This window comes from Streptomyces sp. NPDC002573, assembly GCF_042889625.1.
Lineage (GTDB): Bacteria > Actinomycetota > Actinomycetes > Streptomycetales > Streptomycetaceae > Streptomyces > Streptomyces gibsoniae.
This window is the reverse complement of sequence record NZ_JBIARC010000020.1, coordinates 57,333-114,081: the sequence shown is the minus strand read 5'-3', so window position 1 is coordinate 114,081 and position 56,749 is coordinate 57,333. Positions and strand designations below refer to the sequence as shown.

53 protein-coding genes, 4 tRNA genes, 1 other RNA gene and 1 pseudogene (2 of these 59 only partly in view) are annotated in these 56,749 nt (G+C 70.8%); 42 read left to right on the top strand and 17 right to left on the bottom strand.

Annotation, left to right across the window (positions count from 1 at the left end; translation table 11 throughout):
* The 8 genes and pseudogenes from ACFYX0_RS20565 to ACFYX0_RS20530 form a co-directional block, all read left to right on the top strand.
* Positions 1–1,521 (top strand): annotated as a pseudogene (locus ACFYX0_RS20565) (penicillin acylase family protein); it begins 82 nt to the left of the window's first position.
* Complete coding sequence (locus ACFYX0_RS20560; RefSeq protein WP_388972038.1) at positions 1,511–2,125, top strand: GNAT family N-acetyltransferase; 615 nt, start codon at positions 1,511–1,513, stop codon at positions 2,123–2,125. The pseudogene ACFYX0_RS20565 and the gene ACFYX0_RS20560 overlap by 11 nt, the downstream one beginning before the upstream one ends.
* Before the next feature lie 10 nt (positions 2,126–2,135).
* Positions 2,136–2,615 (top strand): cupin domain-containing protein, encoded by a 480-nt coding sequence (locus ACFYX0_RS20555; protein WP_388972034.1) that lies wholly within the window; start codon positions 2,136–2,138, stop codon positions 2,613–2,615.
* Entirely contained in the window at positions 2,603–3,376 is a 774-nt protein-coding gene (locus tag ACFYX0_RS20550) for an SDR family NAD(P)-dependent oxidoreductase (protein WP_388972029.1), read from the top strand. The genes ACFYX0_RS20555 and ACFYX0_RS20550 overlap by 13 nt, the downstream gene beginning before the upstream one ends.
* Before the next feature lie 125 nt (positions 3,377–3,501).
* A complete protein-coding gene (locus tag ACFYX0_RS20545) occupies positions 3,502–5,496 on the top strand; it encodes a copper resistance CopC/CopD family protein (RefSeq protein WP_388972025.1) in 1,995 nt (664 codons plus the stop codon).
* Between the two features lie 335 nt (positions 5,497–5,831).
* Positions 5,832–7,145: an ABC transporter substrate-binding protein gene (locus ACFYX0_RS20540; RefSeq protein ID WP_388972020.1), complete on the top strand. Its 1,314-nt coding sequence runs from the start codon at positions 5,832–5,834 to the stop codon at positions 7,143–7,145.
* A complete protein-coding gene (locus ACFYX0_RS20535) occupies positions 7,142–8,122 on the top strand; it encodes a sugar ABC transporter permease (RefSeq protein ID WP_311695809.1) in 981 nt (326 codons plus the stop codon). Before ACFYX0_RS20540 ends, ACFYX0_RS20535 begins: the two co-directional genes overlap by 4 nt.
* Positions 8,119–9,015: a carbohydrate ABC transporter permease gene (locus ACFYX0_RS20530; protein WP_388972016.1), complete on the top strand. Its 897-nt coding sequence runs from the start codon at positions 8,119–8,121 to the stop codon at positions 9,013–9,015. Before ACFYX0_RS20535 ends, ACFYX0_RS20530 begins: the two co-directional genes overlap by 4 nt.
* Before the next feature lie 76 nt (positions 9,016–9,091).
* Here the strand turns inward: ACFYX0_RS20530 and ACFYX0_RS20525 are convergent, their stop codons facing one another.
* The 5 genes from ACFYX0_RS20525 to ACFYX0_RS20505 form a co-directional block, all read right to left on the bottom strand.
* Complete coding sequence (locus ACFYX0_RS20525) at positions 9,092–11,857, bottom strand: SpoIIE family protein phosphatase (protein WP_388972012.1); 2,766 nt, start codon at positions 11,855–11,857, stop codon at positions 9,092–9,094.
* Between the two features lie 89 nt (positions 11,858–11,946).
* Positions 11,947–13,050, bottom strand: coding sequence for a xanthine dehydrogenase family protein molybdopterin-binding subunit (locus ACFYX0_RS20520; protein ID WP_388972008.1), 1,104 nt, complete (start codon positions 13,048–13,050; stop codon positions 11,947–11,949).
* A gap of 118 nt (positions 13,051–13,168) precedes the next feature.
* Positions 13,169–14,158 (bottom strand): FAD binding domain-containing protein, encoded by a 990-nt coding sequence (locus tag ACFYX0_RS20515; RefSeq protein WP_388972005.1) that lies wholly within the window; start codon positions 14,156–14,158, stop codon positions 13,169–13,171.
* The gene (locus ACFYX0_RS20510) at positions 14,155–14,289 is read right to left on the bottom strand and encodes a 2Fe-2S iron-sulfur cluster-binding protein (RefSeq protein ID WP_388972002.1); all 135 of its coding nucleotides are present in this window, start codon (positions 14,287–14,289) and stop codon (positions 14,155–14,157) included. Before ACFYX0_RS20510 ends, ACFYX0_RS20515 begins: the two co-directional genes overlap by 4 nt.
* Positions 14,286–14,414, bottom strand: a complete 129-nt coding sequence (locus ACFYX0_RS20505) for a 2Fe-2S iron-sulfur cluster-binding protein (protein WP_388971998.1) — start codon at positions 14,412–14,414, stop codon at positions 14,286–14,288. Before ACFYX0_RS20505 ends, ACFYX0_RS20510 begins: the two co-directional genes overlap by 4 nt.
* Before the next feature lie 33 nt (positions 14,415–14,447).
* Between ACFYX0_RS20505 and ACFYX0_RS20500 the strand changes: the two genes are divergently transcribed.
* From ACFYX0_RS20500 to ACFYX0_RS20465, 8 genes are all read left to right on the top strand, one after another.
* Positions 14,448–14,675 (top strand): hypothetical protein, encoded by a 228-nt coding sequence (locus ACFYX0_RS20500; protein ID WP_355915976.1) that lies wholly within the window; start codon positions 14,448–14,450, stop codon positions 14,673–14,675.
* 21 nt (positions 14,676–14,696) lie between these two features.
* Positions 14,697–15,119, top strand: a complete 423-nt coding sequence (locus ACFYX0_RS20495) for a DUF6924 domain-containing protein (RefSeq protein WP_355915973.1) — start codon at positions 14,697–14,699, stop codon at positions 15,117–15,119.
* Positions 15,120–15,349: 230 nt separating this feature from the next.
* Complete coding sequence (locus ACFYX0_RS20490; protein ID WP_388971995.1) at positions 15,350–15,586, top strand: VOC family protein; 237 nt, start codon at positions 15,350–15,352, stop codon at positions 15,584–15,586.
* 292 nt (positions 15,587–15,878) lie between these two features.
* Positions 15,879–17,840 carry a hypothetical protein gene (locus ACFYX0_RS20485; protein WP_388971992.1) on the top strand — a complete coding sequence of 654 codons (1,962 nt, stop codon included), beginning with the start codon at positions 15,879–15,881 and terminating at the stop codon, positions 17,838–17,840.
* Positions 17,841–18,426: 586 nt separating this feature from the next.
* Entirely contained in the window at positions 18,427–18,897 is a 471-nt protein-coding gene (locus tag ACFYX0_RS20480; RefSeq protein ID WP_388971989.1) for a hypothetical protein, read from the top strand.
* 40 nt (positions 18,898–18,937) lie between these two features.
* Positions 18,938–19,630 carry a hypothetical protein gene (locus ACFYX0_RS20475; protein WP_388971985.1) on the top strand — a complete coding sequence of 231 codons (693 nt, stop codon included), beginning with the start codon at positions 18,938–18,940 and terminating at the stop codon, positions 19,628–19,630.
* A 234-nt stretch (positions 19,631–19,864) separates the two neighbouring features.
* Entirely contained in the window at positions 19,865–20,863 is a 999-nt protein-coding gene (locus tag ACFYX0_RS20470; protein WP_388971981.1) for a DUF4365 domain-containing protein, read from the top strand.
* Between the two features lie 100 nt (positions 20,864–20,963).
* Positions 20,964–21,524 carry a hypothetical protein gene (locus ACFYX0_RS20465; RefSeq protein ID WP_388971978.1) on the top strand — a complete coding sequence of 187 codons (561 nt, stop codon included), beginning with the start codon at positions 20,964–20,966 and terminating at the stop codon, positions 21,522–21,524.
* A 154-nt stretch (positions 21,525–21,678) separates the two neighbouring features.
* Here the strand turns inward: ACFYX0_RS20465 and ACFYX0_RS20460 are convergent, their stop codons facing one another.
* Entirely contained in the window at positions 21,679–22,353 is a 675-nt protein-coding gene (locus ACFYX0_RS20460; RefSeq protein WP_388971973.1) for a YdcF family protein, read from the bottom strand.
* Positions 22,350–23,144, bottom strand: a complete 795-nt coding sequence (locus ACFYX0_RS20455; protein WP_388971969.1) for a GntR family transcriptional regulator — start codon at positions 23,142–23,144, stop codon at positions 22,350–22,352. Before ACFYX0_RS20455 ends, ACFYX0_RS20460 begins: the two co-directional genes overlap by 4 nt.
* A 398-nt stretch (positions 23,145–23,542) precedes the next feature.
* Here ACFYX0_RS20455 and ACFYX0_RS20450 point away from each other — a divergent pair, with 398 nt between their 5' ends.
* The 12 genes from ACFYX0_RS20450 (at position 23,543) to ACFYX0_RS20395 (ending at position 32,823) form a co-directional block, all read left to right on the top strand.
* The gene (locus ACFYX0_RS20450; protein ID WP_388971965.1) at positions 23,543–23,722 is read left to right on the top strand and encodes a hypothetical protein; all 180 of its coding nucleotides are present in this window, start codon (positions 23,543–23,545) and stop codon (positions 23,720–23,722) included.
* 87 nt (positions 23,723–23,809) lie between these two features.
* Complete coding sequence (locus ACFYX0_RS20445) at positions 23,810–24,079, top strand: DUF6284 family protein (RefSeq protein WP_388971960.1); 270 nt, start codon at positions 23,810–23,812, stop codon at positions 24,077–24,079.
* Positions 24,076–24,930 (top strand): protein spdB, encoded by an 855-nt coding sequence (locus ACFYX0_RS20440; protein ID WP_388971956.1) that lies wholly within the window; start codon positions 24,076–24,078, stop codon positions 24,928–24,930. The genes ACFYX0_RS20445 and ACFYX0_RS20440 overlap by 4 nt, the downstream gene beginning before the upstream one ends.
* Complete coding sequence (locus ACFYX0_RS20435) at positions 24,930–25,274, top strand: RRQRL motif-containing zinc-binding protein (RefSeq protein ID WP_388971951.1); 345 nt, start codon at positions 24,930–24,932, stop codon at positions 25,272–25,274. Before ACFYX0_RS20440 ends, ACFYX0_RS20435 begins: the two co-directional genes overlap by 1 nt.
* A 6-nt stretch (positions 25,275–25,280) precedes the next feature.
* Entirely contained in the window at positions 25,281–25,598 is a 318-nt protein-coding gene (locus tag ACFYX0_RS20430) for a hypothetical protein (RefSeq protein ID WP_388971948.1), read from the top strand.
* A 183-nt stretch (positions 25,599–25,781) separates the two neighbouring features.
* Positions 25,782–27,530, top strand: a complete 1,749-nt coding sequence (locus ACFYX0_RS20425) for an ATP-binding protein (RefSeq protein WP_388971946.1) — start codon at positions 25,782–25,784, stop codon at positions 27,528–27,530.
* A gap of 204 nt (positions 27,531–27,734) precedes the next feature.
* Positions 27,735–28,199 carry a hypothetical protein gene (locus tag ACFYX0_RS20420; RefSeq protein WP_388971944.1) on the top strand — a complete coding sequence of 155 codons (465 nt, stop codon included), beginning with the start codon at positions 27,735–27,737 and terminating at the stop codon, positions 28,197–28,199.
* Positions 28,200–28,216: 17 nt separating this feature from the next.
* Complete coding sequence (locus ACFYX0_RS20415; protein WP_388971942.1) at positions 28,217–28,372, top strand: hypothetical protein; 156 nt, start codon at positions 28,217–28,219, stop codon at positions 28,370–28,372.
* Between the two features lie 90 nt (positions 28,373–28,462).
* Positions 28,463–29,317 carry a bifunctional DNA primase/polymerase gene (locus ACFYX0_RS20410; protein WP_388971940.1) on the top strand — a complete coding sequence of 285 codons (855 nt, stop codon included), beginning with the start codon at positions 28,463–28,465 and terminating at the stop codon, positions 29,315–29,317.
* A gap of 2 nt (positions 29,318–29,319) precedes the next feature.
* Positions 29,320–30,804: an ATP-binding protein gene (locus tag ACFYX0_RS20405; protein ID WP_388971938.1), complete on the top strand. Its 1,485-nt coding sequence runs from the start codon at positions 29,320–29,322 to the stop codon at positions 30,802–30,804.
* A 476-nt stretch (positions 30,805–31,280) separates the two neighbouring features.
* The gene (locus ACFYX0_RS20400; RefSeq protein ID WP_388971936.1) at positions 31,281–31,514 is read left to right on the top strand and encodes a helix-turn-helix domain-containing protein; all 234 of its coding nucleotides are present in this window, start codon (positions 31,281–31,283) and stop codon (positions 31,512–31,514) included.
* Positions 31,515–31,593: 79 nt separating this feature from the next.
* Positions 31,594–32,823 carry a tyrosine-type recombinase/integrase gene (locus ACFYX0_RS20395; protein WP_388971934.1) on the top strand — a complete coding sequence of 410 codons (1,230 nt, stop codon included), beginning with the start codon at positions 31,594–31,596 and terminating at the stop codon, positions 32,821–32,823.
* Positions 32,824–32,936: 113 nt separating this feature from the next.
* Here ACFYX0_RS20395 and ACFYX0_RS20390 read toward each other — a convergent pair.
* A tRNA-Ser gene (locus ACFYX0_RS20390) sits at positions 32,937–33,024 on the bottom strand.
* Between the two features lie 73 nt (positions 33,025–33,097).
* Between ACFYX0_RS20390 and ffs the strand changes: the two genes are divergently transcribed.
* The 6 genes from ffs to ACFYX0_RS20360 all read left to right on the top strand — a co-directional run bounded on the left by ffs (position 33,098) and on the right by ACFYX0_RS20360 (position 41,947).
* Positions 33,098–33,194: signal recognition particle sRNA small type (gene ffs / locus ACFYX0_RS20385), an RNA gene on the top strand.
* Positions 33,195–33,323: 129 nt separating this feature from the next.
* On the top strand, positions 33,324–35,624 hold the full coding sequence (locus ACFYX0_RS20380) for a DNA polymerase III subunit gamma and tau (protein WP_388971932.1): 2,301 nt from the start codon (positions 33,324–33,326) through the stop codon (positions 35,622–35,624).
* 110 nt (positions 35,625–35,734) lie between these two features.
* A complete protein-coding gene (gene purD / locus ACFYX0_RS20375) occupies positions 35,735–36,997 on the top strand; it encodes a phosphoribosylamine--glycine ligase (RefSeq protein ID WP_388971930.1) in 1,263 nt (420 codons plus the stop codon).
* A 398-nt stretch (positions 36,998–37,395) separates the two neighbouring features.
* Positions 37,396–39,168 (top strand): hypothetical protein, encoded by a 1,773-nt coding sequence (locus ACFYX0_RS20370; RefSeq protein ID WP_388971928.1) that lies wholly within the window; start codon positions 37,396–37,398, stop codon positions 39,166–39,168.
* A 294-nt stretch (positions 39,169–39,462) separates the two neighbouring features.
* On the top strand, positions 39,463–40,962 hold the full coding sequence (locus ACFYX0_RS20365; protein WP_388971926.1) for a N,N-dimethylformamidase beta subunit family domain-containing protein: 1,500 nt from the start codon (positions 39,463–39,465) through the stop codon (positions 40,960–40,962).
* A gap of 85 nt (positions 40,963–41,047) precedes the next feature.
* A complete protein-coding gene (locus ACFYX0_RS20360; RefSeq protein WP_355918004.1) occupies positions 41,048–41,947 on the top strand; it encodes a phosphoribosylaminoimidazolesuccinocarboxamide synthase in 900 nt (299 codons plus the stop codon).
* A gap of 57 nt (positions 41,948–42,004) precedes the next feature.
* Here the strand turns inward: ACFYX0_RS20360 and ACFYX0_RS20355 are convergent.
* From ACFYX0_RS20355 to ACFYX0_RS20325, 7 genes are all read right to left on the bottom strand, one after another.
* Positions 42,005–42,080: transfer RNA gene (locus tag ACFYX0_RS20355), tRNA-Gly, on the bottom strand.
* Between the two features lie 23 nt (positions 42,081–42,103).
* Positions 42,104–42,724, bottom strand: coding sequence for a response regulator (locus tag ACFYX0_RS20350; RefSeq protein WP_388971924.1), 621 nt, complete (start codon positions 42,722–42,724; stop codon positions 42,104–42,106).
* Positions 42,721–43,986, bottom strand: a complete 1,266-nt coding sequence (locus ACFYX0_RS20345) for a sensor histidine kinase (RefSeq protein ID WP_388971922.1) — start codon at positions 43,984–43,986, stop codon at positions 42,721–42,723. The genes ACFYX0_RS20350 and ACFYX0_RS20345 overlap by 4 nt, the downstream gene beginning before the upstream one ends.
* A 253-nt stretch (positions 43,987–44,239) precedes the next feature.
* Entirely contained in the window at positions 44,240–45,271 is a 1,032-nt protein-coding gene (locus ACFYX0_RS20340; RefSeq protein WP_388971920.1) for an ABC transporter ATP-binding protein/permease, read from the bottom strand.
* Positions 45,272–45,418: 147 nt separating this feature from the next.
* Positions 45,419–45,494: transfer RNA gene (locus ACFYX0_RS20335), tRNA-Gly, on the bottom strand.
* 77 nt (positions 45,495–45,571) lie between these two features.
* Positions 45,572–45,646, bottom strand: a tRNA-Gly gene (locus ACFYX0_RS20330).
* Between the two features lie 305 nt (positions 45,647–45,951).
* Positions 45,952–46,269 (bottom strand): Lsr2 family protein, encoded by a 318-nt coding sequence (locus ACFYX0_RS20325; protein WP_311695854.1) that lies wholly within the window; start codon positions 46,267–46,269, stop codon positions 45,952–45,954.
* Between the two features lie 361 nt (positions 46,270–46,630).
* Between ACFYX0_RS20325 and purS the strand changes: the two genes are divergently transcribed.
* The 7 genes from purS (at position 46,631) to purM (ending at position 54,345) form a co-directional block, all read left to right on the top strand.
* Entirely contained in the window at positions 46,631–46,894 is a 264-nt protein-coding gene (gene purS, locus ACFYX0_RS20320) for a phosphoribosylformylglycinamidine synthase subunit PurS (RefSeq protein ID WP_388971918.1), read from the top strand.
* Positions 46,891–47,571, top strand: a complete 681-nt coding sequence (purQ, locus tag ACFYX0_RS20315; protein ID WP_355917988.1) for a phosphoribosylformylglycinamidine synthase subunit PurQ — start codon at positions 46,891–46,893, stop codon at positions 47,569–47,571. The genes purS and purQ overlap by 4 nt, the downstream gene beginning before the upstream one ends.
* Positions 47,568–49,826: a phosphoribosylformylglycinamidine synthase subunit PurL gene (gene purL / locus ACFYX0_RS20310; RefSeq protein ID WP_388971916.1), complete on the top strand. Its 2,259-nt coding sequence runs from the start codon at positions 47,568–47,570 to the stop codon at positions 49,824–49,826. Before purQ ends, purL begins: the two co-directional genes overlap by 4 nt.
* Before the next feature lie 74 nt (positions 49,827–49,900).
* Positions 49,901–50,698, top strand: a complete 798-nt coding sequence (locus tag ACFYX0_RS20305) for a sterol carrier family protein (RefSeq protein WP_388971914.1) — start codon at positions 49,901–49,903, stop codon at positions 50,696–50,698.
* Positions 50,699–50,765: 67 nt separating this feature from the next.
* Positions 50,766–51,620: an META domain-containing protein gene (locus ACFYX0_RS20300; protein ID WP_388971912.1), complete on the top strand. Its 855-nt coding sequence runs from the start codon at positions 50,766–50,768 to the stop codon at positions 51,618–51,620.
* 85 nt (positions 51,621–51,705) lie between these two features.
* On the top strand, positions 51,706–53,232 hold the full coding sequence (gene purF / locus ACFYX0_RS20295; protein WP_388971910.1) for an amidophosphoribosyltransferase: 1,527 nt from the start codon (positions 51,706–51,708) through the stop codon (positions 53,230–53,232).
* A gap of 33 nt (positions 53,233–53,265) precedes the next feature.
* On the top strand, positions 53,266–54,345 hold the full coding sequence (gene purM / locus ACFYX0_RS20290) for a phosphoribosylformylglycinamidine cyclo-ligase (protein ID WP_355917970.1): 1,080 nt from the start codon (positions 53,266–53,268) through the stop codon (positions 54,343–54,345).
* A 69-nt stretch (positions 54,346–54,414) separates the two neighbouring features.
* Here purM and ACFYX0_RS20285 read toward each other — a convergent pair whose 3' ends face one another.
* Both ACFYX0_RS20285 and ACFYX0_RS20280 read right to left on the bottom strand, forming a co-directional pair.
* Positions 54,415–54,666, bottom strand: a complete 252-nt coding sequence (locus ACFYX0_RS20285) for a DUF3073 domain-containing protein (protein ID WP_311695864.1) — start codon at positions 54,664–54,666, stop codon at positions 54,415–54,417.
* 274 nt (positions 54,667–54,940) lie between these two features.
* Entirely contained in the window at positions 54,941–56,074 is a 1,134-nt protein-coding gene (locus ACFYX0_RS20280; RefSeq protein ID WP_388971908.1) for a Leu/Phe/Val dehydrogenase, read from the bottom strand.
* A 233-nt stretch (positions 56,075–56,307) separates the two neighbouring features.
* Between ACFYX0_RS20280 and ACFYX0_RS20275 the strand changes: the two genes are divergently transcribed.
* Positions 56,308–56,749, top strand: the 5' portion of a protein-coding gene (locus tag ACFYX0_RS20275) for a hypothetical protein (RefSeq protein ID WP_388971906.1). Its footprint extends 401 nt past the window's final position; the window shows 442 of its 843 coding nt (coding positions 1–442); the start codon lies at positions 56,308–56,310; its stop codon lies beyond the right edge, outside the window.

The window sequence follows — 56,749 nt, the reverse complement described above, 5'->3', positions numbered from 1 at the left end:
CCCGGGCCCAGGGCCGGGTCACCGCGCTGGACCGCGCCTGGCAGCTGGAGGTCGAACGGCACCGCGCCCAGGGCACCTCGGCGTCCTTCCTCGGCCCCTCCGCCCTGGCCTGGGACGTCCTCGCGCGACGGGCCCGGATCGAGGACACGGCGCGACGCTGCTTCGCCGCCCTGGAGCGGCAGGACCCGGAGACCGCCGACTGGGTGCGCGGCTACACCGAACGGACGGTGGCGTGCCGTGGCCCGGCACCTCGAGAAGGTCGAGGTGGCCGGGGGCGAGCCGGTGGAGGTCGAGGTGATCGAGACGCCCAGGGGCCCGGTGGTCAGCGGCGGCCCCCAGGACGCCCGCCCCGGCCGGGAGACCGCCGCCGACCAGGACCCCCCGATCGCCCTCGTCCTGCGCCACCCGGCCCGGGTCACCGGCGAACTCGGCTTCGGCGCCCTGCTCCCGCTGCTGCGGGCGCGCAGCGTCGCCGAGGTGGACCGGGCGCTGGACCGGTGGGCCGAACCCGTCAACGTCGTGCTGGCGGCGGACGTCCACGGCGGAGTGCTGCACCGCGTCGCCGGTTCCGTGCCGCGGCGGGCCGAGGACAGCCGCATCCGGCCCGTCCCCGCCTTGAGCCCGGCCACGAGTGGCGGGGATGGCAGCCGATGCCCCGCGGGACCGTCGACGACGGGCTCGCCGTGATGGCGAACCAGCGCGGTCTCGCCGCCCCGCTCGGCGTCGAGTTCGCCCCCGCGCACCGGGCCGACCGCATCCGCGCCCTGCTGACCGGGAAGGCCGCCTGGTCCGCCGAGGACATGCCGGCCGTCCACATGGACGCCCGTCTCGCCTCCGCCGCGCCCCTGCTGGACCGTCTCGCCGCCCTCGACGGCCTCACCCCCGAGGCGGGCGCGCTGCGCGAGCGCCTGCTGCGCTGGGACCGGCACATGGACGCGGCCGACGCGGACGCGGCGGTGTACGCGGCGGTGCGCGACGCTCTCGTACGGCGGCTGGCGGCCCATCCCGCCCTCGCCGCGCTCGCCGCCTCGACCGGCCACCCGGAGGTCTTCGCGCCCTGGCTCGCGCTCGTGCCCCGCATCGGCTACGCCCTCGAACACCTGTTGAGGGCGGAGCGGCTGTACGGCGCCGACCGGACGGCGATGCTGCGGGAGGCCGTCGAGGAGGTCGCCGCGAACCCGCCGCGGGGCACCTGGGGGGGACACCCACCGGCTGGCCCCCTGGCGGGCCCTGGCGGAGACGTCCTACGAGGAACCGGGTCTGTCCGGCGACCACGACTGCGTCCAGTGCACCTCCGCCGTCCCCGGACTGACCGACCTGAGCGCCCGCGGCCCGGCGGCCCGGTACGTCTGGGACCTGGCCCGCCGTGAGAACAGCCTCTGGGTGGTCTCCTTCGGCGCCTCCGGCGTCCCGGGCTCGCCCCACCACCGCGATCAACTCCCCCTGTGGCTGAAGGGGGACCTCGTCCCGGTCGTCACCGACTGGGACCTTCTGACGAAGGAGAGCACCGATGGCCGGTGAGCCCCACGCCCCCGACCGCGAGGCCGTCCACGAGCAGCCGGTCGACGGCTTCGGCACCGTGCGGATCCTGCCCCTGGACCCCCGCGCCGACCTGGACGTCGTGCACGGCTGGGTGAGCGGCGAACGCGCCTCCTTCTGGGGCATGAACGGCATGACGAGGCAGCAAGTCGGCGAGATCTACGCCCATATGGACACACTCGACACCCATCACGCCTTTCTCCTCGTCAAGGACGGCGAACCGGCCGCGCTCCTGCAGACCTACGAGCCGGAGGCCGACCGGGTCTCCGAGTGCTACCCCGTCGAGCCCGGCGACCTCGGCGTCCATCTCCTCCTCGCGCCCGCCGGACCCGGCGGGGCCCGGCCCGGCTGGACGTCGGGCCTGCTGACCGCCGTCGTCGCGTACGTTTTCACCGTTCTCGGCCGGCGGCGGATCGTCGTCGACCCCGACGAGCGCAACACGAAGGCGACCGCCCGCTTCCTGCGCCAGGGCTTCGTCCCCGGCCCGGCCGTCGTCCTGCCCGAGATCGACCTGCCGGACGTGTACCTGCCCGAGAAGCGCGCCCACTTGGCGTTCCTCGACCGCGAGAGGACCGTCGGCAACTAGCCTGCCCGTCGTGACCCCTGATGACCTCATCGCGCACTACGGCCTGGAACCGATCCCGCGTGAGGGCGGACGTTACCGGCGGACCTGGACGGGACCCGCGCGGTCCGACGGGCGCCCGGAGGGCACCGCGATCGTCGCGCTGCTGACCGCCGCACCGGAGGACTACTCGGCGCTGCACCGCCTCCCGGCCGACGAGGTCTGGCACTTCTACCTCGGCGACCCGCTTCAGCTGCTGTTCCTCGACCCGGACGGCGGTGTCCGCACCGCCGTCCTCGGGCCGGACGTCCTGCGCGGCCAGCAGATCCAGCTCACCGTGCCCGCCGGCACCTGGATGGGCGGGCGGGTCGCCGAGGACGGGGCGTGGACGCTCTTCGGCTGCACGATGGCACCGGGCTTCACGGACGAGAGCTACGAGCACGGCGACGCGGCCGTGCTGAGCGCCCGCTACCCGGGCGCGGCGGACCGGATCGCGAAGCTGTGCCGGCCGTGAGCGGGCTGCTGGCGGGGCAGACCGCCCTGGTGACCGGGGCGGGCGGCGGCATCGGACGCGGGATCGCGCTGCGGTTCGCCGAGGAGGGCGCGGCGGTCGCGGTGCACTGCCGCACCTCGGTGACGGCGGCCGGGGAGGTGGCCGCGCGGATCCGGGACACCGGAGGCCGGGCGGTCGTCCTGCGGGCCGATCTGACCGACGAGGACGCCTGCCGGCGCATGGTGCGGGAGGCGGCCGAGTTCGGCGCGGGCCGGCTCACCGCGCTGGTCAACAACGCGGGTGTGCAGCCCACGCGGGAACTGGCCGGGATGACGGCCGCCGAGTGGCGGGCCGTGGTCGACACCGACCTCTCCAGCGTGTTCGCCTGCACCCAGGCGGCGGTGGAGGTCATGCGGGAGACGGGCGGCGGCACGGTCACCCACATCGCCTCGATCGAGGCCACGCACCCGGCGCCCCTGCACGCCCACTACTGCGCCGCCAAGGCGGCCGTCGTCATGCACGCCCGGTCGGCGGCCCTGGAGTACGGCCCGCTCGGCCTCCGCGTCAACACCGTCTCGCCCGGCCTGATCGACCGCGAGGGCTTGGCCGAGGCCTGGCCGGAGGGCGTGGCGCGGTGGCAACGGGCTGTCCCCACCGGCCGGTTGGGGCGCCCGGAGGACATCGGTGACGCCTGTGTGTTCCTGGCCTCCCCGCTCGCGTCCTGGATCACCGGGCACGACCTGGTGGTGGACGGCGGGGTGTCGGCCCGGCCCACGTGGTGACACGGCCGCCGGTCATGATGACGTAACCCTCGTACGGAGGTGCGGCATCGCCCCGGTGCTGAGCACAGGGGACACCGCGTCCGTACGTAACAGGACCCGGGAACGGCGGATACGGGAGACATGACGTGGGCGCAGCACGCGTGCAGGGGAGGAGTCCGGGGGCGGGCGGTCGGCGCGGGGGGTTTCGGCGCCTGGCCCTCCTGCTGGTCGTCGTCCCCCTGGTCCTGCTCGCGGGCGGCGGTTCCGCGTCCGCGCACGCCGCGCTGAAGGGCACCGACCCGGCGGACGGCACCGTGCTGAAGACGGCGCCGAAGGCGGTCACTCTCACCTTCTCCGAGTCGGTCGGCCTGCTGGACAATTCCATCCGCGTCCTGGACCCGGGCAACCGCCGGGTGCACACGGGCAGTCCGGAGCACGCGGACGGCCGCTCCGACACCGCGCGGGTCACGCTTCCGCATCTGCCCGACGGCACCTACATCGTGGCGTGGCGGGTGGTGTCGGCCGACAGCCACCCGGTGAACGGCGCCCTCACGTTCTCCGTGGGCAAGCCCTCCGTGACGACCGCCGTCGTCACGGGCGACGAGGCCCAGGACGCCGCCTCCGCCGCGCTCTACGACATCGCCCGGTACGTCGCCTACGGCGGACTGGCCCTGGTGCTCGGCATCACCGTGTTCGCGATGGCGACCGGGGTGAACGGGGCCCGCGGCCTGCTCGTGGGCGGCTGGTGGACGCTGCTGGGCGCCACCTGCGCGCTGCTGCTGCTCCGGGGCCCCTACGAGCGGGGCAGCGGCCCGGCGGCGGTCTTCGACCTCTCGGCCCTGGGGGAGACGGTGACCAGCCGCCCGGGCCTCGCGCTGCTCGCACGGCTGGTGGTGCTCGGGCTGGCGGCGGTGGTCGTCGGCCGGTCGGGGCCGGCGCCGCGCGGTCGGCTGCGGTTCGCGATCGTGAGCGTGCTGGCGGTCGTGCTGACCCTCACCTGGGCGGTGTCCGAGCACGCCTCGGCCGGGATCCAGGTGCCGGTGGCGATGACCTCGGCGGTGCTGCACCTGCTGGCGATGGCGGTGTGGCTGGGCGGTCTCGCGGCCCTGCTCACGCTGCTGTACCGGGAGCCGGAGGAACTCCCGGCCCGCGCGGTCGCCCGGTTCTCCCGGCTGGCCTTCGCCGCGGTCGCCGTCCTGGTCGCCACCGGCGTCTACCAGTCGTGGCGCGGCCTCGGCTCCCTCGACGCACTCACCTCCACGGTCTACGGCAGGCTGCTGACGGCCAAGCTGGTCGCGGTGGTGCTCCTGCTGACGGCGGCGGCGTACTCGCGCCGCTGGACGGCACGGCTCGCGATACCCGCGGCCAGGGTGCCGGTGCCGGAGCGGGCACGGGAACCGGTGGCGGCCGGGGGCGGGCCGGCACGGCCGAAGGCGCCGCACGAGGACGTACACGGGACGCCGGACACGGGCCGGGACGGGAAGTCGGGCGCCGTGCCCGCGGGCGGTGACACCGAGGCCGTAGCCGCGGATCGGGACGATGGCGGGGACGCGGACGGGGGCGTGGAGACGGACCGGGGCGCGGACGGCGGGCGCACGGACCAGGACCCGGACCCTGACGGCGTGCGCGGCGGTGACGGCCCGCCCGATCCGGGACCCCAGCGGCGCGCCCTGCGCCGCTCGGTGCTCGCGGAGGTCACCGTCGGGATCGTGGTGCTGGTGCTCTCGACGCTGCTCAGCGGCACCCAGCCGGGCCGGGCGGCGACGGAGGCGGCGGCCTCGACGGCCGCGGCGGACGAGTCCCTCGGCTCCACCATGGAGCTCCCCTTCGACGTGGGAACGGCGGGCGGGCGCGGCAAGGTGCAGATCGAGCTGACGCCGGCCCGGGCGGGCGAGAACGCCGTCCAGGCGGTCGTCTACGGCCCGGACGGCGGTATCGCCACCGTTCCGGAACTGCGGCTGACCTTCACGTTCAAGGCGCGCAACCTCGGCCCCCTGGACGCGGGGCTCACCGACCGGGGCGGCTACTGGGCCGCGGACGTGCTCAACCTGCCGCTGCGGGGCGCCTGGACCATGAAGGCGACCATCCGCACCAGCGACATCGACCAGGTGACCGTGTCGAGGACGGTGACGATCGGTTAGCGGGAGCAGCGAGCGGAACATGATGTTCCGTCACCCTCCGGCGGTGAGCGGACCTGTTTGGTTCCCGGGCCCCGACCCCGCGTCTGACCATGGGTGACGACCCGTCGAACACCCAACGGCGGGCACCCCGATACCGGTTCTCCGCTGCCTGGTTGTTAGCAGGAGTGATCAAGGTCGTGTCGATTACGTTTCCAAAACGGCTGCGGGGGCCTCTTGACGCATACCCGGACATGCGAGTGGGATGACGCCCACGATGTTCGGTCAAGTTGGTTTCTGATTGATTCTGACCCGCTCGCAGGGGCCAGCCGTGACCGACCCTGCCCCCAGGAGCCGTCATGCAGCACACTCCGTCCGGTCCCTCCCTCCCGAGCCCGAGCCGCCGCTCCCTGCTGCGCGGCATCGGTGGTGCCGCCGTCCTCGCCGGAGCCGGTATACCCCTGCTCAGCGCCTGCGGCGGCAGCGGTACGTCCTCCGACCCGAAGACCGTCACCCTCGGCTCCAACGCGTCCGACGCCGTGCCGAAGAAGGCCTTCACGGAGGTCTACGCGGCCTTCAAGAAGCAGTCGGGCCTCACGGTCGACGTGAACACGAAGGACCACAACACCTTCCAGGAGCAGATCAACTCGTATCTGCAGGGCACGCCGGACGACGTGTTCAACTGGTTCGCCGGGTACCGCATGCAGTTCTTCGCCGCCAAGAAGCTCGCCACGCCGATCGACGACGTGTGGCAGAAGATCGGGGACAACTTCCCCGACGCGATGAAGAAGCTCAGCAAGGGCGAGGACGGCAAGTACTACTTCGTTCCGCTGACCACGTACCCGTGGGCGATCTTCTACCGCAAGAGCGTCTTCCAGCAGCACGGCTACCAGGTCCCCACCACCTGGGACCAGTTCGTGGCCCTGTGCAAGCAGATGAAGAAGGACGGCCTGGTCCCGATCGCCTTCGGCGACAAGGACGCGTGGCCGGCGATGGGCACCTTCGACCAGATCAACTTCCGCCTGAACGGCTACGACTTCCACGTCCAGCTGATGGCGGGCAAGGCCTCCTGGACCGACGCCAAGGTCAAGGCCGTCTTCGACCACTGGACCGAGATCCTGCCCTACCACCAGGACGGCGCCATGGGCCGCACCTGGCAGGACGCCGCGCAGACGCTGGTGTCGAAGAAGGCCGGCATGTACCTCCTGGGCAGCTTCGTGGCCCAGCAGTTCACCAGCAAGGCGGACCTGGACGACCTCGACTTCTTCGCCTTCCCGGAGATGAACCCCGCCTACGGTCAGGACACCGTCGAGGCGCCCACCGACGGCTTCATGGTCAGCAAGGCCCCGAAGAACCACGCGGGTGTCGTGAAGCTGCTGGAGTACCTGGGCTCCCCGGACGCCGAGGAGACCTACCTCAAGACCGACCCGAGCGTGGTGGCCGCCTCCTCCAAGGCCGACACCTCCTCGTACAGCGTGCTGCAGAAGAAGGCGTTCGAGATGATCAGCGGCGCCAAGAGCCTCACCCAGTTCATGGACCGCGACAGCCGCCCGGACTTCACCTCCACGGTGATGCAGCCCGCGCTGCAGAAGTTCATCCAGGACCCCAAGGGCGTCGACGGCCAGCTGTCCTCGATCGAGCGCCAGAAGAAGACGATCTTCGCGTCCGCATGAGCACCGACACGACCACGAAGTCCCCGGAGGCGGCCCCCGAGCCGCCTCCGGGCGCCGCATCCAAGAAGAAGGCGGTCACGCGGGGGCACCGTCGCCTGCTGACCCGCCGAGACCGGATCACGCTCGCCCTGATGGCGGGCGTGCCCACGGTCCTGCACGTGGCCCTCGTCTGGGTCACCGCCCTCGCCTCCATCGCGCTCGCCTTCACCACCTGGGACGGCATCGGGTTCGACTCGATCCAGTGGGTGGGCCTGGACAACTTCAAGCAACTCTTCACCGACAACCCGCAGTTCTGGCCGGCCGTCCAGCACAACGTCGTCTGGTTCGTGGTGCTGATCCTGATCCCGACGCCGTTCGGCCTGTTCCTGGCCGTGCAGCTGGACAAGAAGATCCGGTTCAGCAGGGTCTACCAGACCGCGTACTTCCTGCCGGTCGTCATCTCGATGGCGTGCATCGGCTTCGTCTGGCAGCTCGTCTACAACCCGGACACCGGCCTGATCAACAGCATCATCGGCGCCAACAAGCCGGGCCACTACATCGACTGGATCGGCAACCCCAGCCTCAATCTGTGGGCCGTCCTGATCGCCGCGTCCTGGCGGCACACCGGCTACATGATGATCCTGTACCTGGCCGGCCTGAAGAGCGTGGACCCCTCGCTGCGCGAGGCCGCGGCCCTGGACGGCGCCAACGAGTGGCAGACGTTCAAGAGCGTCATCTTCCCCACGCTGCGCCCGACCAACACCGTCGTGCTGGTCGTCACCATCATCGAGTCCCTGCGCGCCTTCGACCTGGTCTTCGTCTTCAACAAGGGCGCCCAGGGCACCGAGCTGCTGTCGATCCTCGTGACCAACAACATCATCGGTGAGTCCAGCCGCATCGGTTACGGGTCGGCGATCGCCGTCGTCCTGCTGGTGATCTCGCTCGCCGTGATCATCCCGTATCTGGTGGCCACCTTCCGGAAGGAGCGGCGAGCGTGAGCGCCTCCACCCTCGCGGCCGGCGCGCCGACGAAGCGCGCGCCCGTCCGCCCCGCCCGCGTCCTGCTGCACGTCTTCCTCGCCGGCACGGCCCTGGCCTGGCTCGCCCCGCTGCTGTGGGCGATCTTCTCGGCCCTGCGCCCGTACAGCGAGACCAGCGCCAAGGGCTATGTGTCCTGGCCGGACAAGCTGAGCCTGGACAACTTCATCAACGCCTACCAGCAGTCGGGCATGCTGCACTACTTCGGCAACACACTGCTGATCGCGGTGCCGGCCGTGCTGCTGACGCTGTTCCTGTCGTCGATGGTCGCCTTCTACGTCGCCCGCTTCGACTTCCGGCTCAACCTCGCGCTGCTGCTGGTCTTCACGGCGGGCAACCTGCTCCCGCAGCAGGTCATCATCACCCCGCTGTACCGGATGTACCTGCTCACCAACCTGCCGGGCATCACGGAGAGCGGCAAGCTGTACGACTCCGCGCTCGGTCTGGTCCTCATCCACGTGGCGTTCCAGTCCGGCTTCTGCGCCTTCGTGCTGAGCAACTACATGCGCTCGCTGCCGCACGAGCTGACCGAGGCCGCGCTCGTCGACGGCGCCTCGGTGTGGCGGCTGTACTGGCAGATCACGCTGCCGCTGTGCAAACCGGCGATGGCGGCCCTGGCGACCCTGCTGTCCATCTGGATCTACAACGACTTCTTCTGGGCCCTGGTCCTGATCTCGACCGGCGAGAAGATGCCGATCACCTCGGCCCTGAACAACCTGACCGGCCAGTACTTCACGGACCCCAACCTGGTCGCCGCGGGCGCCCTGCTCACCGCGATCCCGACGCTGATCGTGTACTTCGCGCTGCAGCGTCAGTTCGTGAGCGGTCTGACCCTGGGCTCCAACAAGGGCTGACCCGGCCGGAGGGAGAGACGGTGGTGGTGCGGGGGCCGGGCCGGCCGGGGCCCCGGCACCCCGTGCCGTCCTGACGTCACAGCGTGACGTCGCCGAATTGTTCGAGGAGCACGTCGACCGGTCGCTGGCCGGCGCCGGAGGCCGCGACGCCGTGCAGGGCCTGTTCCGCCCAGATGACCTTGCCGCAGGCGGTGTACCGCGTCCCCCACCGCTGGGCGAACTGCGCCACGAGGAACAGCCCGCGCCCGCCCTCGTCCGTGGTCGCCGCCCGCCGCAGACGCGGCGAGGTGCTGGTGCAGTCCGCGACCTCGCAGATCAGCGTGCGCCCGTACAGCAGCCGTGCCTGGACCGGCGGGGCGCCGTACCGGATGGCGTTGGTGACCAGCTCGCTGAGGATGAGCTCGGTGGTGTACGCGGTCTCCTCCAGCCCCCAGTCCCGCAGCCTGTCCCGGCACTTTGCCCGCACCGAGGGCACCACCGCCGGGTCCGGGGGCACGTCCCACTCGGCCACGTGCGAGGGCGGGAACAGCCGGGTGCGCGCCACCATCAGGGCGATGTCGTCGGAGGGGTGTTCCGGCTTCAGCCCGTTGATCACCGCCTGGCAGGCCTCCTCCGGATTGCGCCCCACGGCCCCGTCCAGGGCCCGGCGCAGCTCGGCCAGCCCGGTGTCGATGTCACGGCCGCGGTTCTCCACCAGACCGTCGGTGTAGAGCACCAGCTGCGATCCCTCGGCCAGCTTCACCTGCACGGTCTCGAAGGGGTAGCCGCCCAGTCCCAGCGGGGCCGAGGCCGGCACCTCGGGACTGCTGACGTCGCCCTCCGGGGAGACCACCAGCGGGCCGGGATGCCCGGCACGGGCCATCGTGCACGCCCCCGTCACCGGGTCGTAGATCGCGTAGAGGCAGGTCGCCCCGGTCACCCCCTCCCCCTCGTGGCCCGCGGCGGCACCGTTCGGGCGCTCCTCGTTGTCCATGCGCACGACCAGGTCGTCCAGGTTCCCGAGCACCTCGTCCACGGGGAGGTCCAGCGTGGAGAAGTTGTGCACCGCGGTGCGCAGCCGCCCCATCGTCGCGGCCGCGTGCAGCCCGTAGCCGACGACGTCCCCGATCACCAGCGCCACCCGCGCGCACGACAGCGGGATGACGTCGAACCAGTCCCCGCCCACGCCCCGGCCCTCCGCCGGCAGATACCGCCAGGCCACATCGAGCGCCTCCTGCTCCGGCTGGCCGCGCGGCAGCAGGCTGCGCTGCAGCGTCAACGCCATCTTGTGCTCCCGGGTGAACCTGCGGGCGTTGTCGATGGCGACCGCCGCCCGCGCGGCCAGCTCCTCCGCGAAGGACAGGTCCTCCGGCTCGTACGCCGGGGATCCCGCCATCCGGTAGAAGTTCGCCACGCCCAGCGGCACCCCCCGGGCCTGGAGCGGCACGGTCACCAGCGAACGCAGGCCGCACTCCAGGGCCTTCCGGGCGCGCTCCGGATCCTGCTCCTGCCAGCCGGCCGCCTGCCGCAGGTCCGGCTCCAGCACCCCGTGCCCCTGCTGCAACGTCTTCATCTGCGGGCCCCGGGAGGAGAACGTGATCAGTTCGCCGACCGGATACACCGGCAGCATCCGGACGTCACCGCTGATCGCCGCGCGCCGCAGATGCCGCCATCCCTCGGCCGTCGGCTCCCATCCGCGCAGCACCGAGTCCAGCAGGTCCACCGTGGCCGCCTCGGCGAACTGCGGCACCGCCACCTCGGCCAGCTCCTCGGCGGTACGCCCCACATCCAGGGTGGTGCCGACCCGCACACCGGCCTCGTACAGCAGGGTCAGCCGCTCCCGCGCCACCTCGGCTCGGCCCGTCACCGCCGCCAGCTCGGTGGTGTCCCGCAAGGTCACCACGCTGCCGTCGGGTCCTGTGTCCGGGACGGTGGGCCGCTTGTTCACCGCCAGCAGCCGGTCGCCCACCCGGTACACCTGGTCGGTGACCGGCCCCGGCGAGGTGAGCAGCCGCGCGAGCGGCTCCGGCAGGTCCAGCTCCTGGACGGTGCGACCCTTAGCGCTCGGCGGCAGGCCCAGCAGCCGCAGTGCCTCGTCGTTGGCGAGGATCAGCCGCTCGTCGGCATCGGTGATCAGCACGCCCTCCCGAACGGAGTGCAGGACCGCGTCATGGTGCTCGTACAACCGGGCGAGCTCCTCCGGGCCCAGGCCGCGGGTCTGCCGCCGCAGCCGCCGGGCCACCATCACGGTCCCGGCCGTGGCCACCACCAACGCGCCCGCGCCCGCGCCCAGGACGAGCGGCAGTTGCGGCATCCACAGCATGGACACGTTCTTGACCGTGATCCCGGCCGAGACGAGGCCCACGACCGTCCCGTGCGGGTCGGTCACCGGGACCACCGCCTGCACGGCGGTCCCCTTGCCCGCGGGCAGCGGCGGCCCGCCGACCTGCTCGATGACGGTGTGGCCGTGGAGTGCGGGCTCGATGGTGCCGACGAACTTCTTGCCGATCTCCTGCGGGTACGGGTAGGTGTACCGGATCCCCGCGGTGCTCAGGGCCACCACGAAGTCCACGCCGGACTTCTTCCGTGCCGCCTCGGCCTTCGGCTGCAGCGCCTTGGACGGGTCAGGGCTGCGGAACGCGTTGACCACACCGGGAGCGTTCGCGAACGTCTGCGCCGCCACGACCGACTCCCGCTTCCCCTCCTTGAGAGCGTCCCGGGCCGACTGCAGCACCAGGGCCGCCACCGCGACCGCCACCAGCAGGACCACGATCACGAACTGGACGAGGAAGACCTGCCCGGCCACGCTGCGCAGGCTCAGCAGGCAGCGGCGACCGGTGCGCGGCCGGTGTTCACCAGACACCACGGGCTCCGATACCGCCGGACGACACGTCCATGTTCCCTTCATAACACCGCAGGGCGAACAAGGACCCACTATGTCTAAACGTCCCATCAACCCGTGCTCCCGGCGCCGCGGACATCCGGGCCGGCGGACCGACGGTCCGGGCGTGAAGTCGCCCTGCTCCGACCCGGGTTGGGTCGCGCCCGTACGCCGCGGAGGCGGCCCGTGCCCGCGCGCCGCCTCCGCGGGCGGCCGGAGCCCGGCGGGCCCCTAGTGCTGCGACCGGAAAGGTTCACCGGCTCGCGACGCCCGGCACGGCACCTCGCCGCGTTGTCGCATCGCCCGAGTACATCCAGTACACGGGCGATGCTCCGCCTTGCGATGTTCCCCCATTGCCTGAGAGGCGTGGGGGCACCCCCAGCACCGGACGCCGCGAGCTGTCCGGCAAACCTTGCCGGCCACAGCACCAGGTCCCGTCCAGCAGCTTGTCCAGGGTGATCGGCAGGTCCCGGACGCGGATGCCGGTCGCGTGGTGCGCGGCGTTGGCGATGGCCGCGGCGGTGCCGACGATGCCGACCATAGGCGTGCGGGTAGACCTTCGACCCGAAGGCGCCCCCGACGTGCGGGGAGATCACCCGCACCCGACGCGGGTCGAGCCCCAGCACGGCCGCCATCAGGTCCCGGCTCATGGTCACGCTCTGGGTGGAGCAGTAGAGCGTGAGTCCGTCGTCGGTCCAGTCGACCACGGCGGTGTGCGGCTCCATCGGGTTGTGGTGGACCATCGGCGTGCTGTACGTCGCGTCGAGCCTGATGTCCGCCGAGGCCAGCGCGGCCGTGGCATCGCCCAGAGCGCTGTCGGCCGGCGAGCCGTCCATCAGCTCCCCGCCGCCCCGCCCGAAGAAGGCCGCGTTCAGCGGCTTGTAGAGATCGTCGCGGTCGGACCGCAGCTCGACGTCGTGCGCCCGCTCCGCACAGTCCAGCCGGACCAGTCGCGCGGCATGGCGGGCGATCTCGGGCGTCTCGGCGACCACACCGCCGACGAGCTGGCCGCGGAAGGCGATCTCGTCGGTCTGCAGGACCGCCAGTTCGGGATCGTCGGCCAGGGCCAGCCGGGGCGCGTTGCGGTGGGTGAGCACGGCCAGCACACCCGGCTCGGCGTCGGCCGCGGACGTGTCGACGCCGGTGATACGGCCGGTGGCGATCGTGGCCTGCACCGGGTACAGATAGGCGGGCCGGTCGACCGGCTGCTCGAAGGCGTGGGGGCGGCGCCCCTGACCTGGTCCGGTCCGTCCGGACGGTCGAGCGGGGTGCCCACGGCACGGGCGGCGACGGTCATCCTCGCTCCCCGGCCAGGGCGAGCAGGGTCTCGACGACGGTGTTGCGCGCGAGCGGCACCTTGAACGCGTTGCCCGCCAGCGGCCGGGCGGCGCTGAGTTCGGCCTCGGCGGCGGCGCGGAAGCGCTCGGCGGTCGCGGGCGCGCCCCGCAGCGACTGCTCGGCCGCAGTGGCCCGCCACGGTTTGTGCGCCACACCGCCCAGCGCGATCCGCGCCTCGCGCACGACACCGTCGGCGACCACCAGCACGGCGGCGACCGAGACCAGTGCGAACGCGTACGAGGCGCGGTCGCGCACCTTGCGATAGGCCGACCAGGCCGTCTCCGCGAGGGGCGGCACGTCCACGGCCGTGATCAGCTCGCCGTGGCGCAGCACGGTGTCGCGCTCGGGCTCCTCGCCGGACAGCCGGTGCAGCTCGGTCAGCGGGACGACCCGCTCGCCGTCCGGTCCGAGGGTGCGGACGACCGCGTCGAGCGCGGCCAGGGCGACGGCCATGTCGGAGGGGTGGGTCGCGACGCACGCCGGTGACCAGCCGAGGATCGCGTGGTCACGGTGGTGCCCGTCCCGCGCCGGGCAGCCGGAGCCCGGCTCGCGCTTGTTGCACGGGGTGGTGAGGTCCTGGAAGTACGGGCAGCGGGTGCGCTGGAGGAGGTTCCCGCCGGTGGTGGCGAGGTTGCGCAGCTGGCCCGAAGCGCCCGACAGCACCGGCTGGGAGAGCACGGGAGCACGCCGCCGGATCCTGCGGTCGGCGGCCAGGTCGCTGTTGGACACGGTGGCACCGATCCGCAGGGTCCCGTCGGGGAGTTCCTCGATGCGGTCGCAGGCCAGCCGCCGGACGTCGACGAGCAGGTCCGGAGTGGCCACGCCCAGCTTCATCAGGCCGACGAGGTTCGTACCACCGGCGAGGAACGCCCCGTGCGGCGCCCGGGCGAGCACGGCGACCGCCTCCGGCACGTCACCGGCGCGCTCGTAGCGGAAAGGCCTCATCGGCGGGCCACCTCCGCGACGGCCGGGCGGATATGGGCGTAGGCGCCGCAGCGGCACAGGTTGCCGCTCACCCGCTCGGCGATCTCGGCGTCGTCGAGGACGACCTCGTCGGCGTCCGGGTCGGCGCTCACCGCGCTCCGCCAGCCCAGCCGCACTGGAACGCGTCATGGTCGATGAACGCACGCTGCACGGGGTGCAGACGGTCACCGTCGGCCAGTCCGGCGGCCGTGACGATCTCCGCGTCCTCGTACGCCACCGCCAGAAATCGAACACATGATTGAATCTGTGCATGCGACGGTTTCCCGACGACCTCGTCCAGGCCCAGCAGGAGTGGAGCGCCACCTACCGCCGGCTCGCCGAACGGCCCGGCCGGACCGAGTTGCGCCGGCGCCTGTACCGGCTGTCGACCGTGGTGCTCTTCCATCCGTACTGGCAGCAGCGCGGACGGACGCCGGCCGCCTGGGCGGAGCTGCGCACCCTGGGGCGGCAAGGAGCAGGCCGGCGGCCGTTGTCGTAGGCGGGTGACAGGATCACTGCCATGTCTCTGCCTGAACCCGATGATCTGACCTCGCTGGTTCTGCGCACCGATTTCGGTGACGACGGATCCTGGGACGCGGTTCGAGCCGCCCTCGACGCCGCGGACGACCATTCCCCCGCCACCTACGTCGACGACCCCCGTTTCGCCGAGGTGAGCGTCCGGGCGCTGCTGGACGAGGAGGCCGCGACGGCGGAGGACGAGCGGATCTTCTACGTCTTCCTGGCGGACTCGGCCACCATGGCGGACCCGTCGTATCCGCTGCTGGCCGTGGACCTGGCGGACGAACCCGGGCGGACGTTCAGGGTCCCCGCCCGGTGGTTCTTCGACGTGTCGGCGAACCTCAGCCTCGCCAACATGGACTTCGCCGAATTCGCCGACGCCGCTGACGGATCGGGGACCTTCCGCGGCTTCGACGAGGACTGACGGCTCACCGGGGAGTGACGGCGAAGGCCGCCCGTGTGCCGCGCCGACGGGGTGCGTCCTTCCGCGGCACGCCACGCCCGACCTGTGGAAACGCCGCCCTCTCCGCTGACGCGGACCCTTGTCGGCCGCGAGTCCGGAGCCCTCGGACGGTGCGCATATTGACCCGAATCGGCTAGATGCGGTCGTGTCGGGTCGGGGAACAACTGCAGGCGGTGGCGCAGGCCCTCACTATGCGACTCGACGGTGAGACCCCGGTCGGCATGAACCACTTCGGCTTCCACATCGAGGACACGGCCGCCACCTCCGAGGCCCTGACGGCGGCCGGTACCCCGAAACCGGCCGAACGTTTCACGGCCCGCCCCTTCGCCGAGTACCGGGCCATGGACCCGGAGGGCAACTGGTTCGACCTCTCTGAACACGGCTTCGGCGGCGCCCGCCCGCCGTCGTCGGACCCCGCGGGATCCTGAACCCCGGCAACACCGAAGGCCCCGGCCGGCTGCGTACCCAACTCTGATCAAGGATTTACCTGTTCCGCGTTGTTCGCGGCCGGCGGTGTGGCTAGCGTTCCCCCACCCCCACCCCCACCCCCACCCCCACCCCCACCCCCACCCCCACCCCCACCCCCACCCCCACCCCCACCCCCACCCCCACCCCCACCCCCCACCCGCGGATCTCGTATCGACATCGATCGTCGGCATCCGACTGTCATGCGCAGACCATCCGGTCCCCCTGCGCCACCACCACAAGAAGGGCATTTCCTTGCTCTCGAGGAGACGTCGGGCGGCGGCAACCGCCGCCGCCCTGCTGTCCACCACGGCACTCATATCGACCGGATGGCTCACGGCCACCGCGTCCGCCGCACCGTCGGCCGGCGGGGCACCCCACGTCAAACACCTCTGCGCCCACGCCACCGCGCCGGGCCATGTGGCGTGCCTCGCCGAGGCCCGCACCGACCTCGTCCAGCACCTGACCGTCAGCCCGCACACCACCCCGTCCGGCTACGGCCCCTCGGACCTGCAGAGCGCCTACAAACTGCCGTCCTCCACCGCCGGTTCGGGCCGCACCGTCGCGATCGTCGACGCCATGGACGACCCCAACGCCGAGTCCGACCTCGCCGCCTACCGGTCCCAGTACAACCTTCCCGCCTGCACCACGGCCAACGGCTGCTTCAAGAAGGTGAACCAGACCGGCGGCACCACCTACCCGAGCGCGGACTCCGGCTGGGCCGGCGAGATCTCCCTCGACCTCGACATGGTCAGCGCGGTCTGCCCGCAGTGCCACATCACGCTCGTCGAGGCCTCCTCCACGAGCATGACCGACATCGGCACGGCCGAGAACAAGGCGGTCGCCCTCGGCGCGAAGTACGTCTCCAACTCCTTCGGCGGCACCGAGGACCCGAGCGAGGCCACCGCCGACGTCCAGTACTTCAACCACCCCGGCGTCGCCATCACCGTCAGCGCGGGAGACAGCGGCTACGGCGCCGAGTACCCGGCCTCCTCCCCCTACGTCACCGCGGTCGGCGGCACCTCCCTCAGCCGCGCCAGCAACACCCGCGGCTGGAGCGAGTCGGTGTGGTCCACCAACTCGACCGAGGGCACCGGATCCGGCTGCTCCGCCGACGAGGCGAAGCCCACCTGGCAGTCCGACACCGGCTGCGGCAAGCGCACCGTCGCCGACGTCTCCGCGGTCGCCGACCCGGCCACCGGCGTCGCCGTCTACAACACCTACGGCGCCTCCGGCTGGGACGTCTACGGCGGTACCAGCGCCTCCGCGCCCCTCATCGCGGCCACCTACGCGCTCGCCGGCACCCCGACCGCGAACAGCTACCCGTCCTCCTACCCGTACGGGCACGGGTTGGCGCTGAACGACGTCACCACGGGCAACGACGGCACCTGCTCGACGAGCTACCTGTGCACCGCGGGCACAGGCTACGACGGCCCCACCGGCCTCGGCACCCCCAACGGCACCACCGCCTTCACCGGCGGCTCCACCACGGTCAACTCGCTGCAGCCCGGCCGGAAGCTCACCTCCGGCCACCGCCTGAGCAGCGCGAACATCACGCTCACGATGGGCGGCGACGGCAACCTGGTCGCCTACCTCAAGACGAACGGCACGAGCGGCAGCGGCCCGGCGATCTGGTCCAGCCACACCTCCGGCCACTCCGGTGCCTACGCCTACATGCAGAGCGACGGCAACCTCGTCGTCTACTCGAGCACCGGCAGCGCGCTCTGGTCCACCCACACCAACGGCCACTCCGGCGCCTACCTCCTGGTGCAGGACGACGGCAACATGGTGGTCTACGGCGCCGACGGCGGGCCCAGCTCCGGCGGCTCGCTGTGGTCGGACGGCACCTACGCGCGGTCGACGAAGATCGGCTCGGGCCAGAAGCTCCACGGCGGCTGGTGGGCCCAGACCCAGTACACCCGCCTGGTGATGCAGCCGGACGGCAACTTCGTGATCTACCGCAAGCACGACGGCAAGGCGATCTGGTCCAGCCGCACCTCCGGCCACTCCGGCGCGTACGCCTACATGCAGACCGACGGCAATCTCGTCGTCTACCCGAGCACCGGCAGCGCGCTGTGGTCCACCCACACCAACGGCCACTCCGGCGCGTACGCCCTCCTGCAGAGCGACGGCAACTTCGTCGTCTACTCGAGCACCGGCGGACCCGGCAAGGGCGGCGCACTGTGGTCCGGCAACACGCGGTCGTACGTGCCCTGAGCCGTACGTTCTCTTGAAAAATGACGATGACCTGGGGGAGTCCCCAGGTCATCGCCGTATGCGGAGTCCCTGCCGGATGCGGACCGACGACTCGACGAGCGCACGGCCGTGCCGGAACGAGTCAGATCGCGAACAGCGGGTCCCGTCGGTCAGGGCCGAGTCCGGTACCGTCCGACGGGTGTCGGTCCTTGGCGAGGATGCCCTGCTCCTCCGGCCGGCGTCTCCGAACCGGAGGCGGACATCGGGCACGGTGTCGTGGAAGCGGGGAAGTCAAGGGCCGACCCCCCAAGGACGGTCTCCCGTGGGCCCGGTTCCGTGACAGCCCAGGGCCGAACAGGGGCAAGCCGCCCACGCCGGGCGGGTCACGGCTGACGCCCGCGCTGCCGCGCCGCTATGGCTTTCGCCCTGGCAACTCTCTCCCCTGACGCCCCGCCACTCTCCCCCGGCGCCCGCGCACGGACGGCGATCCGGCCCGCGAAGCACCGCCGCCACACTCGGTATTCTCGGCTCTGCGCTGACTGGCAGCGCCCATGCGGAACCAGCGCCTGCTTCCGGAAGCAGCACTCCTCAAGCCAAGCTTCAGGTCATGTCGAACGACGAGTACGTCGCACGCTTCGGTGTGAAGAAGGCTCTGGAACAGGGAGTCCCGCTGCCGGCTGACGCAACCGAGAACGGCCCGGCCATACCTCGGGATCCGAGCATTCCCTGGTACCACATCTACTGGTCAACGCTCGACTGGGACCACCGCGATATCCCGACCCGCCACGGAACCAACGACTTCGGGCAGCATCACACCTGCCAGAAACACAACATGTGCGCACAGCACCCGATCAACGCTCCCTACAACGGTAAGCCCGACAGGGAACGCGGCACCCGGCTCGAGTACGACGGCGTCGTCACCGATGGTTCGAGCGTCAGGATGGTGACTACCAGCGTGGCTGAGGAAGGCGAAACGGGCCCCGGCGGAGTCCACACTCCCGACGGACGCCCCATCGGCACGGTGAGCGCCTTCTGCCGCGGCCAAACCGTTTGCCCCGACTGGGTCAACAACCTCTGACGCCAGCCCGCAGCGCCAGCAATCGAAGGTAGGAGTTGCTGTGAAGAACACCCACACCACCGCCGTTCTGCTGGCGCTGCGGCGCTTCATCGGCGTACCCGTTCCGGACACCCGTCTGCGGCTACGCGGATTCGTCAGGGCAGACGAAAGTCTGCGAATGCGTCTGGAAGATTCAGAACGCCGCCAGCTGACGCTCATCCTTCCTGTGCGCCGACCCAACGAGGCAGTCCCTATCGCCACCTGGTGGTATGTAGGTGCCCTCCGCCATGCCGCGCGGTGGGCCGAGACCAACGGCCGACTCTCCTGCGAAGGGCATGAGACCCAGGTGCTCGACGGCGAAGCTCTGATCGCCGACGGGGTGATTCCCGCTGCAACCGAAACGACCATGGACGACAGCCTGGACTACGTGATCGGCGATCTCCTCGCTGACCCTGCCTGGCACAGTCAGCACAGTCCCGCTCCCGAGCTGTACCAGCTCATCGGGTTCGACCTTATGACGGAAGACCGCGTCCGCGTATACCTGGAACTCCCTCACTCTCCGCGTACGATCGGCGTCGACTTGGCTGTTGTCGATGAGGAAACGGGCCGGCCTCGTTCGACGGGCTGGTGGGCGTCGACCAAACTCAACGCCATCCTCAGCCCTGACGAGCCAACCACTCTCGCTGTGCACCTGGTGCCGGACGCGCACGACCTGAACTGCGACGCCGTCTACGACCTCACTCGGTGGGCGTAGCACGCTTCCCCACTGTCCGCGTGGCCGTACGGGGCCGTTCAGGAGGGTTCGCCAGGCAGGTCAGGAGGGGGGTGCGTACGGCGGTGAACGGTGGCGGCCGTCGGCGCACTGGACAACGAACAGGACAACGGGCGGCATGAAACCGACCAGGTCAGTGCATGGCTGACGACTGCGACCAGTCCCGGTTGTCGGGGGTTGCCGCTAGTCTGACGAAGACTGACTTCAGGGGGCTGGGTGTCAACTGTTCGTGCCAGTCGCAAGATCGAGAGGGCGGGCGTCAACGCCCTGCGTTCACTCCTTGAGGAACACGATCACCTCGTTCAGGAGATCGACGGAGGGAACGATCACGGCGAGGACATGATCGTTAACTTCACGCGCGGCAGCAAGAGGACGCCTTACTGGATTGCCATTCAGGTGAAGAGTGGCAAGAAGTATAAAAGGGTCAACGGGTACGCGATCCCCATAGATGACCATTTCGACGACTGGCGGCAGAGTCGCATCCCCATCGTCGGCGTCGTCTATGACATGAAAAAGAAGGAGCTGTTCTGGGTAAACCTTACTGAACAGTTACGGTCCGTAGATGAGAGCCCCGGATGGGTTCAAGTGGCCAACACCTCGCGGCTCAACTCTGAGACGATTGACACCTTCTACGCGGAGGTCGCGGCTTATGCTGGTGATGCCAGAATGCGGATTCGCGCGGCGAGCCAGGAAGATGCGCTAACCGAAGCCGTCCGAGCCAGGCGTGGGCTAGATCCCGAGACGGCACCCAACCCGCTATTTGAGGAACTTGCCGACTTTGCGCTTCGGCATGAAGAACGTCTCCGTGTTTTTCGCAAGGATCTAATTCGATCCTTCCCCATCCAAGTTCTAGTTCTCATCATGCTGTGGGAGTGGCCTCGCCAAATCCGCTTCGTTGAAGGGTCCGCAGACTGGGTGAACCCAGTCATCTGGGTGCTTGGCCTTTACCACTTCATGCTGTTCATGGCGCTTACCATATTCTTCGAATTCAGGGCCGGGCGAATCCCTAGGGAGACGGGGCGTTGGCTCTCTGTCATCGCGAGCAACTTTCTTTGGATTCCAATAATGGACCCTAACGGAGATGGTGGATGGTGGGGTACATTCTGGATTTATGCAGGAATCTTCGTGCCATCGTTCGGTCTTAAATTCCTGATTATTAGTTTCGTCGGGTTCGCTCGTGACCGCAAGAAAAAGCAGCTCGAACCCGACATGTAAGCCAATTGCGATCTAGCGTGTGCGTACCCGGTTATTGCGGGCGGTCACGACCGTTCCCCACAGCGCCGAACGGTCCCGAGGAAAGCGAAGGAGTAAGACCATGTATGACTGCGAGGGATGCGGGCGTCGCAGCCGGGAGGGGCTGTTCTTCGGCTCCGGGAAAGAAGCGAAGTGGTGGTGCTCGCGGTGCCAAAGCGCCAGCCAGAAGAAGCTGATCAGCTCTCTGGATGACCGCTCCCGGGACGTGCTCACCCGTGATGCCGAAGGTGTGGACTGGCCCTACGGCCCGAACGTCTACGTCCATATGCGCGCGGACCTGCTGGACTGGGCGGACCGATACGACCTTAGGAGTGGCAGCACAGGATGTTCGTCTGGACTGCACTGGCTTGACAAGGGCCGCTGCGCCAAGAGGGATTGCCACGACAGGCCGGGGTTCTACGACCACACGACCACGTGGCTTTCTCGGACTACCGGCAGGCCCGTTTTGGTCTTTAACCAGCCGTATAGGCAGGTCGACCTGGCCGAGATTTGGAAGCTCACCAGCGAGTACCCGTCTCTCACGGTCGAGGTGGGGCCCGAGAGTTGGTACCGTTCAGGAACCTTCGCTGTCTACATCTGGAATGACGGCAACCGTGCCGATGTTGGTCGTCCGCGCCGTTAACCGCGCATCGAGGGCTTCACCGGATACGAGACCGTCGGTCAGTCGCGGCGCACGTGGAAAACTTGAAAACCTGTGAAGAAGGTTGTAACTCGCCGCTGGCACCCGCCTGTGAGACGCGCGGGCGGTCGGTGCAGTCGCGCCGCCCGCGCTGGCCTCACACACCAGGACGGGCGGCAACGTCGGCTGGCAGGAGTCGACTGGTGAAGCCATCGACACACAGCCGCTCGTAGGCGGCAACGACGGAATCCGGCACTTCCTGTTCGATGGCCAGACCCAAGCCAGGGAAGACGAGCACGCGTTGCAGGGCGCCCACGATCATGTCGATCACCATGCGAGCGTCTCCGATGGAGTCGGCGTAGTCCTCCAAGCCCATCGGCGTGGACGCGCACACTACTTCGATCTCGGGCCAGAGCTTTCGCATCATGGCGTACGAGCGTCGCTCTTCGTACGGCTTACTCACGAGCAGGACGGACGCGACCTTGACGCCGGCCTCTGCCAGCACTGCTTTCGTGAACTCGATGTTCTCACCCGTATTCGTCGCGCGCGGCTCTAGGAGCACGGCCGAGTCGGGCACGCCGAGCTGCAACGCTCGCTCGCGGTAGTGGACAGCCTCACCGCGTGGCATACGCGCCCGGGTCGTGGGGCTGGTGGACCCCGTGAACACAATGACCGGCGCCATGCCCTGGTGATACAACTCCGCCGTCACGTCAGCCACCCCTAGATCGTGACTGCCCAGACCGACGGCCACCGAACAGGGCCGGAGGTCATGGTGCATGCGGTGGTAGTCCCACAGAAGCCGAGCATCCGCCCACGCCTGTGCCGAGATCATTCCTGCCCCTTCTTGTCGTGCGCTGAGTCCGGAACCTTGAAGTCGTACTCCCATGCGAAGCGAGAAGCCGAGTGGACGCCCACCGCGAACTCGACCACCGTGCCGTCTGCCGTGTGCGTGGTCCTGTGCAGCTCGACTACAGGTTCACCGACCGGGAGCTGTAGGAGCTGCACCTCTTCAGCCGTGGGGTTGCGGGCGAAGAGGGCCTCCCTCATGTGGTCGATCTCGTATCCGGCGTCGTAGAGGACCCGGTACCCACCACCACGGCCGGCAGGACCCGGGGTCGGGTCGACGATGCGTGTCCCCTCTACGTGCTCCGGCCTGTAGTAGCTGGTCAGGGTGTGAGTCGGTTGCGTCCCCTCCTTCACGAGACGTGCTCGCGCGTACACCTCGGAGCCAACGGGGACGCCAAGCCCCTCCGCTACAAGGCTGTCCGCCTGGACGCGGCTCACCGTCTGCGTCTGCTCGTCGCGCTTGTACGCGCGACCCGATGCGACGCGGTCAGCGATGAACGCGACCTCGTCGCCGTCGCGCCACTTCGCCTTGTCGTACCGTGCAATGCCGAGCCGCTTGAGCGGAGTACGCGGACGCACCACGGTGCCGTGTCCGCGCGTCGAGGTGACGAGACCTTCAGCCTCCAGAGCCTTGTATGCCTTGTGGACGGTCTCCTTGGAGCCTTCCCCCGCTTCGACTAGGTCTCTGATCTGGGGCAACTGGGCGCCCGGCGGATACTCACCGCTCTTGATCTGCTCCGCGAACCTGTCCGCCAGGTCGCGCCACTTCGGTGCCACGCAGAACTCCTCTCGACACGAACCAGTGAAGCACAGTCCTAGGACTGTTGACAGTCCTAGGACTGCGTGCCATCGTCTCCTCAGGCCGCTCGCAGTCCTAGGACAGCGAGCTGGAAGGGGCCTCTTTGGGGCTGACTTCAGGCTGTGCGGTTCGGGATAGCTCGCTTCCACATGGGGCCCTGAGCTGCTGGGTCCTTGACAACTTCACACAGGGAACTGCCGGTAACCCGTGGTCCGCCTGCCCGAAGGGGTCGGAAACAAGGCGGAGAAGACCGGCGTGCCCCGTACGGCAGCCCGACCGGTTCGAGCCCGGTCCGGGGCACTGCGGCCCCTCGCTCATGGCCGCTCTTTCCGCTGCATCCCAGATGCAGCATCACCCGTGAGACGGGAGATCTCGCATGAAGCGCAGCTACCGCTTCACCGCCACCGTGACGGACCTGAACACCGGCAAGCGGGAGCAGGTCACGGACACGGCGCACTTCGACCACCCGGTCAGCAGGGCTGACGCCTTGACCGCGATCCGCAACGAGCTGAGCCGTCAGCGGCGCCCCGGCACCGGTATCACCATCACCGACTGACCACCCACCTACAACGGCGCGCGCCCCGGAGCGGCAACTCCGGGGCGCTGTTCGGGCCGTTCCACTGCTGAGAGGACACACGACCCAATGGACCACATCGTCACTGTTCAGGACGCTGTTACCGCGTTCGCCGACTGGATGGAGCCGACGGACGCGGAGCTGAACGCCATCGACGCCGAGATGCCCGCGATCCTCGCGGACGTCGACCTGATCGACGCGCAGATCATCACCCTGGACCGCACGCCGACCGAGCTGGACACCCAGCGCATCCGCCGCGCGCGGCGCCGCCTGCTGGCGGCCCGCCGGGACCTGGCCAACCGCACCGCCGGGGTGAGCCAGCCGGGGGGTGCCGCGTGAGCGCGAAGACCGTGCTGCCCGCCGTCGCGATGACGGCCGTGTCCATGGTCCTCACGCTGGCCGTGGTCGTGATGTGGCTGGGCACGGCGGTGCCATGGCCCGTCGCCCTGGTCGTCGGTCTCGGCATCGACGGGGGATGGCTAGCCACCCTCGCCTACGAACGCCGGCTCGCCGCGCAGGGCGACCACAGCCACGCGGTCACCGCCGTCGGCTGGTCCTTCGGCCTCATCGCGGCCGGTGTCCTGGTCGCGCACTCCCTTACCGCTGAGGGTTCCGCCCGCGCCGCGTGGCTGGCCGTTGCCTGGCTTCCGGTCGCGGCCAAGGCTCTGTGGCTGGTGCATGGGCTGTGGGAGCGCACCGCGCTCACCCCGGCCGCGCTGGACGCCATCCGCGGTATCCGGCAAGAGGCCCGGGACGAGGCGGCCGTGGCCCGTGCCCGACTTCGGGCCGAAGCCACCACCGAGGAGACCCGGCTGACGGCCGTGACGCAGGCCGGAGCCCGCGTCGCACGCGTACAGGCCAAGACCGCTCAGACCCTCTCGCGGGCCTGGTCGACGCTGGAGACGGCCCGTTCCGGGGAGGGCACCGGCAGGGCGCTGACCAGCGTGACGAACCGCGTCACGCCCGACGTCACAGCCCGCTGGGAACTGCCCGTGTGGGGGCCCACGGAGCCGGTTGCTGCCCTGGAGGGCCCCGCGCTCACCGACGCGGAGCTTGACGCGCTGGTCGACGAGATCCGCCACAGCGAAACCCCGGCCCTGCCCTACCGGGAGATGGCCACCCGCTTCCGCGCGGCCGGCCACTCCGCCTCCGAGGTCCGCCTTAGGGCCGCGTGGAAGCGGGTGGCGTGATGGGGGCGCTGCCGGTGTTCCGGTGGCGCCTGGCCCCGGACGGATACGCCACCCGTCGACAGCTCCGGGCGCGCGGTCTGCGCCCCGGCGGTCAGGACGTGGCCGCTCAGCTCGAACGGCCGCGCCGCCGCCGTGGGCCGCTGGTCGCCTACCTCTACCGCATCGACCTGGCCAAACCGGTCCGGCCCATGACGGACGCGAAGTGGGCGGCCTTGGCCAAGGCCAATGCCGCTCGCCGGACCTGCCCGCGGTGTCGACGCGACGCCGGATACGTCATCCCGCCCTCGCTCGGCACCTGCGCTTCCTGCGCCTACCCCCGACCCCACCGACGCCCCGAGGAGTAGCTGACCATGGGCAAGCCCGACACCCGCCGCCTGGACCGGGAGATCCGGCAGGCGAACCGCAAGCTCGAAGCGGTCCGAGAGCGCGAGATGTGGCCGCTGAACGGCTCCGAACGCCGCGCCATCCTCGGCGCGCTGGCCGGCGGCACCTACCGGATCGCCCGGGGCCGCAGCACCGACCGCGCAGACCGCCGCCTGGAGAGCGCGTGGATGGCGGCTGAGACCCGGCTGATCGCGGAGATCACCGCCCTGCACACCGAGCGGCAGCGCGTCGTGAACGAGGCCGCCGCCGCCAAGGCCGCCAAGAAGTCCTCGGGGTGGTGGTGAGCATGGCCGGATGGGAGAGGCCTCCGGGCGAGTGCCCGCAGTGCAGCACGCCCACGACCGCAGCATTCACCGCAAGTTCCGCCCGCGCTGCTCCGCGCGGCCGAGGCCGCGGGGAACTACGAGGCCGCAGCCGAGTGGGAGGAGCGCGGGCAGCGCTATCGCGAAGCTCGCCACCGCCGCCGCATGGACCTGCTGCACTCCCCACTCGATGCCGCCAAGGGCGCGGCCGTGAGCGCCGGAATGGGTATCGGTGGCCTGGTCCTGCTCGGGGTGGTGATGGCGATCGCCACCAAGGACGTCACTGAGGTCGTCACGCCGTTGATGGCGGTCATCAAGTTCATCAACCTCATGATCACGATCGTGCAGGTGGTGTGGGGACCGCTGATCACGATCGGCCCGTTCCTCGCCCTGCTCGCCCTGTGGTCGGTCGGCGCCCACCAGAAGGCCGCCCCGAACTGGGCACTGCCCGCCAACGTCCGCTCCGGGGAGGGCGAGCCCATCACCCCGTCGATCGTGGTCAAGGCCCTGCGGGACCTCGGAGTGCCCGCGCTGCGCAACGCCATCAAGGAGATGGGCGACGCCGGCGCGTCCATGCTCGGACCGATCCGGATCGCCGGATGCGGCGTCGAAGTCGACGTCACGCTCCCCTCGGGTGTGTCCACGGTCGAAGTGCAGAACCGGCGCCGCAAGCTCGCCGAGAACCTAACCCGGCACGAACACGAGGTCTTCATCACGATCCCGCAGGCTGCCCGCACGGTGCGGCTGTGGATCGCCGACTCGGGCGCGCTGGACGAACCGATCGGCCCGTCTCCGCTGGTCACCGACGAGACTCTGACCGCCGACTACGCCAAGGGCCGCGCCCCGTGGGGGCAGGACCTGCGCGGGGACGCCGCCGCGCTGAGCGTGTATCAGCGGCATCTGCTGATCACGGGGTTGTCCAACCAGGGCAAGACCGCCGCCCTGCGCTCCCTGGCCTTGTGGCTCGCGCTGGACCGGTCGGTGGAGTTCTGGCTGGGTGACCTGAAGGGTGTGGGCGACTGGGCGATGTTCGACGGGTTGGCCACCCGGCTGATTCAGGGCCCGACCGACGAGCACGTCATTCAGGTCACGGAGATGGCGGAAGACGCCGTCGAGGAGATGAACCGTCGCCTTCAGGCGCCGCCCGGGACCGAGTTCCCGCCGCTGATCGTCATCGTGGATGAGGCGCAGGTCGCGTTCATGTGCCCGGTCAAGGACGAGGACAAGCGCCCCTACGGCGGCTCGTCTTCCAACTCCCGGTACTTCATGGCTGCCCGGAAGATCCACAACCAGGGGCGCGCGGTGAACGTGCTGCTGTGGCAGGGCACGCAGGACCCCACCGACCAGAACCTTCCCAAGCTCGTGCGGGAGGGCGCGCACACGCGGGCCTCGCTCGCGCTGGGTACCGAGTCCCAGGCCCGGATGGCGCTCGGGGACAAGGCCGTGGACGGCGGCGCCGCTCCCAACCTGCTGCGCCCGGGTCTGGACAAGGGAACCCTCGTTGTCGCCTCGGACGGGATCGAGATCCCCAAGGGGCAGTCGTCCATCACGGTGCGCACGCACTACATCAGCACCGATGACGCGAAGGTGATCGCCGCGTGTGCCAAGGCGCTGCGGGACGGCGTGACGACGCTGCACGTCATCGAGCGGGGCGAGGAGCGGGACCCGCTCGCCGACATCGCGACCGTGCTGGGCAGCGACGCCCGCGTGCGGACCCAGGAAGTCATCACCCGCCTGGCCGCGCTGAACCCGGACGCCTACAGCGGTTGGTCGTTCATCGACCTCAAGCGCGTGCTCGACGACGCCGGCGCGGAGCCGTACAAGTCCGACGGCCGCATGGTCGTCGGCCGCGACCGCGTCCACCGCGCGCTCGCCAACCGTCCCGAGGACGGTTCCGCTTCCGCCTCCGAGTAGAGGGAGCCGAACCCGACGCGGGTCAGGGAGGCAGGGAGAACTCCCTGAACGCCTCCCTGACCCGCCTCCCTGGCCGTGACCTGCACGAATGATCACTCAGGGAGGCAGGGAGGCCCGCAGGTCAGCACCCCTGAAGCCCCCTCCAGAACCCTCCCCGCAGGGGGTGTCTCTGCCTCCCTGCGCCAGCACCGGAAGGGATTCCGCATGTACCCCGACCCCACCGGCCGCACGCCCGTCCAGCGGGCCGTGGAAGTCCACCAGCCCACCCCGATACTCCCCGCCGTCCCCATCGCGGCGCCGCTCGTTCCCGTCCAGCCAGGCACCCTGCCGACCGTGGCGAGCGTGGTCCTGCCCGACGGGCGAGTCGTCACCGGCTACGCCATCGAACCGACCAAGCCCGAACCGGTCGCGGCCAAACCGGCCGTGTCCCGCACGGCAGTGAACATCGCCCTCGGCGGCATCGGGTTCGGCGCCGTGTGCGGCGGGCTGATCCTGCTGACCACGTTCATCGCCGCTCTCGCCGCGCTCATCCACCAGCTCGTCATCCTCGCCGCCGTCATCTTCGGCGGCTGGATCGCCGTGCAGGTCTTCAGCGCGAGCGGCCACCGCGGCGGGACCACGGTCACCATCCGCAAAGCCGTCTTCAAGCGCAACCACTTCCACGGCTGACCAGGAAAGGAACCCGCATGTTCGACGAGGACGAGCAGTACTGCGACGAGTGCGCCGACTACGGATGCCCCGGCCACGACATGTGTGACGAGTGCTCCGGCGACATCTGCACCGAGTGCGGCGGCTGCGACTGCCCCGAGAGCTACTGCCCCGACGCTCACGGCGTCCAGTAGCTGCGCCCGGGGCGACCGCCCGCTCTCGCCAAAGATGCGCGGTCGCCCCGGCAATCCAGCACTTCGACAGAGAACTGGAGACCCCCCAGCATGACGCAACCCCCCGAGATCGACCACCTGCGCACCGCGCTTCAGCTCGCTGCCGCGGGCATGCCCGTCCTGCCGCTCCGCGAGGGCAAGTTGCCGTTCGGGAACTGCCCGGCCTGTGCACAGAACGCGTGCGGTGGCCGGCCGAACATGAAGATCCCCGGCCCGTGCGTCTGCCCGCAGCCGTGCCACGGCTGGGCCGCCGCCACCACCGACCCCCACGTCCTCAAATCCGCCGCGTGGACGTCGGCATGGCGGCACGCGGCGACAGTGGCCTACCACCCCGGCGGCGCCGGCGTGACCGTGGTCGACCTGGACGACCCCGCCGCCGTGCAGTGGGCCCGCACCACCCTGCCCGCCACCCGGACCGTGACCACCACCCGGGGCGAACACTGGATCTACCGGGGCACCATGCCGTCCTCGAACGCGGTCAGGTCCGGCGTCGACATCAAATCCCTTATGCAGTACGCCCGTTGGCTCGGTCCCGGCACCGGCGCCACGGCCGCTCTCCCGGACGCTGTGCGCGCCCTGGCAGTAAAGGAGCCGTCACCGTCCCGCAGGGCGCCACAGACGCTCACAGTGCCCCTGAGGGGCGCGCAGGGGGAGTGCCGGCACCGCACGCCCGCCTACCTGGAACGGGGCATCGCCATGGCAGAGCAGCGCATCACCGAGGCCCGCAGCGCGGTCCACGCCACCGTGTACCGAACGTTCCTCGCCGTACTGTCCGCCCACGGCCGGTGCGGCTGCCTCACCGACGCCCACGTCGCCCGTTTGTTCACCGCCGCGCAGGCCAAGGGCGAAACCGCCCGTCACTGCACCGACGCGTGGATCAACGCCCGCACCGCCCTGGGGATGTAGCCATGTCCGAGGACGAGAAGACTCCGGCCCGCCAGATCATCACCGACTACGCGCAAGCGCACTTCCGGTACTTCCGCACCATCGACGGGACCGTGTACGCGCAGAAGAACGGTCACCCCGTCGCCCGGCCCATCCGCTCCCAGGGCACGACTGGGAGCCACCGCCAGGAACTCATGGTCGGCCTCTTCAAGGACGGGGTCGGCGTGTTCAACGGCACGGCACTCAAGGAGGCGTTGGACTTGATCGAAGCACTCGCGCTCACCGAGGACGTACAGCCCACCCATATCCGCGTGGCTCCTGGGTTCGACGGCGCGACCTGGCTCGACCTGGGCCGCGACGACGGCAAGTCCGTCCGCATCCACCCCACCGGCTGGGACATCCGCACTCCCGACCCGCAGGAAGTCTGCTGGCGGCGCACCCAGCTCACGGGCGAACTGCCGCTGCCTGCCCGGGACACCGACGGCAAGGGCATCGACCTGCTGCTCCGCCTGTGCAACTTCGCCAGCGCCGAGACCGAGTGCCTGGCCATCGCCTGGCTGATCGGCTGCCTGGAGCCGTCCGTGCCCGTGCCCGCCCCGTTCCTCACCGGCCCCCAAGGGGCGGGCAAGTCCACCGGCGGCCGGATGCTCGTGCGGATCATCGAAGGGATGAGCGGTGACCTGCGGCGGGCGCCGAAGGATGAGGAGAACATGATCACGGCTGTCGCCGCCGGATGGGTCACCGCCCTGGACAACCTCTCCCACCTGCCCCCGGACCTGTCCGACCTCATGTGCTGCATCGTTACCGGTGCCGAGAGCATCAAGCGCGCGCTTTTCACCGACGGGGACGTCGTCCGCTCCCGATACCGGCGCCCCATGCTCCTGACCGGTATCGACGTCGGCGTCATCCGCCCCGACCTCGCCGAACGCCTCCTGCCGCTCCGTCTCGTGCGGCCCCGGGTGCGGCGAACCGAGGCGGAGCTGTGGGCGGAGTACGCGGAGATCCTGCCGGTCGTTCTCGGCTCCCTGCTGGACCTGACAGTGAAGGTGCGGGCCGCGCAGGCGGAAACCCCCACCGACCTGCGGATGGCCGACTTCGCCCACCTGTGCGCGCAGCTCGACGCGGCTACCGGCTTCGGCTCGCTGGCCGCGTACCGGGCCAGCCTCGATGACCTCAACGACGATGTCATCGAAGGAGACCTCCTCGCGCAGACGGTTCTGAAGCACGCGGCCGGACTCGACGCGGGCGCGGAAGTACGCATGACGTCATCGGAATGGCTGCACTGCCTCACCGGCCTCTACAGCGGTGAGGAGTGCCGTCCCCTGCCCAAAGGCTGGCCCACCACCGGCAAGGTCCTCTCCGACCGCCTCAAGCGCCTACAGCCGACCCTCGCCGCACGCGGCGTCCTCATCGACTGGGGCCGCACCAGCTCCGCCCGTTACATCGAGATGACCCGCTGCCCCGCGACAACGCTCACACCCCCGCACGAGCAGGAAGAGGCGTTCTGACCCGCACCCCCGGCGCCGCACCGAACAAGCAAGAGGAGCACCCATGGCCGCGACGGTGCTCCTCTTGCTGTTCCGGCGGCGTGCCGCCGCTGCGCAAGACGCGCCGCGAAGCGGCTCCTTCTTTCACGTCCTGAGCCGCGCCGTACCACCACAGACACCACGCCTCTTCTTTTCCTAAGAGAAGAGACGTTGCGTCACCCGCGTCACCACAGACCAGAAAACGGCCCTTGGCCTGGGGATAGATCGATGACGCAGACGGCAGACACCTGCGTCATCTCGCGTCGCTCGCGTCACAGGTGACAGAGCCCCGCCCCGCCCTGTGACACGCCCCGAGCTGCCCGCGTCACCTCAAAATCGCAGGTCACGAGCGCAAATGACGTGCGTGACGCGATGACGCAGAAATCCACACCTCGGACAGAGGCGGACTCCCGATACAGACACCGCCACCGACGGACAGTCCTAGAGGAGACCTTTCGATGAGCATCGCCCCCGTGCATCCCGCACCGCTCACTGAGAACGGCCACCCGCTCCCCGTTCTCCTGACCGTCGAAGAGGCCGCTCGCTGTCTCCGCATCGGCCGCACCACCTGTTACGCCCTCATTCGCACCGGAGAACTGGAGTCCCTGACCATCGGCGGACTCCGACGCGTCCCCGCCGACGCCCCGGCCGCCTACCTCGCCCGCCGCCGCGCTGAACAGCGCGCCGCCTGATCTCGCCCTCTCGGAGCGCCGCCCGGCATGCGGGCGGCGCTCCGGTCTGTCTACCTCGCACCGACCGGAGGAACTGCCAATGGCAGAGGAGAAAAAGCGCACACGCCGAGCCAACGGTGAATCGGCCATCTACCTGGGCAAGGACGGACGCTGGCACGCCCGTGTGCCCATGGGCTACAAGGACGACGGAACGCCCTACCGTCGACACCTGACGCGCCCCACACGCAAAGAGCTGGTGGATGAAGTCCGGCGCCTGGAGAAGCAGCGCGACGAGGGGTCCGCGCGCCAGCCCGGAAAGCCGTGGACGGTGGCGAAGTGGCTTGAGCACTGGGTCGAGAACATCGCCAAGCCCGTCGTGAGCGAGAACACGTACGCCGGCTACGAGGTGGCGGTCCGGGTGCACCTGGTGCCCGGCATCAGCCGGCACCGCATCGATCGCTTGGAGCCCGAACACTTGGAGAGCCTGTACCGCCGGATGCAGAGCGCCGGCAGCAAGGCAGGCACCGCTCATCAGGCTCACCGGACGGCCCGTACGGCTCTGGGGGAAGCGGTGCGGCGTGGCCACGCGGCGAAGAACGCTGCCGCGCTCGCGAAGCCTCCCCGGATGGAAGAGGACGAGACGGAGGTGGAGCCCTACTCGGTCGATGAGGTGCAGCGTCTCCTGCTCGAAGTGAACAAGCGCCGGAATAGTGCCCGCTGGATGCTGGCCCTGGCGCTCGGACTGCGGCAGGGAGAGACCCTCGGACTGCGGTGGTCCGACGTGGACCTGGCCAACGAGTACCTAAAGCTTCGCCGGAACCGGCTGCGGCCGAAGTATGAGCACGGGTGTGGTGAGGCGGCGCCGTGCGGCCGGAAGGCCGGCTACTGCCCGGGCCGGGTGCAGGTGCGGCGCGAGACGAAGAACACGAAGTCACGCGCCGGGCGTCGCGCCGTGCCCCTCCCGGGCCCGCTGGTCGTGATGCTCCGCTCGCACAGGGAGACGCAGGCCCGGGAGCGCGCGGCGGCCGGGAACCTGTGGACCGAGTCCGAGTACGTGTTCACCAAGCCGTTGGGCGGGCCGCTCAGTCCGAACACGGACTACCACGACTGGAAGCGGCTGCTGGAAGACGCCGGCGTCCGGGATGGGCGTCTGCACGATGCACGGCACACCGCGGGCACCGTGCTGATGCTGCTCGGGGTCCCGGACCGAGTCATTGACCAGATCATGGGTTGGGAGCCGGGCGGTGCCGCCCGGATGCGGGCGCGGTACCTGCACGTGACCGATCCCATGCTCAAGGAAGCGGCCCGGAAGATCGAGCGCGCCATCTGAGGAGCCCCGGAAAACCCCGCTGTGGACAAAAACCAGGACAACGAGGCGTAAGGACAACGTCGAAGGGCCCCCTGTTTCCAGGGGGCCCTTCGACATCGTGCCCGGTGAGGCACTGGCGGAGGATACGAGATTCGAACTCGTGAGGGGTTGCCCCCAACACGCTTTCCAAGCGTGCGCCCTAGGCCTCTAGGCGAATCCTCCGCCGGAAACATTACATGACGCGAGGGAGTGCTAGCGAACTCGTTCGGGGCCCCGGCGATCGGGTAGGCTGGGGCTCAGCCCCTCACGCGGCGCTATCTGACTGAACTCCCCCAGGGCCGGAAGGCAGCAAGGGTAGGTCGGCTCTGGCGGGTGCGTGAGGGGTCTTCTCTGTTTCCGGGCAGTGAGGGCCGGATTCCCCGGCAGCGAGGCCGGGTCTTTCTCAGGGGCCGGGCGGGCCTCGCGGGGGGAGCGGCTCGGGGCGGGGCGGGTTGTCGGTGGGCGCCTATAACCTCGTAAGCGTGTCGTCTCTCGCGCTGTACCGCCGCTATCGCCCGGAGTCCTTCGCCGAGGTCATCGGGCAGGAGCATGTCACTGACCCGCTGCAGCAGGCGCTGCGGAACAACCGGGTCAATCACGCGTACCTGTTCAGCGGGCCCCGCGGCTGCGGCAAGACGACCAGCGCCCGCATCCTGGCACGCTGCCTGAACTGCGAGAAGGGCCCCACGCCGACCCCGTGCGGCGAGTGCCAGTCCTGCCGTGACCTGGCGCGGAACGGACCGGGGTCCATCGACGTCATCGAGATCGACGCCGCGTCGCACGGTGGTGTGGACGACGCCCGTGACCTGCGCGAGAAGGCCTTCTTCGGACCCGCGAGCAGCCGGTACAAGATCTACATCATCGACGAGGCCCACATGGTCACGTCGGCCGGCTTCAACGCGCTGCTGAAGGTCGTCGAGGAGCCGCCCGAGCACCTCAAATTCATCTTCGCGACCACGGAGCCGGAGAAGGTCATCGGGACCATCCGCTCGCGCACCCACCACTACCCCTTCCGGCTCGTGCCGCCCGCGACCCTGCGGAACTACCTCGGCGAGGTGTGCCAGAAAGAGGCCATCCCCGTCGAGGACGGAGTCCTGCCGCTCGTCGTGCGCGCGGGCGCGGGGTCCGTGCGTGACTCCATGTCCGTCATGGACCAGCTGCTGGCGGGCGCGGGTGCCGACGGTGTGACGTATGCCATGGCCACGTCCCTGCTCGGATACACGGACGGCTCGCTCCTCGACTCCGTCGTCGAGGCCTTCGCCTCCGGGGACGGGGCCGCCGCCTTCGAGGTCGTGGACCGGATCATCGAAGGGGGCAACGACCCCCGTCGGTTCGTCGCCGACCTGCTGGAGCGGCTGCGCGACCTGGTGATCATCGCCGCCGTGCCCGACGCCGTCGAGAAGGGACTCATCGACGCCCCGGCCGACGTTCTGGAGCGGATGCAGGCCCAGGCGGGCGTGTTCGGCCCGGCCGAGCTGAGCCGCGCCGCCGACCTAGTCAACGAGGGGCTGACCGAGATGCGGGGCGCGACCTCGCCCCGGCTCCAGCTCGAACTGATCTGCGCGCGCGTGCTGCTGCCCGCCGCGTACGGGGACGAGCGGTCCGTCATGGCACGCCTCGACCGGCTGGAGCGGGGCGTCAACTTCTCCGGCGGGGCCGGCCCCGCCATGGGTTACGTCCCGGGACCCGGGGCGCACGACGCGCAGGCCGGGGGCCCGGTGCCGCAGCACGCGGCGCCCGTTCCGCCCGGCGGCGGTGCCGCGGCGGCTCGGGCCGCGGTGCGCGGCGGGGGCCCCGGGCCCGGCGGTGCGCCGGCGTCCGGCGCGGGTGCGTACGGGGCCGGGGGCCCCGGTGGCCACGACGGCGGGGCGACGCCCGCACCCCAGGAGGCGCCCCTCGCCGCCTCGGCTCAGCCCCCCGCTGCCCCGGCTCAGCCTCCGGCCGCCGCTGCCCCCGCCGCTCAGCCGCAGGCTCCGGCCGCCGCCGCTCCCGGCGCCTGGCCCACCGCGAGCACGGCCGGCGGCGGCCGACGGCCCGGCGGATGGCCCACAGCGACGCCCGCGGGCGGGGGCCAGGGCCCGGCCGCGCCCATGCCGTCGGCGGGCCCCGCGGCCGCGCCGGCACCCGCCGTGTCCGCTGCTCCGGCCGCGTCCGCCCCCGCGGCCTCCGCCCCGGCTCCCGGCGGCCTCGACCCCCGCATGCTGTGGCCGAACATCCTGGAGGCGGTGAAGAACCGCCGCCGCTTCACCTGGATCCTGCTGAGTCAGAACGCGCAGGTGGCGGGCTTCGACGGCACGACGCTGCAACTCGGCTTCGTGAACGCGGGGGCGCGCGACAACTTCCTGAGCAGCGGCAGCGAGGACGTGCTGCGAGGCGCCCTCGCCGAGCAGTTCAACGTGCAGTGGAAGATCGAGGCGATCGTCGACCCGTCGGGCGGCTCGGCCCCGCCGCCCTCCGGAGGCTCCGGCTTCGGCGGCGGCTTCAACTCCGGCGGCGGCGGTGGCGGCTACGGCGCCGGGGCACCGGCCGCGCAGCGCCCCGCACCCCAGCAGTCGGCACCGGCGGCGCGTCCGGCCGCGGCGGCCCCGTCCCCGGCACCGGCCGGTCCCGCCTCCGCCCCGGCCCCCGCGGCGCCTCCCGCCCCGGCGCGGCAGCCGGTGGCCCCCGAGGACGACATGCCGGAGGACGACGACCCCGACCTGGACGAGTCGGCCCTGTCGGGTCACGACCTGATCGTCCGGGAGCTGGGCGCCACCGTCGTGGAGGAGTTCTCCAACGAGTGACGGGTGAGTCCGCCGACGGTCGGCGGTTCGGGTAAAGCCACAAACCTTCCTCCCGCCGCCCTTCGGCGGCCCCCACAAGGCCACGGCCTCGCGCCCGTTAGGCTGACCCCGTGAAGGTCCTCGTCATCGGCAGCGGTGCCCGCGAACACGCCCTGTGCCGTTCCCTCTCCCTCGACCCCGACGTCACCGCGCTGCACTGCGCCCCCGGCAACGCCGGCATCGCCGAGGTGGCTCAGCTGCACCGGATCGACGCCCTCGACGGTGACGCCGTGGCGGCGCTCGCCACGGAGATCGGCGCCGGGCTCGTCGTCGTGGGCCCGGAGGCACCGCTCGTCGCGGGCGTCGCGGACGCCGTGCGCCGGGCCGGGATCCCCGTCTTCGGCCCCTCCAAGGAGGCCGCGGAGCTGGAGGGGTCCAAGGCGTTCGCCAAGGACGTGATGGCGGAGGCGGGCGTCCCCACCGCGCGTTCGTACGTCTGCACGACCACCGACGAGGTCGAGGAGGCGCTCGACGCCTTCGGTGCCCCGTACGTCGTGAAGGACGACGGCCTCGCCGCCGGCAAGGGTGTCGTCGTCACCGCCGATCTCGACGCCGCCCGGGCGCACGCGGCCCGCTGCGAGCGCGTCGTCATCGAGGAGTTCCTGGACGGCCCCGAGGTGTCCCTGTTCGCCGTCACCGACGGCGAGACGGTCGTCCCGCTCCAGCCCGCGCAGGACTTCAAGCGCGCCCTGGACGGCGACGAGGGGCCGAACACCGGCGGCATGGGTGCTTACTCGCCGCTGCCGTGGGCCGATCCGAAGCTGGTCGACGACGTTCTGCGGACCGTGCTGCAGCCCACGGTCGACGAGATGCGCCGCCGCGGCACCCCGTTCTCCGGTCTGCTCTACGCGGGCCTGGCGATCACCTCGCGCGGTGTGCGGGTCATCGAGTTCAACGCCCGCTTCGGCGACCCGGAGACCCAGGTCGTCCTCGCCCGGCTGAAGACCCCGCTCGCCGGGGTGCTGCTGGCCGCGGCGAACGGCACCCTCGCCGATGTCGAACCCCTGCGCTGGAGCGACGACGCGGCTGTCACCGTGGTCGTGGCCTCGCACAACTACCCGGACACCCCGCGCACCGGCGACCCGATCACCGGCCTCGACGAGGTGGCGGCCGAGGACGCCCCGCACGCGTACGTCCTGCACGCGGGCACCCGGCGCGAGGGCGACGAGGTGGTGAGCGCGGGCGGCCGTGTGCTGTCCGTCACGGCGACCGGTGCGGACCTCGTCGAGGCACGCCGACGGGCGTACGCGGCGGTGGACCGCGTCCGCCTCGACGGCTCCCAGCACCGTACGGACATTGCTGCGAAGGCCGCGGAGGCCGACGTCCGGGCCTGAGAGCCCCGCCAGGCGCCCGGCGACCGCGGCAGACGGGTCACCGCCCCCGAGACGCGGTGAGCGATGAACCCCCCGGCCCCCGAATTCCTCTTCCGGATTCGGGGCCCGGTCCATGTCCTGCGTCATCCACCTTTCCCCAAAGCCATTCCATCGGGTGAGCGGTGGCCCATCCGGCTGACGAGGGCCGGGACCCCAACTAGGGTGCGGCGCAAGCCGTTCCGGCACTTGGCCCACCGGCATTGCGATGTCAGTGGCGGGTGCCACAGTGGGGGAGTGAGCAACGCACGGGTGTCCGGCGACGACTTGCGCGCCGGACACGACGGAGACCGTCACGGCGCAGGGCGCGCCGGACGCCGGCGGGCTGTGCAGAGGCGGGACAGAGGGGGTGACGTCCGGTCGTGACCGGTTTGGGTGTGGAGGCGGGCGCGCAGGGCGCGCGCTCACGGGCTCTTGCCGTGCTGCGGATCCGCAGCAGAGCACTTGCCGTCGCCCTGCTGCCCGCCGCCGTCGCCGTCGTGCTCCTGGCCGGTGAGTCCACCGGCCACATCAGCGGCCACGACTGGGTGATCACCCGCTGGGTCATGACCGCCGTCGCCGCCGTCGTCCTGCTCTCCGCCGCCGGTATCGCCCTCGTCGTCGCCCGCGCCCGCCCGGCCGTCAGCCCGACGGTCCCGCTCTCGGAGGCCGCGGCCCCCGATCTGTACCGGATGGTCCGGGACCTGGCCGACCGCCTGGACGTCCCCGCCCCGTCCGCGATAGCGCTCACGCCCGACTGCGACAGCTGGCTGGAGGACCGCACCCACCGCGCCCACGGCCCGCCGGTCCGCGGCGGACAGGACGCGGCCGCGCCCCGGGGGATACGCGGCCTGTCGGCGCCCCGGCCCCTCCGGGCCCCGACCGCGCCCGTGCTCGTCATAGGCTCGCCGTTCCTGTGGTGGATGCGGGTGGGCGAACTGCGCGCGGTCCTCGCCCCGGTCGTGGCCGGTACGGGCCCGTCGGCGCACCCCGACATAGCGGCGGCCCGTCGTTTCGTACGAGGACTGGACGCGGCCGTGGCCGTGACGTCCGCGCCCGAGCACAGCCCGCCGGTACGCACGCTGCTCGCCGGGGTCGGCTGGGTGGCCCGTCTGCTGCTGCGGAGCTGCCGGGTGCATGCGGCGGAGATGGAGCGGGGGGTGGCGGCGGCCGCGGCCGAGCGCGCACAGGCTGTGGACTACGGTCTGCGGATCGTGGCGCAGGAACAGGTCGGGCTGGCGTACGCGGGCTGGGACCGCCTGCTGACCCGGGTCGCCCTGCCGGCATGGCGGATGGGCCGCTGGCCCTCGCGGCTGGACGCGGGCGTGGTCGCGGCACTGACGGAACTGTCGCGCCGGGACCGGCTGGCCGAGGGCTTCGCCTCCCGGCTGGGCGAGCGGCCGGCCTGTGATCTGCTCGAGGAGCCCGGGACGATCGACGAGGCGGCCTCGCTGCTCGCGGCCCGTCTCTTCCACGGGGGCCCGGCCGAGCCCGGCCCGCAGTGGGCGCCGGTGGACTGGCGCGACTACCCGGAGGAGGTCGTCGACCGCAAGTGGCGCACGGACGCGGCCCGCCTCCAGCGCGTCCTGGACGCCCTGGGCGTCCACCAGCCCACCCCCAGGGCGGTGCCCGGCGCGGACGGCCCGACGCTGGAGCGGGTCCTGGAGTATCTGACGGTCCGGGCGCCCGGTACCGAGGGCGAGGCGCCGGTGCCCACGACTCCCGACGACGACGGGGTGGTCGCCAGCGTGCGCGCCGCCGCCCTGGTCGCCGGGCTCAGCGCCGCCATGGCACGGGAGGAGGCGGCCGTCGGCCGGGCACCGGGCGGCGGTGACGCGGGACAGGCGCCGGGCCCGGTCCCGGCGCTGTGGGACGAGGGAGTGCTGCCGCTGTTCCCGCTCCAGCCGCCCCGCACCGGCCGGGAACTGCTCATGGACCATGTCACCGCGATGGTGTGCTGCGCCGCGATGGACACGGCCGGAGCGGTGCCGGGACTCGACTGGCTGGACGGGCCGTCCCTGCTGGTCAGAGGCGAGCGCACGGCCGATCTGGCGCCCCGGGTGCTCACCCTGGTCGAGGAGGGCGATCCGGCCCCGCTGCGCACCTGGCTGCTGAACCTGGGGGTGCGCGCCGAGAAGCCGGTCCGGTTGGTCTGACATCCGGCCATACGGCACCCGCGACCCCTCGGTCCGCGCCGACCCGGGGCCCGCTCCCGCCCACATCCGCCCCACCGGTCGGCACCCCCACCCCCGCCCACCTGCGCAGATGCCGGACCTTCGATTCCGCGACCCCGACCCCTGGCCGGAGAATCCCATTCCGTTCACGTCAATTCACGACGAACGGTGACGGAGTGCGTGCGTAATGTGATGTGCTGGGACCGATCGCGCACGAGGCACATGCCAGAGCAAGGGCTCAGGACGGCTCACGGGGGACGAGGGAGGGGACATCACATGGAGTCGGAGCACATTCGCCGCTGGGAGTCGGGCGCTCTCGCGCATGCCGTGACGGATCCTTTCGGCCAGGGCCCCGTCCCCTGGCTCCGAGGAAGTGAGACGTACTTCGACGACACGGGACACGTGGTCCCCTGGTACGTGGATCCGGCACCGGCCCACATCCCGTCCCAGGGCGCCAAGGGCACCCGTATCCCGGCGCCCCGCACCAGCGGACCCCGGTCGGCCGACGACGTCCACCGCCAGATCAAGGGCTTCACCTCGACGGGCGCGGTGGCGCCGGGCGACGCCATCGACTTCCGCATCACCGTCGACCCGCCCCAGGAGTTCGCCGTCGACGTGTACCGGATCGGGCACTACGGCGGCGACGGAGCCTCCAAGATCACCACCAGCCCCCGCCTCTCCGGCATCGTCCAGCCGCCCCCGCTCACCGCCGACCGCACGGTCTCCTGCCACCACTGGTGGCTCTCCTGGCGGCTGCAGGTTCCCTCGTACTGGAGCATCGGCGCGTACGTCGCCGTCCTCACCACCGCCGACGGCTACCGCTCCCACGTGCCCTTCACCGTCCGTGACGGCCGCCCGGCGGACCTGCTTCTGCTGCTGCCCGACATCACCTGGCAGGCGTACAACCTCTATCCGGAGGACGGGCACACCGGCGCCAGCCTCTACCACGCCTGGGACCGGAACGGCCGGCTGCTCGGCGAGGCCGACGCGGCCACCACGGTCTCCTTCGACCGCCCGTACGCAGGGGCGGGCCTGCCGCTGCACGTCGGCCACGCCTACGACTTCATCCGCTGGGCCGAGCGCTACGGCTACGACATCGCCTACGCCGACGCCCGCGATCTGCACGCGGGCCGCGTCGACCCCACCCGCTACCGGGGCCTCGTCTTCCCCGGCCATGACGAGTACTGGTCGACGCAGATGCGCCGCACCGTGGAACTCGCCCGCGAACACGGCACCTCGCTGGTGTTCCTGTCCGCCAACACCATGTACTGGCAGGTGGAGCTGGGTCCCTCCGCGTCCGGGGTCCCGGACCGGCTGCTCACCTGCCGCAAGCGCCGCGGCCCGGGGAAGGCCGCGCTGTGGCGGGAGATCGACCGTCCCGAGCAGGAGATGATCGGGATCCAGTACGCGGGACGGGTCCCCGAGCCCCATCCGCTCGTCGTCCGCAACGCCGAGCACTGGCTGTGGGAGTCGACCGGCGCTCACGAGGGCGACGAAGTGGACGGGATGGTCGCCGGCGAGGCGGACCGTTACTTCCCGCGGGCCCCACTGCCCGAGCACCAGGGCCGCATCCTGCTCGCGCACTCCCCGTACCGGGACGGCGAGGGCGCCCTGCGCCACCAGGAGACCTCCCTCTACCGGGCCCCGTCCGGAGCCCTGGTCTTCGCCTCCGGGACGTTCGCCTGGTCCCCCGCCCTGGACCGCCCCGGCCACACGGACGCCCGGGTCCAGCAGGCCACGGCGAACCTCCTCGACCGCATCTGCAAGCGGGACTGATCCCTCCGCGACCCCACCCCGTACCCGGCTCGTTCCTCGCATACGGGAGAATCGAGCCGATTGGACAGAACCACGGGGAGGAACCGTGTCCGGATTCGTCGTAAAGCCCGAGCCCGTCCAGGTGCCGGGTCTGGTGCATCTGCACACCGGGAAGGTGCGCGAGCTGTACCAGAACGAGGCGGGCGACCTCGTGATGGTCGCCAGTGACCGTACGTCCGCATTCGACTGGGTGCTGCCGACCGAGATCCCGGGCAAGGGCCGGATCCTCACCCAGCTGTCGCTCTGGTGGTTCGACCAGCTCCGCGATCTGGTGCCGAGCCATGTCCTGAGCACCGAGCTGCCGCCCGGCGCCCCCGCCGACTGGGCCGGCCGCACCCTGGTCTGCAAGTCCCTGCGGATGATCCCGGTGGAGTGCGTGGCCCGGGGCTATCTGACCGGTTCGGGTCTCGTCGAGTACCGGGAGTCCCGCACGGTCTGCGGCCTAGCCCTGCCCGAGGGGCTGGTGGACGGCTCGGAGCTGCCCGCGCCGATCTTCACGCCCGCCACCAAGGCCGCGGTCGGCGAGCACGACGAGAACGTCTCCTACGAGGAGGTCGCCCGCCAGGTCGGCGCCGAGACCGCCGCGCACCTGCGGCAGGCGACCCTCGCGGTGTACGGGCGTGCCCGGGGCATCGCCCGCGAGCGGGGGATCATCCTGGCGGACACCAAGTTCGAGTTCGGGTACGAGGGCGAGACCCTCGTCCTCGCCGACGAGGTGCTCACCCCGGACTCCTCCCGCTTCTGGCCGGCCGACCTGTGGGAGCCGGGCCACTCCCAGCCGTCGTTCGACAAGCAGTTCGTCCGGGACTGGCTGACCTCCCCCGCCTCCGGCTGGGACCGCGCCGGCGAGCAGCCCCCGCCGCCGCTGCCGCAGGAGATCGTGGAGGCGACCCGGGCGAAGTACGTGGAGGCGTACGAGCGTCTGACGGGCGTCAGCTGGTCCTGACGGCCGCCCGCCGCACACGAGAAAGGCCCCGGTCGACTGACCGGGGCCTTTGCTCCGTGGAGCGGACGACGAGGCTCGAACTCGCGACCTCAACCTTGGCAAGGTTGCGCTCTACCAACTGAGCTACGTCCGCATTGCGCCGTTGCGCGAGAGCAACTATACCCAACCTCGCTCCCGTGCGAGATGCACCGCGGCATGACGGTTCTCCACCCCGAGTTTCGAGACGGCCGACGACAGGTAGTTGCGCACGGTCCCCTGCGACAGCGCGGCCCGCTCCGCGATCTCCGTCACGGGCGCCCCGTCGGTGGCCAGCTCGAGCACCTCGGTCTCGCGGGCGGTCAGCGGGGAGTCCCCGGCGGAGATCGCGTCCGCGGCCAAGTCCGGGTCCACATAACGGTGTCCGGCGTGCACGGTGCGAATGATCTCCGCGAGCCGCTGCGCGCTGACGGTCTTGGGGACGAACCCGCGCACACCGGCCTGGAGCGCCCGCTTCAGATGCCCCGGCCGACCGTGACTGGTCACGATCAGCACCCGGCACTCCGGCAGTCCGGCCCGCAGGGATGTGGCGACCTTCACACCGTCGGCCCCCGGCATCTGGAGATCCAGCACCGCCACGTCGGGCCGGTGCGCCCGGGCCATGGCGAGAGCCTCGGGACCGGTCGCAGCCTCCGCGAGCACCACGAGGTCGTCCTCCAGGGCCAGCAGCGCGGCGAGCGCGCCCCGAATGAGGTGTTCGTCGTCCGCCAGGAGCAGCCGGACCGGTGGGGAAGACGTCATGGGGTGACCTCGCTCACGGTGCGGGGCGGGACGAAGGACTCGGTGGGGGAGAGCGGCACCTCGGCACTCAGCCGGAAGGAGCCCCGTCCGTCCGGTCCGGCCCGCAGGGTGCCGTCGACCTTCGACAGCCGCTCGCGCAGGCCCGTGAGCCCCGATCCCGGACCCGGTCCGGGTCTCGGTGCCCCATCGTTCTCCACGGACAGCACGGCCCGCCCTTCCTTGATCTCGAGGGTCACCGCACAGCGCCGGGCGTCCCCGTGGCGCAGCACGTTGGTGGCCGCCTCCCGTACCACCCAGCCCAGCGCCGACTGCACCAGTGGCGGCAGTCCGACGGCCGAGCCGCTCACCGTGCAGTCGATTCCGGCGGCCGTCAACACCCCCTGGGCACCCGCCAGTTCCTTGCCGAGATCCGCCTCGCGGTAGCCGCGTACGACCTCCCGGACCTCGCGCTGCGACTCCTGGGCCAACCGCTGCACCTCGATCATCTGCTCCACGGCCTCGGGGCGCCCGCGGCGGGCCAACCGGACGGCGAGTTCGCTCTTGAGGGCGATCACGGCGAGGTTGCGCCCGAGCACATCGTGCAGATCACGTCCGAACCGCAGCCGTTCCTCGGCGACGGCGAGCTGGGCCTCGACCTCCCGGGCGCGCTCGGCCTCCCACAGCACGGACAGGGTCCACGCCCCGCACCGGGAGGTGAGCAGGCAGAAGAGGCTGACGAACCCGACCATGACGGCCGACCCCAGGGCCGCCGCGGCGTCCAGCCGGGTCAGCCCGAGCACCAGGCCGAGGACGGCGGCGAGGACCGCGGTCTGCCGGAGGAACACCCGGAGCGGCACAAGCAGGCTGTACAGCATCCCGAAGGGCATCAGCGTGGCACCGAGCACGAGCCGGACGGTGATCGAGGGGGCCGCGTCCAGCAGGTCGAGCAGCACGAGCAGCGCCAGTCCCAGCACCAGCAGCCCGACCGGTGCCCGCAGGGCGCGCGGCGGCAGCTCGGCGCGGCCCAGATAGTGATCGAGGACGGGTCGGACGCACCGGTTGGCCACCACGCACTGGAGGGCGCCCAGGAGCAGCAGCAGTCCTCCCAGGAGCCGCGGCACCGGCTCGGGGTGGAGTCCGGACAGCAGTGGCAGCATGAGCCAGGACAGGGAGAACACCCAGAACGTGCAGTGCGTCACGATGACGCTCTGCAACTCGACTCGGGCCGCCTTGCTGCGGTCGTGCCAGGTGCGGCGCTGCCAGCTCCTGAGCCGTCCGATCATCCTGTGCCCCCCTTCGGGCCGGGTGACGGGTGTCTGTCCGCCGGTCTCTCGCTCCCCCGTCGCCGGCGCGATCGGGCCCCCGCTCGTCTCCCTGCCCGGGGACATCGCCACCGCGTCCCCGGTCCCGCGCGCACCGGTTGTCGGCTCCCTCACGTCCTTCGTCCCCCGATCGGCCGCGGCCGGCGCTCGGACGACCGCCTGCTCACCCTGTCCTGTCCCCGTCCGGGCCCGGCGGGTACCGGGCCGGCCGGGATCAGCGCCGGGGCTCCCAGCGGAACCACCGTCGTACAGCAAACACCGCGAGCACGGTCCAGGCCACCGCCACCGCACCTGCGGTCAGGGCCTCGTGCGCGGAGAGGCCGCCCGTCCAGCCGCCGCGAATCAGGCGCATCGCCGGTGACAGCGGCAGCAGTTCGCAGAGGGAGGCGACACGGTGGGGGAGAAGATCCGTCGGGATGGTGATGCCGGAGCCGAACATCGACACGAACAGCAGGGGCAGCGCCGTGATCTGTGCGCTCTCGACGGTTCTGCTGAAGGTCGCGGTGACCGCCGCCAGCGCCACGCACAGCACCAGCCCCGACAGCAGCCCCAGAAGGACGAGATGGGGCGCGCGGGGCGCCCCGGCGTCGAGGAAGGCCATGCAGCCGACGGCCAGAAGCACACACTGCACGACGCCGATGCACACGGCGGGCAGCGCGGAACCGACGAGGATCTCGCGGTCGGTGAGCTCCCCGGTGCGCAGCTCCCGGACCAGCTCCCAGGTGCGCATGCGCCCTTCGGCGTCCAGGCCCGTGGTCGGCTCGTCCAGGAAGAGGATCTCGGGGCGGCCGAGCAGCGCGAGCGCGAGATCCAGGCGTCGCTTCTCGCCCCCGGACAGCTGTTTCACCCGGACGCCCGCCCGGTGGGCGAGGCCGACCAGCTCCAGCGCCTCGCCCGTGGGGCGGGCGCCGGTTGTGCAGCCGGCCCACATCCTGACGGTCTGCGTGACCGTCAACTCCGAGGGGAAACCGCCCTCCTGGAGCATCACTCCGATTCGGGGGCGTACGGCCGCCCGCTCCTCGTACGGATCGTGTCCCAGGATCCGCACCCGGGCGCCGGTCGGCGGTGCGAGACCCTCCAGCAGCTCCATCGTCGAGGTCTTGCCCGCCCCGTTCGTGCCGAGGAGCGCGAAGAGCTCGCCGCGGGCCACCGAGAGGGTGATCCCGCGCACGGCTTCGAAGCCGCCCCCGTACACTCGACGCAGGTCCGTGACCTGGATCACTTCTTCACGCTCGTTCGCGTTCATGCCTCAAGCGTCCCGGCGTGCCGAGACCGCCGGCAGTGTGCGATGTCATCGCTCGGCATGACAAATGTCAGACGCCCGTCCCGCCCCCCGCCGCTTCGGGCACGCACACGAGAAAGGCCCCGGTCGGCTGACCGGGGCCTTTCTCAGTGGAGCGGACGACGAGGCTCGAACTCGCGACCTCAACCTTGGCAAGGTTGCGCTCTACCAACTGAGCTACGTCCGCACTGCTCCCGACCGGCTCTCACCGATCGGTGCAAGCACCAGCTTACCTGATCCAGAAGACTGGTTGAGCCGATGCCGTGGAGCGGGTGACAGGGATTGCACACTGCGCCTCCCCCTTGGAAAGGGGGTGTTCTGCTACTGAACTACACCCGCGTGACTCCTCGGGTCTCGGCCTTTCGGCCTCGCCCCTCGGCGTGCTCCAGACTTTAGCTGATCACCTGGGGTGCAACGCAAGTCGGTTGCGAGCGGGCCGGGATGGCAGCCGCCGCACGCCGCCACAGGGGCGCGGGAGCGAGGACGCCGGCGCCGGAGCGCCGGCCGGGAGGGACCCCGGCCGCCACAGCGGTCTCCGGCAGCGACAGCCACCTCGACGACCCCATCAACCCCGACCGTCACACCAGCCCCGGCAGTTCAGCAGTCGACGGACGCACCGGCGCCCCCGACCGCCCCGCCGTCCCTCACTGCGACTCGGCGAACGCCTCGTAGACCTTCTTCGGGATCCGGCCCCGCGGCGGCACGTCCATCTTGTTGGAACGGGCCCAGGCGCGGACGGCGGCCGGGTCCGGGGTCAACGCCGTGTGGGTGTACGCCTTCCCGGACTTGGCCTTCTTGCGGCCGGCCTCGACGTAGGGTGCCAGCACCTTACGCAGTTTCTTGGCATTGGCTTGATTGAGGTCGATCTCGTACGACTTGCCGTCCAGTCCGAAGACGATCGTTTCCGCCGCTTCTGAGCCGTCGATGTCGTCAAAGAGAGTGACCACGACACGCTGCGCCACGAATATCGGTCCCTTCGTGCGGCACCTCCGCGCTCATCCGCCACGACGTGCGCGGACGTCCGGGGATGCCGGGGAGATGTCGACTGTCCGGCAGTAATTGGGCAAAGTATCGGCTATTGCCATTTCCTTTGTACAGTGCCCGGCATTGCATTGTGAAGACCAGCTGAATACGTCCGCGTGTCCACCGGGCAATGCTTCGCCGCGCTCTTCTGCGGTTTTTCCGAGGATTTTCCGTGTGGAGCCCGCCCGACGTTGCGCGATCGTGATGGGGCTCACGTAGGAAGCTACGAATCTACGCGAGTAGAAATTTTGTGCGGGTAGTCTGAAGGAACCTGCTCAGCACCACACACCGGGAGTGCCAGTGGCACGCGTCGTAGTCGACGTCATGCTCAAGCCGGAGATCCTCGACCCCCAGGGCCAGGCGGTCCAGCGCGCCCTGCCGCGGCTCGGTTTCGAAGGCATCTCCGATGTACGTCAGGGAAAGCGATTCGAACTCGAGGTGGACGGTCCGGTCGATGGCGCCGCGCTCGCCCGCATCCACGAGCTTGCGGAATCCTTCCTCGCCAACACCGTGATCGAAGACTTCACCGTCAAGGTGGAGGAAGTGGCGGAGGCCGCCAAGTGACCGCTCGTATTGGCGTCGTCACTTTCCCCGGGAGCCTCGACGACCGGGACACGCAGCGCGCGATCCGCCTCGCCGGCGCCGAGCCCGTCGCCCTCTGGCACAAGGACAAGGACCTCAAGCAGGTCGACGCCGTGGTGCTGCCCGGCGGTTTCTCCTACGGCGACTATCTGCGCGCCGGTGCCATCTCCCGGTTCTCTCCGGTGATGGAGACCGTCATCGAGCAGGCGAAGGCCGGTCTGCCGGTCCTCGGCATCTGCAACGGCTTCCAGATCCTCACCGAGGCGCACCTCCTCCCGGGCGGGATGCTCGGCAACGACCACCTCCACTTCATCTGCCGCGACCAGAAGCTGCGGGTGGAGAACGCGGAGACGTCCTGGACCAGCGACTACACCGCCGGTCAGGACATCCACATCCCGCTGAAGAACATGGACGGCCGGTACGTCGCCGACGAGTACACGCTCGACAAGCTGGAGGCCGAGGGCCGGGTCGTCTTCCGCTACCTGGACTTCAACCCGAACGGCTCGCTCCGTGACATCGCCGGCATCACCAACGAGGCCGGGAACGTCGTCGGCCTCATGCCGCACCCGGAGCACGCCGTCGAGCCGCTGATCGGTACCGGCCGTACCGACGGGCTCCCGTTCTTCACGTCGATCCTCAAGAAGCTGGTGGGCGCATGAGCCGGACGCCTCTGGACACGGTCGAGCACGCGACCGCGACCCCCGACGTCGAGCTGCCCTGGGCCGAACTCGGCCTGAAGAAGGACGAGTACGAGCGGGTCGTCGAGATCCTGGGCCGCCGCCCCACCGGCGCCGAGCTCGCCATGTACTCGGTCATGTGGTCCGAGCACTGCTCGTACAAGTCCTCCAAGGTCCACCTCCGCCAGTTCGGTGAGAAGGCCCCCCGGTCCGACGCGCTCCTCGTCGGTATCGGCGAGAACGCCGGAGTCGTCGACGTCGGCCAGGGCTACGCGGTGACCTTCAAGGTCGAGTCGCACAACCACCCCTCCTATGTGGAGCCCTACCAGGGCGCCGCGACCGGTGTCGGCGGCATCGTCCGCGACATCATCGCGATGGGCGCGCGGCCCGTGGCCGTCGTCGACCCGCTGCGCTTCGGCGCGGCCGACCACCCCGACACCAAGCGCGTGCTGCCGGGCGTCGTCGCCGGCATCGGCGGCTACGGCAACTGCCTCGGGCTGCCCAACATCGGCGGCGAGGTCGTCTTCGACGCCTGCTACCAGGGCAACCCGCTGGTCAACGCGGGCGCCATCGGCGTGATGCGGCACGAGGACATCCACCTCGCGAAGGCCTCCGGCGCGGGCAACAAGGTCGTCCTGTACGGCGCCCGCACCGGCGGCGACGGCATCGGCGGCGCCTCGATCCTCGCCTCCGAGACCTTCGACGACGCCAAGCCGTCGAAGCGCCCGGCCGTCCAGGTCGGCGACCCCTTCCAGGAGAAGCTGCTCATCGAGTGCACCCTGGAGGCCTTCCGGGAGAAGCTGGTCGTCGGCATCCAGGACCTCGGCGCCGCCGGTCTGTCCTGCGCGACCTCCGAGCTCGCCTCCAACGGCTCCGGGGGTATGCGCGTCACCCTGGACGACGTACCGCTGCGCGACTCCACGCTCTCGCCGGAGGAGATCCTCATGAGCGAGTCGCAGGAGAGGATGTGCGCGGTCGTCGAGCCGGAGAAGGTCGACCGGTTCCTGGGGATCTGCGCCAAGTGGGACGTCATCGCCACCGTCATCGGTGAGGTGACGGACGGCGACCGGCTGGAGATCTACTGGCACGGCGAGAAGATCGTCGACGTCGACCCGCGCACGGTCGCGCACGAGGGCCCGGTCTACGAGCGTCCGTACGCCCGCCCCGAGTGGCAGGACGCGCTCCAGGCCGACGACGCGAACAAGCTGCCGCGGCCCGAGACGTCCGAGGAGCTGAAGGACCAGGTCCTGCAGCTGGTGGCGTCCCCCAACCAGGCGTCCAAGAAGTGGATCACCTCCCAGTACGACCACTTCGTCCAGGGCAACACGGTCCTCGCCCAGCCCGAGGACTCCGGGATGATCCGGATCGACGAGACGTCCGGGCTCGGTGTCGCCATCGCGACCGACGGCAACGGGCGGTACGCGAAGCTCGACCCGTACGCGGGCGCGCAGCTCGCGCTCGCCGAGGCGTACCGGAACGTGGCCACCACGGGTGCCAAGCCGCTCGCCGTCTCCGACTGCCTGAACTTCGGCTCGCCCGAGGACCCGGCCGTCATGTGGCAGTTCGCGGAGGCCGTCCGCGGACTCGCGGACGCCTGCCTGCAGCTGGGCACGCCGGTGACCGGCGGCAACGTCTCCCTGTACAACCAGACGGGCGAGGTGGCCATCCACCCGACCCCGGTCGTGGCGGTGCTGGGTGTCATCGACGACGTCGCCCGCCGTACCCCGGTCGCCTTCCAGGAGGAGGGCCAGCTCCTCTACCTGCTCGGCGACACCCGTGAGGAGTTCGGCGGTTCGGCCTGGTCGCAGGTCGTCCACGACCACCTCGGCGGTCTGCCGCCGCAGGTCGACCTGGAGCGCGAGCGACTCCTGGGCGAGATCCTGATCTCCGCCTCCCGCGACGGCATGATCGACTCCGCGCACGACCTGTCCGACGGCGGTCTGATCCAGGCCGTGGTCGAGTCGGCGCTGCTCGGCGGCAAGGGCGCGCGGCTGATCGTGCCCGACGGGCTCGACGCGTTCACCTTCCTCTTCTCCGAGTCGGCGGGCCGCGCGATCGTCGCGGTGCCCCGCTCCGAGGAGATCCGCTTCAACGACATGTGCGGCGCGCGCGGCCTGCCCGTCACCCGCATCGGTGTCGTGGACGGTGACACGGTGGAACTCCAGGGCGAGTTCGAGCTGCCGCTGGCGGAACTGCGCGAGGCCCACGAGCGGACCATCCCGGCCCTCCTCAAGTAGGCCCCGGCCGTACGACGGTGAAGACCCCGCCCGTTCCGACGGGCGGGGCCCTCACCATGTATAGGCTCACCACCATGTCCCCGGCCAAGAAGCGCACCCGCACGTACGACCCCGCGAGGACCCGCGCCGCGGTCCTCGCCCAGTTCGGGAACGTACGGGAAGCCGTGGGCACCCTCACCCCCGCCCAACTCGCGCTCCCCACCCGGCTCGGGGGCCGGACCGTAGGGGAACTGGTCGCGCACCTCGGCACGGCCCTCGGGGCCGTCGGCCGCTTCCTCGACAAGCCGGAGCCGGCCCGGCCGAACGCCACCCTCCTGGACTGGCCGTTCGCCGCCTCCGCCGACGCCGGCTCCCTCGCCGACACCGCCCGCGAAACGGCCGAGCGGCACCCCGATCCCGGCGCCTTCCTCGCCGACACGGAGCGGCACTTCGCGCAGTGCCTCGCGGGGGCGCCCGACGCCCGGCTGCTCGACACCGATGCGGGCGCCGTGCCGCTTGCCGACTACCTCGTCACCCGCACCGTCGAACTCGTCGTCCACACCGACGACCTGAACGACGCCGTCCCGGGTCTCGACATCCCCTACGACCGTCAGGCCCTCGCCGCCTGCACCCGCTTGCTCGCCGACGCGCTCGCGGTCAAGGCGCCCGGTGCCTCGACCGAGGTGCGCGTTCCGCCCTTCGCCGTCGTGCAGTGCGTCGAAGGCCCCCGCCACACCCGCGGCACCCCGCCGAACGTCGTCGAGACCGACCCGCTGACCTGGATCCGGCTGGCGACGGGCCGTACCTCATGGGACTCGGCCATCGCCGACGCCAAGGTCAGCGCGAGCGGTGAACGGGCCGACCTCGGTGCCCTGCTGCCGCTGATGACCTGACCTGACCTGACCCGAGCGGCCGGGCGCGGCCGTGGAACCGCGCCCGAGCCGCACCCGTCCCACCCCCATGGACAAGCACCGACTGGCCCTCACCGTGCTGACCCTGCTCCCCCTCGTCGTGGCCTGCGGCACCGGAGCCGCCTCGGACGGCAGCAGCGGATCCGCCTCGGCCGGCACCGGATCCGCCTCGGCCGGCACCGGATCCGTCGTCCGGCGCACCGATCCGTCGTCCGTCACCGGCGTCCATTGGCGGGTGGACAGCCTCAGCTCGGGCGGCACCACCCGGAAGGCCCCCGACGGCGCCTACCTCCGGATCGACGACCACGGCCGGGCCCACGGCAACTACGGCTGCAACAGCTTCGGCGCGGCGGCCGCCTTCCGGGATGGCCGGATCGACTTCGGTCCCGCCGAGGCCACCGACATGGCCTGCGCCAAGGAACCGATGGCCTTCGAGTCGGCTTTCTCCCGGGCCCTCGCGGGCCGTTCGCTCGCCGCCGCCGTCGACCACGGCAGGCTCACCCTCACCACCGAGAACGGTGACCGGGTGCGCCTGACCAGGGAGGGGGACGCGTCCCTGCACGGCACCAGGTGGCGGATCACCGCGCTGGTCGACAAGGACGTCGCCTCCTCGCTGCCGGCCGCGGCGGCCGGCAAGGCCTGGTTCACGCTGGACCGGAAGGCGGGCACGGCCTCCGGCAGCCTCGGCTGCAACCGCTTCACCGCGCGCGCGACCGTACGGGACCGTCATCTCACTCTGAGCAGTCCCAGGACCACCCGCAAGATGTGCGACGGCTCACTCATGAGCGTCGAGAGGAATCTGACCGAACGGCTCGCCCGGCCGCTGTCCTATCGGCTCACCCATCGCGGGATCACGCTGACCAGCGAAAACGGCAAGGGTGTCCAGGCGGCAGCGGAGCGATGAGCCCCCCCGGCCGACGTGGCCGGAGGCCGTGTGCGGCAGATGACCGGATTCGGACCAGTGCACGATCTCGCCTACACTCGGAGCCGTGCCACGTGGTGACGGTCGACTCAATCACGATCTGCTTCCCGGCGAGAAGGGCCCCCAGGACGCTTGTGGCGTCTTCGGTGTCTGGGCTCCGGGCGAAGAGGTCGCAAAGCTCACGTACTTCGGGCTCTACGCCCTTCAGCACCGGGGTCAGGAATCCGCGGGAATCGCGGTGAGCAACGGCTCCCAGATCCTCGTCTTCAAGGACATGGGCCTGGTCTCCCAGGTCTTCGACGAGACTTCGCTAGGTTCGCTCCAGGGTCATATCGCGGTGGGACACGCCCGCTACTCGACCACCGGTGCCTCCGTCTGGGAGAACGCCCAGCCGACGTTCAGGGCCACGGCGCACGGATCCATCGCGCTCGGTCACAACGGCAACCTGGTCAACACGGCGCAGCTCGCCGAGATGGTCGCCGCTCTCCCCAAGGAGAACGGCCGCGCCACCCAGGTGGCCGCGACCAACGACACCGACCTCGTCACCGCACTGCTGGCCGGCCAGGTCGACGACGACGGCAAGCCGCTGACCGTCGAGGAAGCGGCCGCCAAGGTCCTGCCGCAGGTCATGGGCGCCTTCTCGCTCGTCTTCATGAACGAGCAGACCCTCTACGCGGCCCGCGACCCGCAGGGCATCCGCCCGCTGGTCCTCGGCCGCCTGGAGCGCGGCTGGGTCGTCGCCTCGGAGACCGCCGCCCTCGACATCACGGGCGCCAGCTTCGTCCGCGAGATCGAGCCCGGCGAGTTCGTCGCGATCGACGAGAACGGACTGCGCAGCTCCCGATTCGCGGAAGCGAAGCCCCGCGGCTGTGTCTTCGAGTATGTGTACCTGGCCCGCCCGGACACCGACATCGCCGGCCGCAACGTCTACCTCTCGCGCGTCGAGATGGGCCGCCGCCTGGCCAAGGAAGCGCCCGCCGACGCCGATCTGGTCATAGCGACCCCGGAGTCCGGGACCCCCGCGGCGGTCGGTTACGCGGAGGCCTCCGGCATCCCGTTCGGCTCCGGTCTGGTGAAGAACGCGTACGTCGGCCGTACCTTCATCCAGCCCTCGCAGACCATCCGCCAGCTCGGCATCCGGCTGAAGCTGAACCCCTTGAAGGAAGTCATCAAGGGCAAGCGCCTGGTCGTCGTCGACGACTCGATCGTGCGCGGCAACACCCAGCGGGCGCTGGTGCGCATGCTGCGCGAGGCGGGCGCCGCCGAGGTCCACATCCGGATCTCGTCCCCGCCGGTGAAGTGGCCCTGCTTCTTCGGCATCGACTTCGCCACCCGCGCCGAGCTGATCGCCAACGGTATGACGATCGAGGAGATCGGCACCTCGCTGGGCGCCGACTCCCTGGCCTACATCTCCCTCGACGGCATGATCGAGGCGACCACCATCGCCAAGCCGAACCTGTGCCGCGCCTGCTTCGACGGGGAGTACCCGATGGAGCTGCCCGACCCGGAGCTGCTGGGCAAGCAGCTGCTGGAGACCGAGCTGGCGGCCGGTCCGGCCGCCACGGCCGCGGCCGACGCGATCCGTCGCCCGTGACATCTGCCGTACGACACGAAAGTTCTCATCGTCATGTCTGAGACCGTCAGTGCCGAGGGCGGCGCCAGCTACGCAGCAGCGGGCGTCGACATCGAAGCGGGCGACCGCGCCGTGGAGCTCATGAAGGCGTGGGTGAAGAAGACGCAGCGGCCCGAGGTCCTCGGTGGCCTCGGCGGCTTCGCCGGCCTCTTCGACGCCTCCGCCCTCAAGCACTACGAGCGTCCGCTGCTCGCCTCCGCCACGGACGGCGTGGGCACGAAGGTCGACATCGCGCGCCGGATGGGCGTCTACGACACCATCGGCCACGACCTGGTCGCCATGGTCATGGACGACATCGTGGTGTGCGGTGCCGAGCCGCTGTTCATGACCGACTACATCTGCGTCGGCAAGGTCCACCCCGAGCGCGTCGCCGCGATCGTGAAGGGCATCGCCGAGGGCTGTGTGCTGGCCGGATGCGCCCTGGTGGGCGGTGAGACGGCCGAACACCCCGGTCTCCTCGGTGCGGACGACTTCGACGTCGCCGGGGCCGGTACGGGCGTTGTGGAGGCCGACCGGCTGCTCGGCGCCGAGCGCATCCGTGAGGGCGACACGGTGATCGCCATGGCCGCCTCCGGACTTCACTCGAACGGGTACTCGCTCGTCCGGCACGTCCTCCTCGACCGGGCGAAGCTCGGCCTCGACCAGCACATCGAGGAACTCGGCCGCACTCTGGGCGAGGAGCTGCTGGAGCCGACGAAGATCTACTCGCTGGACTGCCTGGCCCTGACCCGCACCGCCGAGGTGCACGCGTTCAGCCACATCACCGGCGGCGGGCTCGCGGCCAACCTGGCCCGGGTGATCCCGGACGATCTGCACGCGGTCGTCGACCGGTCCACCTGGACCCCCGCGCCGGTGTTCGACCTCGTCGGGAAGACCGGCGACGTCGAGCGCCTGGAGCTGGAGAAGACGCTGAACATGGGCGTCGGCATGATCGCCGTCGTCCCCGAGCAGTCCGCGGACGTCGCGCTCGCGGCCCTGGCCGACCGCGGGGTCGAGGCATGGGTCGCCGGCGAGATCACCCGCAGGGGTGAGCACACGACGGGCGCCGAGCTGGTCGGCGACTACGCGGGCTGATCCCCGGGGGACAGCAGAGAACCCGGTCCGTGACCAGGGTCACGGACCGGGTGAAGGTTCAGCGCAGGGTCAAGCGCCGCGGCGACGCTGCTGCGGGGACTGGTCGTCCTCGTCCTCGTCGTCGTCCTCATAGAGGTCGGCGTACCGTGCGTACAGGTCGTCGTCGTGCTCATCGTCCTCGAACCGGTCGCCGTTCGGCGACGGATTCGACGTCGATGCGCCCAGCTCCTCGGCCAGGCGTGAGAGATCCGTCCCACCGCTGTTGTACTTCAGCTGGCGGGCGACCTTCGTCTGCTTGGCCTTGGCCCGGCCGCGCCCCATGGCTCGACCCCCTCAACGACGGGGCTCGACGGCCCCAGAGTCTTGACACGCGTTCATGATCCGGAACGGGCTCTCCGTGGAGAGACCGGTCCGTAGGGCTTCCACGGTACCTGAGCCCACGCCCATACGGTACGTCGCCCGCAAGGCGGGCGTGTGCACAGAACCGGCGAGGAGCCCCGTCCTCGCTGGTCACGGCCGATTTTAACCACTTATTGGCGGACGACCCGCCGATAAGAGTGAGAGTTCTCTCCAACCTCCTGTCGGCGGGTACCGGTCAACGCTGCGTGCCACCCCCGGGAAGGGCTTCCGTGCGGGCCTCCGTCCGCGCCTCCGCCATCCGCTGCTCGGCGATCCGGTCGGCCGCCGCGGCCGGCGGAATACCGTCTTCCTTCGCACGTGCGAATATGGCCAGCGTGGTGTCGAAGATCTTCGACGCCTTCGCCTTGCACCGGTCGAAGTCGAAGCCGTGCAGCTCGTCGGCCACCTGGATGACACCGCCGGCGTTGACGACGTAGTCGGGGGCGTAGAGGATCTCGCGGTCGGCGAGGTCCTTCTCCACGCCCGGGTGCGCGAGCTGGTTGTTGGCCGCGCCGCACACCACCTTCGCCGTCAGCACCGGCACGGAGTGGTCGTCGAGCGCGCCGCCGAGCGCGCAGGGCGCGTAGATATCGAGGGCCCCGAAGGGATGGGCGCCGCGGATGAGGGTCTCGGTGTCGGCGGCCACGGCCACCTCGGGGTGCGTCTCGGTGATCCGGCGCACGGCCTCCGGGCGCACATCCGTGATCACGACTCGCGCGCCGTCCTTAAGCAGGTGCTCGACCAGGTAGTGCCCCACCTTGCCGACGCCCGCGACACCGACCGTGCGGCCGCGCAGGGTCGGGTCGCCCCACAGGTGCTGGGCCGAGGCCCGCATGCCCTGGAAGACGCCGTAGGCGGTCAGGACGGAGGAGTCGCCCGCGCCGCCGTTCTCCGGGGATCGGCCGGTGGTCCAGGGGTTGGCCCGGGCCACGACGTCCATGTCGGCGACATAGGTGCCGACGTCGCAGGCGGTGACGTACCGCCCGCCGAGCGAGGCCACGAAACGGCCGTAGGCGAGCAGCAGGTCCTCCGTCTTGATCCGCTCGGGGTCACCGATGATCACGGCCTTGCCGCCGCCGTGGTCGAGCCCGGCCATGGCGTTCTTGTACGACATCCCGCGCGCGAGGTTCAGCGCGTCGGCGACGGCCTCCTCCTCGGTCGCGTAGGGGTAGAAGCGGGTACCGCCGAGCGCGGGGCCCAGGGCGGTGGAGTGGATCGCGATGACGGCCTTGAGGCCACTGGCCCGGTCCTGGCAGAGCACGACCTGTTCATGGCCCCCCTGGTCCGAACGGAACAGGGTGTGCAGGACGCCGTCGGTTACGTCGGTCACGGTGGTGACTCCCGGTTGAGTAGCGGCGGTTGGGGGCGGGTCCCGTGCGGGTGGCGGGTCCCGTGGGCATGAGCGTAGAGCGTGCGGGTGCCCGCCAGCCGCGCAGTGCCCAGGATCACCCTCCCCCGGAGTACACCGGGATCGGTTCGTGGGACGATTTGCAATGGTTTTCCACCTCGTCCGGGGGGCACCCGGACGGGTTTCGCGTCAGGTCCGTTGGGGAGGGAGCAGGCGTGCCCAAGGTGTCCTCGGTGATCGTCCCGTATGCGTCCTACTTGCGCGTGTACGAGCCGCTGGCCGCCTTCCCCGAGCCGGAGCGCAGCCACTGGGCGCGCTACGCCCGGCGCTCCGACCGCCCCTCGTACCAGGACGAACTGCGCCGCTCCCTCGCCGACTTGGTGCCCACCCCGCCGGTCGCGGTGCCGGTGCACGAGAGCAGCGACGCCTTCGTGACCGAGGTCGAGGGGGTGCTGTGCGTCTGCCCGTGGCGCACCCGGCTGCGCGGCTGGCAGGCGCTGGGCGAGCTGGCGCAGGAGCTGCCGCCGCCGGTCCTGGACGCCGTCCTGCCGCCGGTCGTGCGCCGCCAGGCCGCCCAGGACTACGAGCGCTGGCTGGCCGGCAACCCGGACGCCCGCCCGTGGATCCGCACCGCGACCTGGCAGGTGCCGCTGCACT

Excerpts from the sequence above, each read along its gene's own strand:
- ACFYX0_RS20560 (WP_388972038.1), top strand. The coding sequence starts at position 1,511 with ATGGCCGGTGAGCCCCACGCCCCCGACCGCGAGGCCGTCCACGAGCAG.
- ACFYX0_RS20540 (WP_388972020.1), top strand. The coding sequence starts at position 5,832 with ATGCAGCACACTCCGTCCGGTCCCTCCCTCCCGAGCCCGAGCCGCCGC.
- ACFYX0_RS20535 (WP_311695809.1), top strand. The coding sequence starts at position 7,142 with ATGAGCACCGACACGACCACGAAGTCCCCGGAGGCGGCCCCCGAGCCG.
- ACFYX0_RS20515 (WP_388972005.1), bottom strand. The coding sequence starts at position 14,158 with ATGAGGCCTTTCCGCTACGAGCGCGCCGGTGACGTGCCGGAGGCGGTC.
- ACFYX0_RS20500 (WP_355915976.1), top strand. The coding sequence starts at position 14,448 with ATGCGACGGTTTCCCGACGACCTCGTCCAGGCCCAGCAGGAGTGGAGC.
- ACFYX0_RS20495 (WP_355915973.1), top strand. The coding sequence starts at position 14,697 with ATGTCTCTGCCTGAACCCGATGATCTGACCTCGCTGGTTCTGCGCACC.
- ACFYX0_RS20490 (WP_388971995.1), top strand. The coding sequence starts at position 15,350 with ATGCGACTCGACGGTGAGACCCCGGTCGGCATGAACCACTTCGGCTTC.
- ACFYX0_RS20480 (WP_388971989.1), top strand. The coding sequence starts at position 18,427 with ATGTCGAACGACGAGTACGTCGCACGCTTCGGTGTGAAGAAGGCTCTG.
- ACFYX0_RS20465 (WP_388971978.1), top strand. The coding sequence starts at position 20,964 with ATGTATGACTGCGAGGGATGCGGGCGTCGCAGCCGGGAGGGGCTGTTC.
- ACFYX0_RS20460 (WP_388971973.1), bottom strand. The coding sequence starts at position 22,353 with ATGATCTCGGCACAGGCGTGGGCGGATGCTCGGCTTCTGTGGGACTAC.
- ACFYX0_RS20450 (WP_388971965.1), top strand. The coding sequence starts at position 23,543 with ATGAAGCGCAGCTACCGCTTCACCGCCACCGTGACGGACCTGAACACC.
- ACFYX0_RS20445 (WP_388971960.1), top strand. The coding sequence starts at position 23,810 with ATGGACCACATCGTCACTGTTCAGGACGCTGTTACCGCGTTCGCCGAC.
- ACFYX0_RS20435 (WP_388971951.1), top strand. The coding sequence starts at position 24,930 with ATGGGGGCGCTGCCGGTGTTCCGGTGGCGCCTGGCCCCGGACGGATAC.
- ACFYX0_RS20430 (WP_388971948.1), top strand. The coding sequence starts at position 25,281 with ATGGGCAAGCCCGACACCCGCCGCCTGGACCGGGAGATCCGGCAGGCG.
- ACFYX0_RS20425 (WP_388971946.1), top strand. The coding sequence starts at position 25,782 with ATGGACCTGCTGCACTCCCCACTCGATGCCGCCAAGGGCGCGGCCGTG.
- ACFYX0_RS20420 (WP_388971944.1), top strand. The coding sequence starts at position 27,735 with ATGTACCCCGACCCCACCGGCCGCACGCCCGTCCAGCGGGCCGTGGAA.
- ACFYX0_RS20415 (WP_388971942.1), top strand. The coding sequence starts at position 28,217 with ATGTTCGACGAGGACGAGCAGTACTGCGACGAGTGCGCCGACTACGGA.
- ACFYX0_RS20410 (WP_388971940.1), top strand. The coding sequence starts at position 28,463 with ATGACGCAACCCCCCGAGATCGACCACCTGCGCACCGCGCTTCAGCTC.
- ACFYX0_RS20405 (WP_388971938.1), top strand. The coding sequence starts at position 29,320 with ATGTCCGAGGACGAGAAGACTCCGGCCCGCCAGATCATCACCGACTAC.
- ACFYX0_RS20400 (WP_388971936.1), top strand. The coding sequence starts at position 31,281 with ATGAGCATCGCCCCCGTGCATCCCGCACCGCTCACTGAGAACGGCCAC.
- ACFYX0_RS20395 (WP_388971934.1), top strand. The coding sequence starts at position 31,594 with ATGGCAGAGGAGAAAAAGCGCACACGCCGAGCCAACGGTGAATCGGCC.
- ACFYX0_RS20365 (WP_388971926.1), top strand. The coding sequence starts at position 39,463 with ATGGAGTCGGAGCACATTCGCCGCTGGGAGTCGGGCGCTCTCGCGCAT.
- ACFYX0_RS20350 (WP_388971924.1), bottom strand. The coding sequence starts at position 42,724 with ATGACGTCTTCCCCACCGGTCCGGCTGCTCCTGGCGGACGACGAACAC.
- ACFYX0_RS20345 (WP_388971922.1), bottom strand. The coding sequence starts at position 43,986 with ATGATCGGACGGCTCAGGAGCTGGCAGCGCCGCACCTGGCACGACCGC.
- ACFYX0_RS20340 (WP_388971920.1), bottom strand. The coding sequence starts at position 45,271 with ATGAACGCGAACGAGCGTGAAGAAGTGATCCAGGTCACGGACCTGCGT.
- purL (WP_388971916.1), top strand. The coding sequence starts at position 47,568 with ATGAGCCGGACGCCTCTGGACACGGTCGAGCACGCGACCGCGACCCCC.
- ACFYX0_RS20305 (WP_388971914.1), top strand. The coding sequence starts at position 49,901 with ATGTCCCCGGCCAAGAAGCGCACCCGCACGTACGACCCCGCGAGGACC.
- ACFYX0_RS20300 (WP_388971912.1), top strand. The coding sequence starts at position 50,766 with ATGGACAAGCACCGACTGGCCCTCACCGTGCTGACCCTGCTCCCCCTC.
- purM (WP_355917970.1), top strand. The coding sequence starts at position 53,266 with ATGTCTGAGACCGTCAGTGCCGAGGGCGGCGCCAGCTACGCAGCAGCG.
- ACFYX0_RS20285 (WP_311695864.1), bottom strand. The coding sequence starts at position 54,666 with ATGGGGCGCGGCCGGGCCAAGGCCAAGCAGACGAAGGTCGCCCGCCAG.